The following is a 57671-nucleotide window of genomic DNA, read 5'->3' as shown; positions in this document are numbered from 1 at the left end:
TAGAGCCAAGGCGTTCAAACAGCTCCTTAGACTCAGGGTAATAAGTGTAAAACGCTTCAACAAATTGGCTGTAAGGGAGAGCTGCACCAATATGTAGCTCGCCGTTGTTATCGCTTAATGTGCACAGCTCTTTAGCTTGGCTAAGCGATATAATAATATCGGGCAATAGCATGTTTTGGCTTAGCTCAATGGCAAAGTCGGTGCTACCAGCAACCAAGTGTGCCTGCGGGTAATGCGCTTTTAGCTCAACAAGTTGCGCTGCACTTTGCGGTAAATAAAACGTACGAGGGCCATTTTTTAAACAAGGAATGTCATCACCTATATTTAGTGATGCCTTAAATTGTGCAGCCATGGCAGAGTAAGGCTCATTTTTATGCTCGTAGCTATAAGCTTTTTCAACTGCAAGTAAAATAGGGCTGTAACCAGTGCAGCGGCATAAGTTACCACCTAAAGCATGAATTGCGGCTTTTTTACCAGGGTAACTCGGATTATTAATATAAAGTGCCAACATGCTCATTATTATACCAGGGGTACAAAAACCGCACTGCGAACCATGGCACTCCACTAACGCACGCTGTACTGGGTGTAAGTCTTCAAGGGTTGGGTAAAGCCCAGCAGTTACAGCCTCTACGGTTACTATATGCTTTGCGTGTGCATTGCCTAATAAAAGCAAGCAGCTGTTCATGGTTTGGTAGTGCCAAACTGCGTTACCGTTTGAATTTGTTTTTTCTTCGCCGACTAAAATTGTGCACGCGCCGCAATCGCCTGTAGCACACCCTTCTTTGGTGCCCATTTTCCCTTTTTTGGTGCGTAGCCAGTCCAAAATGGTGAGATTTGGCGAGCATTCTTCTACTTCTATTGGCGTGTCATTTAATAAAAATTGAATCACACAGACCCCCTTATTTTTTATAAAGCCCTGATATGTAAAGGCTTGCCGTATGTTTTTTCTTGTTGTTTGCGCACGGGTAAGAAAAATACTTTTTCATCTTGGTAAGTTTATTGCAGTTACCATGCCATTGTTGACCGTTTGGTCAGCTAGGTTTCTAGGCTAGCTTATTTAACCAACAAGCACAAAGAAAGGTTTAAGTAATGGACAATAAATACCGCCTTACTATGCAGGGAATGACAAAGCACTACCCCGGGTGTATAGCCAACGACGGCGTAACAATAAAAATAAAACATGGTGAGGTGCATGCCCTGCTTGGTGAAAACGGCGCAGGTAAAAGCACTTTAATGAAAGTGCTTTACGGTGTAGTTAAACCTGACCAAGGGGACATGTTTTTTAATGGCCGAGTAATGAACATAAAAGAACCGGCTGATGCCCGCGAATTAGGCATAGGTATGGTGTTTCAACATTTCTCGTTATTTGAAACCTTAACTGTTTCGCAAAATATCGCATTAGCGCTGGGCGATTTAGCAGGACACAGTAGTTCGCTTGCTAGCAGAATTAGTAAAACATCTAAGCGCTACGGCATGCCGCTTGACCCGCATAGGCTGGTGTCAACGCTTTCAACGGGCGAGCGACAGCGGGTAGAAATAATAAGGTGCTTATTATTAGATATTCAGTTACTTATTTTAGACGAACCCACCTCAGTACTCACCCCTCAAGAAGTTGATGCTTTATTTACAACATTAAAATCACTCAAAAAAGAAGGCTGCTCGGTACTCTTTATTAGCCATAAGTTGCATGAAGTTATTGAGCTGTGCGACAGCGCGACTATTTTACGCGGCGGCAAAGTGAGTGGGCATTGCATTCCTAAAAACGAAACCAGCGAATCTATAGCGCGCTTAATGGTAGGCGACAGTACGCCAATAAGTAACCAAATGCGCAGAGCGAAAGGCACAGGCGACTTTTTAACAGTCAATAATTTATCAACCAATGCGCAGGCACTATTCGACACGCCACTTAAAAATATTAACTTTGCCGTACAGCAAGGCGAAATAGTGGGTATTGCAGGCGTTGCTGGTAACGGGCAAGAAGAGCTATTAAAAGCGCTCTCGGGTGAGGAAATACAAGAAAACAGTAGCGCAATAAAATTTAAAAATACCGCTGTTGATGCGTTATACCCATTAAAAAGGCGCAGACTCGGGCTTGCATGCGTACCCGAGGACAGGCTAGGGCGCGGCGCAGTCCCTGATATGGATTTAGCGCACAATGCACTTCTTACCAGCTTTGATAGCGGTTTAGTTAAAAAAGGCTTTTTAGTAAAACAAAAAATTAGCCAACTCGCCGATAAAATTATTAAAAAATACAAAGTAAAAACCCCAAGTAACCGTACGCATGCACTAAGCCTTTCTGGTGGTAACTTACAAAAGTTTATTATTGGCCGAGAGGTTGAGCAAAACCCACAATTGCTGGTTATGTCGCACCCTACTTGGGGTGTAGATATTGGCGCGCAAGTGGCTATTCACGAGGCAATTTTAACGCTGCGCGACGAAGGTTGTGCAGTACTGGTTATTTCAGAAGACTTAGATGAACTCTATAAAATTTGTGACCGAATTGGGGCAATTTGTGATGGCAAACTCTCGCCTATTTTAAATACCGACTGTGTACCACTTGTGCAATTAGGGCAGTGGATGGCGGGCGATTTTAATCACGACACCAAAAGCAAGAGAGCAAAAATAACACCGCAAGGAGCGCCGGCATGATAAAGCTTGAACCCCGCGTAGAGCGCTCAAAAAGTTGGAGTTATCTCTCTCCTGTTTTAGCCATATTGCTCACATTAATAACAGGGTATGTGGTGTTTGCCTTACTCGGGCACGACCCGCTTAATGCCTTATATACGTTACTTGTAGCGCCTATTTCTGACTGGTATGGCGTTACCGAGCTATTAGTAATGACCATTCCAATTTTATTATGTGCCTATGGTTTAGCGCTGTGTTACAGAGCCTCGGTGTGGAATATCGGCGCTGAAGGGCAGCTACTGATTGGTGGTGTATGCGCCAGTGCCGTAGCTGTTAACTTTGTTGATTCAACAAGTGCATTTGCATTAGGGCTTACATTACTTGCAGGTATTGCCGGTGGCATGTTGTGGGCAGGCCTTGCTGCATTTATGAAATTACGTTTAAACACCAACGAAATTTTAGTCACCATTATGCTCAATTACATTGCCGTTAACGTGTTGCTGTGGTCAGTACATGGGCCATTAAAAGACCCATACGGTTATAACTTTCCTGAAAGCGCGCTCTTTGGCGATAGCACCTTACTACCAGTTTTATTTGAGGGTACTCGCCTTCATTTAGGGTTAGCTTTTGCGCTATTAGCGCTGTGTGCAACATGGGTGTTTATCAGTAAAACCTTTGTGGGGTTTCAAATACAAGTACTTGGGCTTGATGCATCGGCTGCCAAAATGGCGGGCTATAAACGCGCGCTTTTAATTGCCGGTGTATTGGTAATAAGTGGCGGGTTAGCAGGGCTTGCTGGGGCTGGCGAAGTGGCTGGGCCTATTGGGCAATTAGTGCCACAAATATCACCCGGTTATGGTTACGCCGCAATTATTGTGGCCTTTTTAGGGCGCTTACATCCTTTGGGTATTACCTTAGCAGGGCTGTTAATGGGGCTTATTTATATGGGCGGCGAAATGGCGCAAATAGAAATTGGCCTACCCAATGCCATTACCGGCATTTTTCAGGGCTTAATGCTGTTTTATTTACTCTCGTGCGATGTGCTTATTGGTTATCGCATTAAATTGTTACTGCCATTTAAACAACAAAAAACGCAGCTAACACCCATCGCACAGGAATCTTAAACATGGATTTAGAGGTAATCACAAATATTTTATACGCCACTATTCGCACCGGTACGCCTTTATTGCTGGTGGCTCTAGGTGAGATGGTATGCGAAAAAAGCGGCACCCTTAACCTTGGGCAAGAGGGCATGATGTTATTAGGCGCGGTGGCAGGGTTTATAACCATGTACCAATGCGACAACCTACTTATAGGCTTTAGCGTGGCTGCGCTTGTGGGGGTTATGGCGTCGTTAGTATTTGCGTTTGTCGCACTTAATTTAAATGCCAGCCAAGTGGCTGCGGGGTTAGCGCTCACTATTTTTGGCACGGGCTTGTCGGCATTTTTAGGCGCCGACTACGAGGGAAAAACCATTAATGCCTTACCTACTTTAGCAATTGCAGGGTTTGAGCATATTCCGCTATTGGGCAAAGCGCTGTTTTCGCAAGATGCCATTGTGTATTTAAGTTGGGCGTTGGTGCTAAGTGCTTATTTGTTTTTTAAACATCACAGAGCAGGGCTTGCGGTACGTGCCATAGGCGAAAACCCAGGTGTAGGTAATAACTTAGGTTTACCTGTTATGCGTACTCGTTATTTAGCCGTTATGTTTGGCGGTGCATTAGCGGGTATTGCAGGGGCGTACTTGTCGCTTGCTTACACACCGCTTTGGACACAAAACATGACATCAGGGCGTGGCTGGATAGCGCTGGCTTTAGTGGTTTTTGCAAGCTGGCGAATTGAGCGGGTAATGCTTGGCGCTTATTTATTTGGTTTTGCCAGCATTATGCACTTAGTGGCACAGGCGCTTGGCTTAGCGGTGGATTCTAATTTACTGGCCATGCTGCCTTATAGTGCAACGCTTATTGTACTGATTATGCTCAGTAAAAATAAACAAAAACTAAAAATGTACGAACCCATGTGGCTAGGGAAACCGTGGCATAAAGGGCATTAAAACTTTAAATAAAGAGTAAAAATAAGCCTTCAACAGGATATTAAAAATACAACACGGAGAATAACAATGAAAAAACTAATAACAGCGCTTGGCGTAGCACTTAGCTTAGGGTTAAGCGCGAGTGCAATGGCAAAAGACAGCGTAAAAGTAGGGTTTGTATATGTAAGCCCGATTGGCGAAGCTGGTTGGACTTACACCCACGATGTAAGCCGCCGCTACCTAGAGGATAAATTTGGCGAAAAAATAAAAACCACCTTTGTAGAAAGCGTGCCAGAGGGCGCCGATGCAGAGCGAGTTATTACACAATTAGCCAAAAGCGGGCACGATTTAATATTTACCACCTCGTTTGGCTACATGAACCCGACCATTAAAGTGGCTAAGCGTTTTCCTAATGTAAAGTTTGAGCATGCGACAGGTTATAAACGCGCTAAAAATGTGGGCACTTATTTTGACCGTATTTACGAAGGGCGCTACCTAACCGGTGTTATTGCAGGGCACATGAGTAAATCCGACAGCATTGGCTATATTGCTGCATTTCCAATCCCGGAGGTAATACGCGGTATTAACGCATTTACTTTAGGGCTGCGCTCAGTAAAACCTAACGCTCAAGTAAAAGTAGTGTGGGTTAATAGCTGGTTTGACCCGGGTAAAGAGCGCGAAGCTGCCGACAGCTTAATCGACCAAGGTGTTGATATTATTACCCAACACACCGACTCGCCTGCGCCACTTCAAGCCGCAGAAGCCGCCGGCATATACGCCATTGGTTACCACTCAGATATGAGCGGCTATGGTAAAAAAGCGCACCTTACGGCGCCTGTGCATCATTGGGATGAGTTTTACGCTGAGCGCGTGCAGCAAGTGCTTGACGATAAATGGCAGTCGCAAAATGTATGGAAAGGCATAGAGGCCAGTATGACCCGCTTAGCGCCCCTGAGTAAAGACATTCCTGCCAATGTTGTTGCAGAGGTAGAAGCCATTAAAACCAAAATTGCTAATGGTGAGTTTCATCCATTTAGCGGCCCAATTAACAATCAGCAGGGTGAGCTGGTAACTAAAGCGGGGCAAACAATTGATGATAAAACCTTACTTAGTATGGACTTTTATGTAGAGGGTGTTGAAGGGCAGCTTAAATAAGCGCCACTGTATTTAAATTAAAACCTGGGCAAGGCATTTATACCTTGCCCATATTAAAGCGCTAAAAGGATATTGACCATGTCAAACCAAGAAGCAATCTCAGAAGACATAATTTACGCAGTAGATGATAAACCAGGGCTGACCGAATCCTTTTTTGCTGCCCTGCAACATGTACTGGCAAGTTTTGTAAGTATTATTACGCCTACGCTTATTATTGGTGGGGTATTGGGGCTTGGCAGCGAAATACCCTATTTAATTAGTATGGCGTTGTTTGTGTCGGGTGTTGGTACGTTTATTCAAGCGCGCCGTGTGGGGCCCATTGGCTCAGGGCTTATATGTGTGCAAGGCACCAGTTTTGCTTTTTTAGGCACTATTTTAGCCACCGGCTTTTCTGTAAAAGCCACCGGAGGCAATAACGATGAGGTACTGGCCACTATATTTGCAGTGTGCTTTTTAGCGGCCTTTGTAGAAATATTTATTAGTTTTTTTATAGAAAAGCTCGGCAAGGTCATTAAACCTGTAGTCACCGGTGTGGTGATCACCACCATTGGGGTTTACCTCATTAAAGTAGGCATGACCGACATAGGCGGCGGGCAATGGTTATTAACTAATATGCCTGAAAAGTTTGCCTCGCCAAGTAACTTAATTGTGGGATTTTCGGTGGTGGCATTAGTGGTGTTACTTAACGCCAGCAAAAACCAGTGGGTAAGGCTTACCGCAGTGGTTGTAGCCATGATAGTAGGCTGGATACTTGCAGTTATTTTAGGCATTGCCAAGTTCGAGGTGGGCGAGTTTGATTTAATTGCCATGCCAATCCCCTTCAAATACGGCTTTAATATTGATTTTGGCGCCATGATTGCCTTTGGCTTTTTATACCTTATTACAGCCATAGAATCGACTGGTGATATAACCGCTAATTGTGCAGTGTCTAAATTACCCGTTAAAGGTGCAAGCTATTTAGCCCGAATACGCGCAGGTGTATTAGGTGATGGTGTTAACTCAATGATTGCAGCTGCGTTTAATACCTTTCCAAATACTACTTTTAGTCAAAACAATGGGGTTATTCAGTTAACAGGTGTGGCAAGTAGGTACATTGGCCTATGGATTGGTGCAATACTGATTGTTTTAGGGCTGTTTCCGGTGGTGGGGGCTGTACTACAAAACATACCAAAACCCGTACTTGGCGGTGCAACGCTTGTAATGTTTGGCACCGTAGCAGCCGCAGGGGTCAAAATACTCGCAAGCGAAAAAATCAATCGCCGTAGTTTACTTATTATTGCGGTGAGCTTAGGCATGGGGCTAGGGGTTAGTTTTGTACCAGAGCTATTTATAAATGCGCCTAAATTAGTAACCGCCATATTTGGAAGTGCTGTGACGGTGTCGGGTTTAACAGCAATAGTTATGACGTTGGTATTGCCTGAAAATTATTCAGCAAGTACAGATCATCTTAACTAAACTAATAAAATTATAAAAAAGGGATTAACAATGAAAATCAAAACAATCAAAAAGTTAGCATTAGTAACTGCAATTGCTGTTTGCTCAACGGGCGTGTCGGCAAAAGAGCTTTGGTCAGATTTTAGTATTACCGCCATGACCGGCGCAGATTACCTAGAACCGTTTTCTGGCGAAGAAGACAACAGAAGCGTAGTCACTATTGAGCACGCATCGGGGCATACCTGGGGGGGCACGTTCTTCTTTATGGATAGATCAAGTAACCCCGATGAAGTATACGGAGAGCTAAACATAAACCCAACGCTTTACAAACCACAAGACGGCTTTGTTAAAGAGGTGTTTTTAGGGCTACAAACAGAATATGGCTCAGGCGATACCGATCAAAATAACTATTTATTAGGGGGTGGCGTATCGCTAGATGTACCTGGTTTTCAATACTTTAATGTGGCTTATTACCGTCGTTTTCAGGACGATATAGGTATAGAGCGTGAAGATAACAATCAAATAACCGTAACGTGGGGTTATAACAAGGGTAACTTTAGGTACGATGGCTTTTTAGATATTGTTGATAGCACCGACACTCTATTTGGTAAAAGCGAAGGCGGTTTTAACTTTACCTCACAACTTAAATACAACATTGCTCCTATGCTTGGCCTCGACACAGGCCGCCTTGATGTAGGTATAGAGTACGTATATTGGAAAAATAAGTTTGGTGTAGATGGTCAAACAGAGCACAACCCTAACCTAATGGTTAAATGGCATTTTTAACCTAGTAAGTGTTAAAAATACAAAAGCATAAGCTGCAGTTAACTGCAGCTTTTAAGTTACTAACATTAATAAAGGGCCTATTAGCGTTTAATTTTGCTTTACAGCACAAATGTTTTTTACATTAGGGGTTAACCATTTCACTAATGTGTTGTAATTTAAAGTAGCAATATTTACTTTTAATGCCAGATTAAAAGGAAGAATGATGAAACCCCTCATTTTAATTTTAAGCTTGTTTATAAGCTGCTCAGTGTGGGCCGAGACCACTAAAAATATGCCCGTAGCTATAAATTGGTTGCAGTTAATCGATGCGGGAGAATATACAAAAAGCTGGCAACAAGCCGATGCGCTATTTAAATCGCAATTAAATAAAACAAACTGGAAAAGCGCCTTAAGCACAGTGCGTGCGCCATTGGGTAAAGTGGCTACACGAGAACAAATAAGCGCTAATGAATACACATCTTTACCGGGTGCCCCACAGGGTAAATACCGTATTGTGCAGTTTAAAACGCAATTTGCGGCAAGGCTTGCAGTTGAAACCCTAACATTAAGTAAAAGTAGCGGGCAATGGCGTGCGGTGGGCTATTTTATTAAATAGCTATTTTGCGTATTTATTAATATGAGAAAAAGCCATTAGCACATCACGCGCATAATTAAGCCGCGGGTGAGCAAGCGCCCCTTTACGCCACGCCAAATATAAATTGTTTTCAGGGCCTTGTGGGCCAAGTTTAATTAACCTTCCTGATTGAATATCTTCATGACATAGATAATCAGGCAGCACGGTATAGCCTACACCGGTTCTTACTATGCCGGCGAGCGCGCGTATATCGGGGCAGCGTGCAATTATTTTTGACGTACAGCTTTGCTTAAATACGGTATCAAAATACTGGCGTATAAGTGGTAATTGGCTGTCGTAACTAACCACTGGCAGCGTGTTTAACAGTGCCGGCGTAATAGTTTGCCCCTCTAAGCTTTGGGCTAATAAACGGTGCGCTACTAGTACTAGCTCTTCGCTGTCGAGCACTTCAAAGTCGTAAATTTTGTTGTCGGGCAAGGAGGCCGTAATAGCCATATCGGCAACGCCGGTGTCGAGCGCTGAATAAATTTGCTCGCGATTACCTGGGATCACGACCACATCAACATTGCCTGCTTGTAATAAATTAGCCAATTGGGCAGAAGCCACATAGCTAATATATTCAGCGGGCCCTGCAAGTGTAATTGTACCGCTCACATCGCTAGAGCGGGTGCGTACAGACGCTATTTTTTGCTCTATGGCATCTAGGTGGTTTGCCACTTGGCCTGCTAAGTCGTGGGCTGCATTACTTGGCTCAACGCCTCGGTGGCGGCGCTCAAATAATGATTTACCCACTACCGACTCCATTGTTTGTATATGGGCGGTGGCTGCAGGTTGCGACAATCCTAAATTTTTAGCCGCACGGGAAATATTTCTACAGCGGTAAACTTCAACAAAGGTGCGTAGTTGAACAAAGTAAGACATAAATACTTGGTATCAGAAATCCGATAGGTAAAGCAAGATTAACTGAATTCTACTTATTGTAAAGAGCGCGTACACTTGCCGCTCATTCAAAGATTAAACGTTATCGTATTTATTTTATAAATTTGGCAATTAATGACTTGTAAGTTAAAGATTAACTCCCATTTTATAAAGCAATGAGCACAAGGGGCTAAGCCCCGCAACCAAGTAGAGTACAAATATGTTAAATTTTGCATTTAAAAACCGCACCGAGATTTTATTCGGCAAAGATCAAATTAACGAGATCGCAAGCCGCGTACCTAGCGAAGGCAAGGTCATGTTTTTATACGGTGGTGGTTCTATCAAAAAGAACGGCGTATATGACGATGTAGTAAATGCACTTAAAGGTGTAGATTTTGTTGAGTTTTCGGGTGTTGAACCAAACCCAACTTACGAAACGCTTTCTAAAGCAGTTGAACTTGTAAAAGAGCAAAACGTTACTTTTATTTTAGCTGTAGGCGGCGGCAGTGTAATTGACGGTGCTAAATACGTAGCGGCAGCAGCAAAATACGAAGGCGATGGCTGGGATATTTTAGTAAATGGCGCAGAAGTAAAAAGCGCACTGCCTATTGGTGCGGTATTAACGCTACCGGCAACAGGCTCAGAAAGTAACGGTAACTCGGTTGTTACCCGTAAAGAAACGCAGCAAAAACGCGCCTTTGGTACACCAATAGTGCAGCCGCAGTTTGCAGTGTTAGACCCACAGTACACATTCTCGCTTCCTACTCGCCAAATTTCTAATGGCGTAGTTGATGCGTTTGTACACGTTATTGAGCAATACTTAACGTACCCAGTAAATGCCCCACTACAAGACCGTTTTGCAGAAGGTATTTTATCTACGCTAATTGAGCAAGGCCCTAAAGCCCTAGAAAACCCAGAAGATTACGACGTACGTGCAAACGTAATGTGGTCGGCAACAATGGCGTTAAATGGTTTAATTGGCCAAGGTGTTCCACAAGATTGGTCTACGCATATGATAGGCCATGAGCTAACAGCGCTTTATAACTTAGACCACGCTGTAACGCTTGCTATTGTATTACCGCCACTTATGTTTGTTCAGCAAGAGCAAAAACGCGCTAAAATTATTCAATTAGGTGAGCGTGTATTTGGCCTAAATATGGAAGACAAAAACGAGCTGATTGATGCAACCATTAAACATACTCAAGACTTTTTTGAGCAAATGGGCATTAAAACCAAACTTGGCGATTACGACCTAGGTGAAGAAGCCGTTGAAGCGGTTGGCAATAACCTTGAGCGTAACGGCATGACAGCCCTTGGCGAACATGGCGATATTGACGTTGCCAAAGCGAAGAAAATTTTAAGCCTAGCGCTTTAATTTAATTGCTTTTATGAATGGCGCTTTTTAGCGCCATTTTTTATGCTCAAAAAGTTAAAAACTAAAAGCTAAAAGCTAAAAGCTAAAAGCTAAAAGCTAAAAGCTAAAAGCTACACCAGTCTTTAATTTAAGATATTGAATAAATTACTAAAGCTATGCTACTTTGAGATAAATTACGTAAAGGAATCCCCCCAAGCATGGACACCCCAATAGACTTTTCTACCTACACATTAGATGAACTTTACTCCAGCGCAAAAGCCATTGACCGAGAACGTTTTCCCGAGCGCGCAAAAGAAATAGACGAGCTTATAAAAACTCGAGAAGCGCAAGCGCACGCACAAAATACTGACTTAAAAATAGCGGGAGAAAAAGCATCACGCGGGGACAGGCTTGTTGCTGCTATTATTGACGGCCTAATAGGTATAGCGGTTTTTATACCTGTAATAATGTATATCGGTTTTGAAAGTTTAAGCCAACCAAATCTGAGTTTAACGGCATTTTTATGGGGCTTCGGTGTGTTTTCTATGTTAGTGCTTCATGGTTACCTTATGTATCACCGAGGACAAACTATTGGTAAATACTGCATGTCTATTCGTATAGAAAACCTAGACGGCACACAAGCAAGTTTTACAACTATTTACTTGAAACGCATGTTACCTATGCAGCTGCTATCATTAGTCCCTTCGGTAGGTCAGTTTATTGCTGGATTTGTAAACCCTGCATTTATATTAGGAAAAGATAAACGCTGTTTACACGATCATATAGCGGGAACAAAAGTGAGTAATATTTAGCAATAGCAATACTCAGCGAAGGATAATACTTTAAAGGGATTTATGAAAAAACTAACAAGGTACAAAAAAACACCCAGCGCAAAACTACTTTGGACGCTTGGTTTCAACACATTTATCGCAGTTATAGTTTTATTTTGGGTAGAGGTATTTATTGAACAGCCTTTGCTGCATCAATTTTTATACCTCTTTGCGTTTGTATTATTGAGGTTTTTTTCACAGTGGTATTGTGCAAACACAGAACAGGCTCATGCAATTGAAATTGTAAATGGCGAGTTTGAACTACTCGGCATAAATATAAAAGTGTCTGAGCTAGAAGAAGTGCTTTATTGCCAAACTAAGCGTTTTGAGCATATTTTACGATTTAAGTTTAAAAACGCGACATACCAAGATATTGAAATAACCGCTCCAGATTTAATTGACGACCTACGTTTTTACTATTTTATGGTTGATAACGGCCTACCAGTAAAAATGACAGATGATAGTGGCCGTTTTTTTGACGAAGATTAACAGCGCAGCAAGGAGCAGTGGTGAGCAAACTGGTTTTAATATTTTTGATGCTAGTAAGTGTCATCTTTAGTGAATATTCAAATGCAAGCTCATTTGAAGGATGTTATCCCTGGACGGATAAAATAACGAGCGCGACTCCTATGCTAAACAAAGATGGAGGCGAAAGTAATGAGCATTTTAAACTACAAACGAGTTACATAAATGTATTCAAGGAAGGCGAAAATATCTTACAGAAGGCCTTATATGGGGCTACAACTTTCATATTTGCACTATCACAGCGCCGCTTGAGGGAACTACAGAACCATTACCTTTAGTACTAAAGGATAAAAACTGGTGTTTGAAGAACAAGAGCCCGAATACGACATTAACTGTAAATTTAAGCTAGAATTTGATGAAAATGGCTTGAATCTTAAGGATGAGAACCATCACTGCTCCAACTATATGTTTTACTGTGGGGCCCATGCAAGTGTTCATGACGTTCACCTAACTAAAACCAACAAAGGCTGCAATTAACTAGGCTAGTTATTATTTAACTTACAATTCAGCTAACAGGGACTTACTATGCGCGGCTTTTTATTATTTATAGGTTACTCATCTTATATTGGCAGTGTGGGTGATGGCTTGCTTGGTATGTACGTACTATGGGTTGTAATCAGTAATAATTTAGCATTTTTAAGCTTATCGCTTAATGACTTTTTAGCGCAGTATGTTGAGTTTATATATTGGGTGAAGCAGGTTGCATTTTATGTCATGCCAAAAGGCTTTGCCATCTGGTTATTTGGCATACCAGCTGTTATTTACTTTCCCGTACGGATATTAATGAGCTTAGCCATTGGCTGGTGGGCGCTTAAAAAGGCGGCTCAAATAAAAGCTGAAAGATATTAAAAGTGGTTACATACAAAAAATTCGACATACTTTATCTTGATGGTGCCGCAGGGCTATTTGCAGGTTTAACTTTGTTTAGTTTTCAAGAATGGTTTCAAGAAGTCTATTCTTTACCTATGTATGCCCTCCAAATTATTACAGCAGCTAATATGCTTTATGGTACGCTAGCATTGTTGTTGGCTTCTAAAAGAAAAAGATGCTTTTTAATAATTAAAATATTAGCTTTAGCCAACACATTTTGGACATTGGTTTGCTTCTGTTTCATTTTTATATACCTAGATTCTGCAAGTTGGAAAGGTATAAGCTTATTAATTTTAGAGGCTCTTTTTGTTGGTTATTTAGCCTATTATGAGTCGGTTAATTGCAATAGCTTAATTTACAGCCCTACTTATAAAAAATGTGTAAAAACTACTCACTTTTAAAATATTTACCTTTTTAAATATCGCATACCACAACACCCAATCTTAAATTTAACAAAGTAACCTTTAACTCACTGTTTTAAAATGCATTTTACACTTCCCTTTTTGGCTTTTACTAATTGCACCTGGCATATAAATTGATACACCAAAGTATAAAATTTAAAAGGGAATGCACATGACTGCTGAATACTTTATGGTGCTGGGGTTACTCGGTGTGGCATTTTTTGCTGTAGCAGGCGCATTGTTGGGCTACGAAAAAAACATAAGTGGATTTGGTGTAGTTGTAGTTGCAACAGTTACTGCTTTAGGTGGTGGCACACTACGAGATATACTTTTAGATAAACCGATCTTTTGGGTAGCCACGCCCGAGTATTTATATTCAGCGTACGCCGCTATTATCGCCACCATATTATTTGTGCGTTATCTACCACACGTAAACAACTATTACTTTTTACTCGTAGATGCCATAGGGATGGCGTTATTTAATATTATGGGCATAGAAAAAGCCTTAATAGGCGGCACAGGTATGATTATCGCGATAACAATGGGGATCACTACAGGGATATTTGGCGGCCTAATACGCGATGTGATTTGCCGTGAAGTGCCTTCAGTTATGCGCAACGAACCCTATGCCTCAGCCTGCTTAGTCGGTGGTTTAGTTTATGCTGCGTTATTTACCCTAGAAGTCGATTACATTTGGTGTATTTTAGGCTCATTGTTTTCAACGGTATTTTTAAGGCTAGGCTCGCTTAAATGGGGCTGGCACCTAACCATTTTCAGAAAAAAAGATTTTAAAAATCAAAGTGATTAGGTTTTAAGGCAGGAGTTATTCATTGGCTGAGTTTGCATATGGTACTCATAGTTATCTTCCCCAGAGTTCTTAAAGCCTAGTCGAGTATAAAGTGCTTTAGCAGGGTTGTTTTTAAGTACTGTTAGTTTGATAGGCTTTAACTTTGCAGTTTTAATTACTTGCTCAATAACGCCTCTGCCGTAGCCTTTATTTTGATGGTTGGGGTGTATTTGTAATTGCATTATTTCAATGTGACTACCCGATACCTTGTACTTTAGCGTACCTATAGTATCACCATTAAACTGTATGAGATGAGAGCAATCGTATTGTTCGTCAACCCTTTCATTATGCTGTTGCTCAGTTAAAAATAAGCCGGCCACCTCAAGGTGCTCTACCATAGTAAGTTTTCTAAGATTTAATTAATAACCTGAGCCTTGGCTAATAAATTTATCTCAAACAGCTATTTTTAGCGCTAACGGCGTTGAATTTACTTGCAATAGGCTAGCTATTGACGCGCAAATTCGCCTTGTTTTCACTTAAAATTTCTAGCTAGAGAAAACAGACCCAGTATCATTACTAGCCAACTATATCTAAATCTCTTAACCAAAGTTCAGGTTAAACCGCTTTTCGGGCGTGGCTTTTGTAAACGTAAAAACCAACATGTCCTTTCTTGTATTTAAAAAATTTAACTTTAGTTGAATCACTTTTTGTAAAAATTAGGTCTTTATTAGCCATTACAGATTTAATGGGCACACAATGAACTTAACACACACAAATAACGCACTCACCTTTTTACTTGCACTCAGCTTTGCATTACTTGGTGTATCGTTTGCTTTAGGTGCAAACCCAAACACACTCACAGCGACATTTAGCTTTTATAAACTTGATACTTTACTCAGTGTAAATACATTAGGTTTGCTCTCAGGCACCGCGATGATTGCGCTGGCAGGCACCACCTTAGCTGCGCATTTAAAATTAATAAAGCCTGTGCCTGCACTTATACTCGCATTAGTTGTTAGCATAGTGCCTTTGCTTACCCTGTTTGCCAGTAACCGCTGGATGGCACAGTTAGGCGGCTTTCCAATTATTGGCAGTGGGCAAGGCATAATTAAATACTTTGCTGTTATCCCTTTGTATTTATTTTTGTTTTACAAAAATAAGCTAACAGACAAACAACACGTACTTTTAAACTTTATACCGGTTGCTATGGTTTTACTGTGGATTGGCGGCATGAAATTTTATGAGTTTGAAGCCAAAGCCATTGTAAGCCTAGTAGAAACCTCACCGTTTATGTCGTGGTTATACACGGTATTTAGCGTACAAGGCGCATCAAATATCATTGGTGGGTTTGATGTATTATTTGCAGTACTACTTGGTGCAGGCATTTTACTCAACAATAAAAAGCTTATTATTGTTAGTGGTTTAGCGTGTTTAAGTGTATTTTTAATGACCCAAACATTTTTAATTACCGCAAACGGCGCGTTTAGCTCAAGCACGTTATTAGAGCGTTTAGGGCAATTCGTAATTAAAGATTTATGGTATGTAGGCAACTTAATTGTTATTGCCACTTTAATGCTACTTAAGCCTGCTAAATAATATATAAAGAGGACGTTATGATCAGTTGTAACCATTACGACTACATCGAAATTGCCTGTATGCACAGGCTGAATATTGAGCTTGTATTAAAAAATGGTGTTAGTGTATGTGGCGTAGCAACTGATACAAAACGCAATGCACTTAAACAAGAGTGCATTGCCATTAATGTAAGTGGCGAGCTAAAGCTTATTGTGCTCACTACAATCAGCGTTCTTAAAGCGCGTGAAAGTAATCCTTACTTTGATCATGTGAACTTTGATGTAAAGTAATTCACTAACTAATTCGTTTTATCATAAACACTCCAGCGGGTCTGTTTCATCAATATGTTAAGGCTCGCTTATCTGGCCAATGCTTTAACTCATACGTGCTAAATGCCCAAAGCCAAAATTTACCTTTAGAATAAATTGTTCACATAAACAGCTATTTTGACTTTGTCCAATAACATTATTAAAAGTCGTTTTGGTGCAAAATAACAAAGGCTTTTACACTGCATGCCTAATTGCTTGTTTACATTACAGTTATTTAGTGGAATTATTGAGCGATGGAATATGCGCCATTTTGGGGTGTTATAAAACCCCAAAGAGGTGTTCAATAAGCTGTTAAGTTGCATCAGGGAGGTTCAGTGTATTTTTATGTAGATGAAAGTGGTCAAACAGGACTAGAGTTATTCGATGATAATCAACCTTTCCTATACTACGGTGTTTTGAGTTCAGAATTTAATTTAGATGAACTCAGTTTACCTCACGTAGAAAGGCTTAGAAATAATTTAGGCGTTGAGAGGTTACATGCTGCGGAGTTAGGAAATGGTAGGCTTGTAACAATCGTTGATGATTTAGTTGCACTCAAAGAACAGTACAAATTGTCTTTTGATTTTTATCGAGTAACTAAAAAAGACCATGCAGCTATATGTTTTTTTGATCAAGTCTTTGATCAAGGCAATAATCCCGCTGTACCTTGGAATGCTTATTGGACTCCATTAAGGTACGTTTTAGTGTCGAAAGTAAGCTTCTTATTTGATGAAGCTTTATTAAAAAAATCTTGGAAAGCTCGGATTGCAATTAATAAGAAATTTGCTGAAAAAGAACTAGTTGAAGTTTGCCAAGAGTTACTTAGTAGAGTTAATTTATTACCAGATGAACGCTCTATAGAGATTATTACTGATGCACTAAATTGGGCAATTAAAAACCCAAGTAAAATATATTATCACGCATCTTCAAAAGAAGATAAGCTGCAAATATCGCCAAACCTTATTGGGTTTCAGTCGGTAATGCATGGTATTGCAACTCGACTAGAAAATACAAAATCAAAGGCAACAAAAGTGGTTGTTGATCGCCAATCAGAATTTAATAAAGCTCAAGAATGGATTGCAGACTTATATCGAAATGCAAAAAAATTAGATGAACCGATGGGGTTTGGCCCTGGAATGCCAACAATGGATTTAAGGCATATGCCATCAGTGCAAATTGAATGCACTCCTGGAACTGATAGTTCTGGATTAGAGTTAGTTGATATTTATATTTGGATCTTTAAGCGACAAATGGAAGGTAAACCGTTAGCTACTGAGCTATCTCCTTTGATTCACGGGCAAGCAAGTGGCATGTTTAATGAAGTTTCTATACAGGCTTTAATGGAACGCTGGGAAAAATGGTTTCAAGAGTTACCTATACCAACACCAAAACAAATAAAAAAAGGAAAAGATTTGTTGCGTATTGATGAAGAAAGAAGAGCAAAGTACGTGAAATCTGCAAATTAACAAGGTAATTAAACGGAACTAAAACAGTGGGTTAGGTTTCGCTTCGCTACCCATTATAACCCACTTTTTTAGTCCGCTTATTGCGGCGTTAGTATTCAAATCTACAGCCTAATTACATTACTAAAGGATTATTGTGAAATACTCTAGGGTTTTACTCTTTTCAGTAAGCTTGTATTTATTACTAATTGCTTTATCAACAATAGTAACGTTGATTGTTGGCTTTGATGATATGACTCAAAGCACATCAACCATTTATACTCAATACGTCCTCGGTTTTGTAGCCTCTTTAATGGTTTATTTATATCTAGGATATAGGCAAACAGTGAGTCCGTATAAACAAGCCTTTTTAGTTGCGGCTGTTTATTGGTTTATTAACTTAAGTCTCGGTGCCTTACTATATGTACTGTTAGAAATAACAATGGAGCCTTTAATATATTTGATTCCAGCTTTGCTGCATGTAATCGCTGTTTTATTAGGGACGCTACTTGGTATTCAATTACGTAGTAAGAAAATAAAGCGTAATAAAAAATTGCTAATCAGAACCTAAGCTGCTGGTTTTTCTTTCTCACTCTAACCTTAACCAACAATCTTACAGCCTATTTATTTGGCATAAGTAAAAAGGAGTTTGAATTTGCTATTCGATTGGTTCAGCGCTGAAAAGCCTAATGTTTATTTGGGATCGTTAGCTGTAGTTAATAACAGTCACTTTTCTAAAATAGAGTCGTTTTTTTATATAACGGGCGATTCACTTGAAGATCATATGTACCAAAAGCTTGAAGAGGTTTTTTGCCTTCATAGTATTTCGTCTATTAAAGAGCCCAAAAAGTCAGATATTGGTTTAGATGTGGTTATAGTTACTTTGCATGGTGGCGATGCATTCACTGTGGATTTTGACACTGCTATTATTCCGCTTTTTTGGCGACCAAAAGTTAAATTAGTGTCGCGCTTGTATAACATTGAGCACAACAAGACGATTAAAACGTTTAGTGTTTCCAAATCTATTACATGGCGCGAATTTATTGCTAAAAAATTTAGCTTAAGAGGATTCTTTCGTTGGGGCCCTTTGTATCATACAAAAGACATGGAAATACTGTTGTATAAAGCATGCTACGAGTTATTAAATAAAATGCGAAAAGCTATTTAACCTGTAGCAATAACAAGCATACTTAAATAGCTGAACACAGAAAATAGTTTACCTTGCTATTAATGGCAGGTTTTATTTTTAAACTTTACAAGGCGTTAGTGGCTTATGGATAATCCACAATTAGATTCAGAAGATAGAAAACCTATTTGGGATACGTTACAAATGTTTTGGATGGATATTGAGCCATCTGATGAGCTAGAAAACGCTATAGTTACGTGTGCTAAATCTAAGTATTCAATTTTAGAATTAGAGTATATCTACTGGAATGAGGTTTACCCTGCTGTTAATCAGAATTTTGCACAGCCAATACCTGAGTGGACTGGCTATGATATTGAGCAGTTATCAAAGTTAATAATTGCAAATGCAGACAGAGTTAAACCAATTAAGTGTAAGTTTTTGCATTTTGGGGCTAATAATTGGTGGGAAAAAATAGCCAGTGGTATAACTAAGTATCGTAAAAACAATAACAATAATAAATAACCGCTTTAACACAATACTAATATGCTAATTTTTGAGGCCAGTACTTATTATAAATTTTTGCAAAGCGTAGCAGTGACGTAAATATCAATATTACGATTTTAAAGCAGGTATTAACTGAGCTTTAACTAACTAAAGCTTTGTCAGCCGCATTTATTAAACACAACTATGCAAGCATAACCCCCAAACATAACTAAGCCAAATAACGTTATTTTAGTAAACGCGAGTTCATATTGCGGTGTGTAATATCTTTACACCCATTTTAAGTTAAGCGCTTGAACTGAGCACTTATTTTTAGACCCATTTTACTAGAGATACTCTTTATGAAGTTAAAGTTATTTATTGCCGCTATTGTTACCTCCTCTATGTCGTTATATGCGGCGCAAGCACAAGCAAGTGCTAAGTTTACTTTTGAAGATTTAAAAGCAATGGCAAAAGCCTCTGCCAAAAAGTCCTATACGCCTGTGGAAGTGCCAGCACCTGATCTTATTGATAAAATTACCTATGACGAACATTGGAAAATACGCTTTAAAGAAGATGAAACCCTCTACCCAAATGGCAAAAAGGCACCGGTGCAGTTATTTTACCCTGGGCGATATTTTCCTGAGCCGGTAAGTATTTATATCAGAGATGATAAAAACAACGTAAAAGAACTGCCTTTTAATAATGCGCTTTTTGATATGCCTGACGACAGCCCTGCCCACGACCTGCCAGAAGGGTTTGGGTTTGCAGGCTTTAGAATTATGCGCCCTGATATAAAACCAGATTGGATATCGTTTTTGGGCGCGTCTTATTTTAGAACTGATGGCCCTCAGGGGCAATATGGGTTGTCGGCTCGCGGTATTGCAATAAATACCGGTATGAGTGAGCCAGAAGAATTTCCGCGCTTTTCGGCATTTTGGTTAGGCCCTGCAGAAAATAAAGGTGAGAGCATGTCTGTTTGGGCATTGCTTGAAGGACCCTCTGTTACAGGGGCTTATCGGTTTGGTTTAAGTAAAGACAACAAAGAAGCCAAAGGGCATGTTACCTCTGTAAGTGCTAATTTGTATATGCGCGCCGATGTAGAGCGTTTAGGCATAGCGCCATTAACGAGTATGTATTGGTACTCACAAAAAGATAAAACACAAGCTAAAGATTGGCGCCCGGAAATTCACGATAGCGATGGCTTAGCGATTCATACGGGGTCTGGGCAGTTCATTTGGCGACCGTTAAATAATCCGCAATCGGTGTCGACCAATAGCTTTATTGATGAGAACCCAAAAGGCTTTGGTTTAATCCAAAGAGATCGCGACTTTAATAACTACCAAGACGATGGCGTGTTTTACAATAAGCGCTCATCAGCATGGATAAAACCTCAGGGTGATTGGGGTAAAGGCGCTGTGCAGCTAATCGAAATTCCAACTAAAGATGAAACGTTTGATAACATTGTTGCTTATTGGGTGCCTGAAAAAGAGGCGCGTAAAGGCGATGAGTTTTCCTTTTCTTATGATATTGAGTGGCGTCCACTTGATCCAAAATCAAAAAACCTAGCAAGTGTTGTTAATACTCGCCAAGGGCAGGGCGGAATTCCTGGCCAGCCTATTCCTGAGGGCGTAAACAAAATGGTGATAGACTTTGAAGGGCCTGTATTAAAAGGCCTAGATAGAGAAAGCGGTATAAAGCCTATAGTTGAAGCCAGCAACGGCGAAATACTGGAGCCAATTGGTGCTTACCCAATAGTGGGGACCAACCAATGGCGATTAGCGTTTGACTACAAACAGAGCAATAACGACCCCGTAAGCATACGCGCGTATTTGGTTGATAAAAACGAAGAGCCGATAACCGAAACCTGGGTAAGTGATGCAAAAGTAACGATTGAGTAACTATAAAAATTATGGCGGGTGGCCCTAAAGTTAGTTTTATGTAGCCACCCGAACAACTGCATAATGAATGTTTTTAGCGAAGGTTAGTTAAGCAATTCTCTTATTTCAATATACATCTAATACTTAGTTGTAAATTTAATAGGCTCGGCTAGCTACTTGGTGAATTGGCTATTTTAAGTTGCTCCTACTTGTTTTTATGTTTGCTTGTGTGAATAATAAACATTCGCTCAGGAAAATAATAAAAGTAATTAAATTAAGGATGTATATGAAACTTTACCCATACTCAAAAATTAAAACAGAAAACCTTAAGGGCCTGCTTATCGCTTCTAGAGTGCTTGGGTTTTTGAGTTATATACTGTTTTTTGTAGCTATTTGCATTAGTTTATTTGGTATTTTTTCTAACCTTGGCGCACCTAAAGACTTAGGAAATGGAATAGTTATGTCTGCACCAAATGCCGGTTTACCTGTGATAATAATGGCAATTTGGGGTGCAGTATCGTCAGTCTGTATTTTAGCTTTTAGTGGCTTATGTGCAGCGGTTGTTTCATGCGAATACAAATATACAAAGTCTGTTTAGCTATATACCGGAGTATTTAGATAGTAAAAAAAAAGGGCTTCTACTATCTAAATATTTATTTTTAAGACTAGGTCAACTACCACGAACAAGTCTCAATTTCTTGTATCTCCTCCTTACCTCAACAGCCTGAAATTCATTTAAGAAAACACAAAAGAAAGTCGAATTTAGCCTTTATTATGAGTGAATTGTAGCTAATTTACCTTGATTAACCCTAATTTATAGTTAAAATGGTCGGCTTGTTTAACGAACGTGCCTACTTTATTACTGACACCGTAATAGAAGCAGCACTAATAGATGTAAATACCAAGCGTGCATTTTTAAGGCGTGTTATTTACCTCGTTTAATACTAATCCACAATAATACTTGATCATTTTACGGGGCTAAACGTCTTGCTACCTGTTTTAAAAAAACCTCATTTAGAGCGGTTAAATAGCGAGCTTTTTGTCCAGCTATCAACACGGGTTTCCCTTCTTAAAATAGATTACTTAATTAAGCGAGTTAGTATTTTTAAATTTACGCTAGGACGAAAATTGGTTTGATCTCATTAAACGATGACTTAATGGTAGGTAAAGGGGCGCATAGAACGTGTTATAGGCACCCTGAGGCACATAATTTATGTATTAAAGTAAGCCATGATGGGTTTTCGCAAGAACAAGACCAAGAGCTGGCTTATTATAAGCGACTTAGTAACCGAAATATTCAGTGGCAGTTATTAGCGCAATACCATGGTACGGTGCAAACCAATATTGGCACAGGGTACGTGTTTGATTTAGTGATTGATGCAAATAATCAGCCGGCTAAAACCCTTGAGCATTATTTAAATCAGCCAAATAGTGAAGCATTAGTCGAGCCGCTATTAAAGTTAAAAGACTATTTAATACATAATTTAGTGATCACCAAAGAAATAAAACCACGCAATATAGCGTGTGTTAATAATAACGGCACCATTGAGCAGTGTGTAGTGGTGGATGATATTGGTAATACTGAGTTTTTTCCTATTAGTAATTATGTGAGCTCATCGGCTAAGCGTAAAATAAATAGAAAATGGCAACGTTTTGAAGCGAGTTTAAATGAGCTTGGCTTAAGCCTTAATTAAGTTTAAAACACCGACTTTAAATACTATTTTAATTAATAATCACAGCCAAGTTTAATACGCAGGGCTAAGCTAACAGACATAACTTTACACTGCGGATGCATAAGCGTTTGTTACTTTTCTAACTCTTTTACATACAGCATAAGTGCGCTGTACATTACGCTAAGTGCTTTTGTTACATCCTCATCAATAACAGCTTCTGCGGGGTGATGGCTTATTCCGCCAGGGCTACGTATAAACAGCATACCAACAGGGCAAATAGGGGCTATGGCCATGGCATCGTGCCCAGCGCCAGAGGCAAGTGACGGTGAGGCTTGGTTATTTAATTCACAGGCACTGCTAAACAATTGTTGAATTTGAGTGTCGCACGCTACGGCGTCGGCCGCGTGTGTCCATTGCCAATCGAGCGTTAAATTACGGCTGGTTGCAATTTGCTCCGCGCGGGTATGTATTGCATTAAGTAAAACTGCAAGGTCGTTATCGTTTTGTGCGCGTGCATCAAGGCTTATAGTCGTTTTACCGGCAATGACATTTGTAGCGCCTGGGCGTGCTTGAATTTGCCCTACAGTGGCTACTTCACCATTACTGGCACTTTTTGCTAGTTGCTCTATGGCAAGGGTAAACTCGGCGCAGCCTGCTAACGAATCTTGGCGTAAGTTCATTGGTGTAGTACCCGCGTGGCCGCTTTGGCCTGTTAGCGTGATCATAGCGCGCTTTGCCCCTGCAATGGCAGTAACAATGCCTAATGCCTGATTTACCGACTCAAGCACGGGGCCTTGCTCTATGTGGGTTTCCCAGTAACCGAGTAGCTCGTTTTTATTAAGCGCTGCTTTTGCGTAATCATTTGGGTTTAGGCCAAAATCAAGCATGGCTTGGCGCATAGTAATGCCGTTTGTATCCTCTATATTTAACCACTGCGGGTCAAACTCGTTTGCCAGTGCTTTTGAGCCAATTAATGTGGTGGCAAAGCGGGTGCCTTCTTCATCACAAAAACCCACAACATCTAAATGAAACGGTAAATCAAGCTTAAGTGTATGCGCAAGGGCGGCTATTTCAATACCCAGTAATACCCCTAAAATACCATCAAATGCACCGGCGTTTGGTACTGTGTCGAGGTGTGAGCCAATAATTAAACGTTTAGCGTTTGGGTTAGATGACGCTAAGCGCCCCCATAAATTGCCGACTTGGTCTTGCCACGATTGCATGCCCGCCTCAGCCATCCACGCAGCAGTTACACGGTTACACTCTTTGTGCTCTTTAGATAAATACACACGGTGAATGCCACCTTGCATTTGCGATAGGCCACTGAGCGTTTTACAGCGCAATAACGCGCGCGCGGCAAATTTATTAGCCAGCTCACTGTTTAACAATGGCTCATGGAGGGGGCTTGCAATCGTCATGCTAAATCCTTTTTTATTTATAATGGGCAAGGGCGGCAATAGCGGCTTCGCCTTTAGGGCCTTTATAGCCGTTGGCGTGTAAGCAGGCATCTAGGCTTGCCAATGTTTGTAATACGGCATCTTTACGGGCGTTGTAACCCATGGTGCCAATACGCCAAATTTTGCCATGCAGCGGGCCAAACGAGGTGCCAATTTCAATACCAAAGTCGGTTAGCATTTGAGCGCGTACGTGGTCAGCATTAATGCCCTTGGGTATGTAAACTCCCACTACGTTGTTCATTTTATGGTTTAAATCGCCAAATACGTTTAAGCCTAGCGCTTGAATACCCGTTAACATGGCATCGCCATGTAATTTATGGCGGGCAACGCAGTTGTCTACACCTTCTTCAATAACAATGCGAGCACATTCTGATGCGCAATACAGCATGCTGGTGGCTTCGGTGTGGTGGTTAAGGCGCTCCTCGCCCCAGTAATTCATGATCATGCCTAAATCAAAGTAGTTTGAGCGTACAAATGGCTCGGTGCCGTCGGTATGATCGGCTGTGCGTATACCCGCTTCTACTTTTTTACGTTTTTGGATCCAATCGGCGCATTTATCGCTCAGTGTTAATGGGGCAGAGCCAGACGGGCCACCTAAACATTTTTGCAAACCAACCGAAAGCGCGTCGAGTTTCCACTCATCGGCGGGTAAATCGTTACCTACTATCGAAGCGGTGGCATCGCAGTAAAATAATACGTCGTGCTTTTGGCAAATATCGCCAATGTGTTCGAGCGGTTGGTTCATAGTTGTAGAGGTATCGCCCTGTACCATAGCAAGTACATGGGGTTTTACATCAACAATGGCTTTTTCTATTTGTTCGGGGGTAAATACCTCGCCCCACGGAACTTCTATGGTGTGTACTTTTGCGCCTACGCGCTCGGCTATTTCAGCAAGCAGGTGGCCAAAGCGGCCCATAATGGGCACCAGTACTTTATCGCCTGGGCGTAAAATAGAGCATAAAACGGCTTCTATGCCTGCGCGTGATGTGCCATCCACTAACAGGGTCCATTCGTTTTTGGTTTTAAATATTTCGCGATAGCGAGCCATGGTTTCGTTCATAAAACCGGTCATTACTGGGTCGTATTGGCCAATTAGCTGCGCCGACATAGCACGAAGCACGCGTGGGTCTGCGTTTATTGGGCCTGGGCCCATGAGTAATCGCTGTGGCGGATTTAAAGTTTGAATTTGCGTGTCGCTAAACATGTTTAGGCTCCCAGAGTCTGAATAAGCATACGAATGCCCGTTATCATTAATACAACGGCAAAGGCGCGTTTTAATTGTTTTTGATCTAGCTTGCTACCAATTTTTACGCCAATAGGCGCAAACAAAATAGTAAGCGGAATAATAAGTATAAAAGCAGGTAGGTTTACAAGGCCCCACGTGCCAAGGGGGGCATCGGCGGGTGTAGTACCAATACTTAATAAAGTAATAACGCCCGGTAGCGCAATTAATAAGCCAAATACAGCAGCGGTGCCAACGGCAACATGGGCGCGTACGTTAAACGCGTTGAGCATGGGCACGCCAATAGTGCCACCACCTATACCAATCATTACCGATAAACCACCAACAATACTTGCCATAATGCCTTGGCCAAATTTACCTGGTAATTTACTAACTAGGGCAGGCGCGCCGGCTCTAAATAACATGTTTAAACTGACTAAAATGGCAATACAGGCAAACATAAGTACCAACGCATTACCGCGTATTGAGTGCGCTAAGTAGCTACATACAACGGCCATTACTAAAATAAACGGGGCCCAGTATTTAATTAAAGCAAGGTCGATATTGCCTTTTGCATGGTGCGAACGTATAGACGAAATAGACGTAGGCACTATGGTGGCAAGCGATGTCGCTGTGGCTATCATCATGGCCGACTCGGGGCTTACGCCAAAGCCTTGCAATAAAAAATACAGCACAGGCACAATTACTATGCCGCCGCCTACACCAAATAGGCCTGCTAAAATACCTGCAAAAATGCCGGTTGCTATTAAGGCCGCTATAATCGGCCATTGATTTATTATTTCTGTCATTGTGTTCCTGCTGTAGTTACTGTTGCGCGACCATCTGAACGAGGGTCGGTGGCTGCTTCAAGGCTGGTAGGTGTATCTAAAATGGCACCCGCGTGGCCCATCATTTCATTGTTATTATCAACGCTTACCCAGTCGTGGTCACGTTGATTTAATTCATGTTTAACTTGAATTACTAAGCTTTGCTCTACCTTTAAGTTTGTGCTTGTATCGCCCCAGGTGCGGCCTAATAACCAACGCGGATCGCTTACTGCTTGGGTAATTGATTTATTACGCCATGCGTAACCACTAAATACGGCAGCTTGTGTTTGTGGTTGACCTTCGCCGCCCATGGTGCCGTAGGCAAGGCGCCTGCCATCATCAAATTTTGCTAAAGCAGGGTTAAGTGTATGAGCTGGCTTTTTATGTGCTTTTAAGGCATTGGCATCGTTGTTATTTAAACTAAAGCTCAAACCACGGTTATTCCACACAAAACCACCTTCACTCATTAATATGCCGCTGCCAAATTCCCAGTAAACACTTTGAATAAAGCTCACTAGTTGGCCGTTTTTATCACGTGCTGCCATCCAAACGGTATCGCCTGGCTCTGCATTAAATGGCCATTGCTTGGCTTGGTTCATATCAATATTGCTGGCAAGCGCACTTAAGCGCTCATCGGTTAGTGCATTTTTATAATCATCGCCAAGCGCATCTGGGTCGGCCCAAAGTGTGGGACGGTGAGTAAAGCTTTGTTTGGTTGCCTCAACAATTAAGTGTATCCAATCGGCCTCTGTTTTGGCCAAGTGCTTTAGTTTATTAACGGCGCCAATTATTTGCAGAGAATGCACGCCTTGCGTGGGAGCAGGTAAGTTAAAACACTGTATGCCCGATAAATTAGCATTAAGTGGTGTTACTACATCTGCTTTTGTATTGGCTATGTCGGCTGAGGTAATAACGCTGCCTGCGGCTGCTAAATCGCTTGCAAATGAGTCGGCAAGTTCTCCTTCGTAAAAAGCATTTAAGCCGTGCTCGGCCAAGTGCTCAAAGGTACTGGCGAGTTTTGGGTTTTTAAAATGTTGCCCTGCTTGTAGCGGTTTACCATTGGGTATGTAAAGCTCTTTAAATGCAGCGTTAGTGTTTGAAGTGGCGGCAAGCTTTTCGCAGCCTGCTTGCAAGCTTTTAGATACTGTAAAGCCTTCGCGCGCAAGCTTAATAGCAGGCGCTAAAATAGTACTTAGTGGTAGGGCTGCGTGCTCATCTACCTCAAGGGCTTTTTGCCAGCCACGAAGCGTAGCCGCTTGGGTCAATGCGCTTAAACCACCGCGATCTGGTATGTGTGGCTCATTGCTGTAGGCGCTTATATCATTTGGTGCGCGCCCGCAGGCATCTATAGCTGTGGGTGTGCTTTGGTTTAGGTTATCAATAAGCCAAAAGCTGTCGCCGCCAATTGAGTTCATATGCGGGTATACCACGCTAATAGCAGCGGCGGCTGCTACCATGGCCTCAACGGCTGTACCGCCTTGTTTTAGTATTAGGGTGCCTGCCTCGGTTGCCGCAAAATGCGGGGCAGTAAAGGCAATGTTGTGTGTGCTCATGCAAGTGTGTCCTGTTTAAAGTGTGCAGCTAATTGTTGTACGCAGGCAAGTAGGCTTTTATCGTTGCCATGGCTCATCATTAATGAAAACCCATACGGGTGGCCATTTTCTAAATTAGCCAATGGTAAGTGTACTTGCGCCGAGCGGCTCAAACCCGCTATGGCCGATAAGGTGATTATTTGCATGCGTAAGGCGCTTGTGTCGGCGCCCAATTTAGGTGCAGTTGTGGGTGTGGTTGGCAAAAATAAACAACTGTTTGTATTTAGGTTTTTAGCAATTAGTGTTTGCCATTGGGTTTGTACATTTAGTGCTTCTTGTTCTTCTTGGGCGGTTAGGGCAAGCGCCATGTTAAAACGTGCCGCAATTGCCGGAGCAAACTGGGGAAGTTGCCCCGGCAATTGAAGCCAATCTTTATGCGTTTTTGCGATTGCTCGCCCTTGCAGTATTCTAAAGCTGTCAGCCAGTTCGCTTAATAAGTTACTGTCAGGCAGTTTAAATTCTTTATGGTGTTTAAAATAAAGTTTGGTTTTTTCAAGCAATTGTTTAAGCGGGGCTTGTAATACAAGGTCAACCAGCTCAAATAATGGCTCGCAAATAACTAAAGTATCAACGTTATTAATAGCTTGATTTGGCAACAGTACATTGCCTATATTGCTTAGCAGCTCTGCACTTTGCGTAAGCCAGCCAATGGTATCAAAAGGGGGCGCGAGCGGTATTAGGCCATCTTTTTCAATTACCTTATGGCTTGGCCTTATGCCAAATAAGCCACAATAACTTGCAGGTATTCTAATAGAGCCGCCGGTATCGGTACCTAAGCCAATATCGGCTAGGTTAGCAGCTACGGCGGCCGCCGACCCCATACTTGAGCCGCCACTTGCATGGCCCTTCAATTTTGGGTTTTGTGCTGCACCATAGTGAATGTTATTGCCCTCTAAGCTGTAAGCCAGCTCATCGGTATGGGTAAAGCCTGTAAAGCGACAACCTTCATTCATTAGTTTGTTTACGGCACTTGCTGTTTGCTGTGCAGGTTTTGCTGCTTTAAACCAGCTTGGGTTACCTGCGCTGTTGCGCTCGCCTTTAACAGCAAATACATCTTTTACCGCAAGGCGCTTATTTACAAGTTTGCCGTGGATGTGTGTTTGCCATGCGTTAGGGCCATGGTCACAAAAAATACCGGTAAAATTATTATGTGTTTTGGTACTCATATCACCACTCGTTATAAAGTAAATCTGACCAACTGGTTATAATCAGATTTAGGGTGATTAAAAAGACGAATTAGTTAGTATTATTTTTCAGCCCACTGCGTAACATCTTATTTTTATTTTACAGAGCCTGATCCGCTTTTTAATCGGTTAGCTGTTATATTGCCTAAAAGCTAAGCAAAAGCAATGCCAAACACAATAAAGTTGTCCGTTCGGTCAGGTTTTTGTGGGTTTGTATGGTGTTTATAAAAATTTAAGTAATGAAGAGGGTATAATTTAGAGGTAAAAACACACCAAGTTGGTGCGCGATTGCACCAACTTGGTTGCTAATGTGGCGTTTATTGTAATGCGTTAGGGCTAATAATTAAGCCATTTACATCGGCATATAGCCAATCGTTGGGGTTAATTGTGGTACTCAGCATGGTTACAGTTTGGTTTTTATCGCCAAAGCCACGTTTTAATGTACTGCGCGGGGTTGAACCAAGTGCCATAACCGGTAAATCCATAGTGGCTAGTATTTCAATATCGCGGCAACAGCCGTTAATAACAACGCCTTCCCAGCCATTTTTTAACGCGCGCTCAGCCATAATATCGCCTATAAAAGCAAAGCGTTTGCTAGCAAAGCCATCAATAACCAATACTTTACCCTCACCGTTTTCATGCAGTAAATCGGCGGCAAACGAGTTATCGTCTGGGCATGTAACGGTAACTGCTTGACCACTAAAGGTGGTTTTTTTACCAAAGTGGCGCAGGCCGCTGTCGGCGACTTGTACGCTTTCGCGGTGATCGTCAAATAAGTCTGGGGTGGTAAAGTTATTCATGGGTTAGGCCTCAGTGTGCTCAGGTATTTTTAAGCCAATACCTTTTAAAATTATGTGGGCAGTTGATTGCGTTATTTGTGCCACATCGGTTTCGTCGTATTCTAATTTGTTCATTACCAGTAGCACTTCGGCCTGAAAGTCGGCGTAGTACTGCGTAGTTGACCAAATGGTAAATAATAAATGGTAAGGGTCAACATTATCCATTTTGCCTGCATCTATCCAGGCCTGAAACACGTCTACTTTTTGTTTTACCCACGGGCGCGTGTTGGTTCTAAAGTAGTTTTGCAAATATGGAGCGCCGCGCAGTATTTCACTGGCAAATAAACGTGATTGCAGCGGCTGGTTTACGGCAAGTATTACTTTGCTTTTAATATAGTGATAAAGCACATGTGCAGGGTCGTCCTCAGGGGTTACGTTATCTAAGCCTAAGTTCCAGTGCGCAATTATGCGGTCTATTACGTTTTCGTATAGGCCGTCTTTGCTTTTAAAATAATATAAAATATTGGCCTTAGGAACGCCTGCTTCTTTAGCAACCATACTCATACTGGTGCCATCGTAACCAAGCTGAGAAAACAATTGCTCGGCGGCATCGAGTATTAATGTTTGGTTTTTTACTCGGGTCAGTTCTTTTTTATTTGGCTTTGTTTGTGTGCTCATTATGGCGATGCTGTTTTTAACGTGTTGAATGATTGTAACTTTACTGACCAAAAGGTCAAACACTTAAGTGCAGGCTAAAAACACCTTTATAACAATAAATGATGAGCAACAATTGTTTAAAGCATTAATTACTGTTAGCGTAACGTCAAACATAAGTAGTACTTTTAGGTAGTTAATGGACTTTTTTTCTAATCACAAATACACGCTTTATGGCATTGCCGCTATTTTATTATGGAGCTGTTTAGTGGCTCTGCTCAGGGATGTTTCGGAGTTATTTGGCCCTATAGGTGGGGCGGCACTTATGTACAGTGTAAGCGCGCTGTTTTTAATTTTGGTAATGGGGCGGCCTAAATTTGCTGGGTTTAATAAGCGTTATATTATTTGGGGTACTGCTTTATTTGCACTTTACGAGGTGTGTTTAGCACTGTTTGTGGGGCTTGCTAATAATCGCCACCAAGCAGTAGAAATGGCGGTTATCAATTATTTATGGCCCACGCTTACCATTTTGCTCAGTATTATTGTTAACCGTAGTAAAGTAAGTGTATGGATTTACCCTGGTATGCTGCTCGCCTTTTTTGGCGTGGCTTGGTGCGTGGGTGGCGATAGTGGGTTATCAATTAATAGTATTATGGGCAATTTTGCCAGTAACCCAACGGCCTACTTGCTGGCGTTTGTAGCGCCTTTTATTTGGTCTGTTTACTGTGTGATTACTCAAAAAAATAGCAATGGGAAAAATGCCATTGTGCTATTTTTTATCGCCACAGCACTGAGCTTATGGGTATTGTATGGATTAAGTGACGAGCCAAAAATGACCTTTACATTACACGCTACAATAACGCTTATTTTAGCTGGCGTGGTTGTTGGCAGCGGTTATGCACTTTGGAACCAAGCAATTATTGGCGGTAACTTAATGCTGCTTGGTACGCTTTCGTATTTTACGCCGGTTTTTTCGGCGATTATTTCGGCGCTTTATTTATCAATTACCCTTAGTGCCTCGTTTTGGCAAGGGGTAATAATGGTCACTGGTGGTTCACTTGTTTGCTATTTTGTAACGCGTGAAAAGCCAGATAAAAAGCCACTAAACGCCGTAAATTAACGATGTAAACGCATCCTTTTTTAACTGTGCTTGTTTAGCCAGTTAAGTGCCAGTGGCCATAGTCCGTCTGACTTTTTACTAAAAAATTTCATATGGCCAATTTCTTTTAAGCCATAGTCTTTAGGGTTTAAGGTTAATTTACTCGCTTTTAATTTTGGGAATACCGAGAGCATATCGGCGACATTCGCATTATTTGCAATGTCGTCGTCGGTAGCATTAACCCAAAGCGAGGGCATAGCAAGCGTGTTGTAACAGTGTTGAAATACGGTATCGCCAAATGCCGTTTGCACATACCCTTGCGCGTTACACCATTTTTGCCACTGCTTAGCAACGCCTTTAGGTAGGGGCTCGCCCATCCCAAACCATTGTGATTTAGTATGACCAAATAGTGCGTTACTGAGAGGAATAACCCCATTCATAAAAAAGTGCGCTTTAACTTGATACGCCAAGCGCATATTAGTTAATTTACCTGACGAGCAAGCAAAGTTAAACGCTGAGCTTAACTGATCTGCATTATGCATAAGCCCCACTAATTGCCCGCCGGCGCTGTGGCCAACTAAATGATAGCGGGTACCCGGAAAGGTTTTTTGCAAATACTCAAGTACGGCTGGCATGTCTTGCTCGCCCCAAGTTTGTAATGTGGCCTTACTTTTTTTAATACTACGGTTAAGCGATTGGCCAATACCTCGGTTATCAAAGGTAATTACGCCAAAGCCATGTTGCTGTAAGTAAGTAGCAAAGTTTGCATAAAACTGCTGCTTTATACCGGTTGCAGGGGCAATCATCACCGCACCTTTAATAGGGCTGGTGGGTGTAAATAGGTCTGCGCTTAGAGTTTGCCTGTCGTTACAGGTTATGGTGACGTGCTTTGAAGCGTTTGTGTTCATTACTTATTGTTGCTTTTTTAAATGCTCAATTCAAAAATGGTAGCTGGTTAGACCAGCTTAAGCAAGAATAGAATAACAGCTTAAACCAAAGCTTAATTACCTGGGGGCGATATACCAGTTTGTATCGTGTTGAGCGCTGACGTTTTGTAAAGGGGCAAAGCAGTAAAAGGGGTTTAATTTGTTAGCTTAAACCCCTTTATAAAACTACTCTGGTGTACTTGTATTGTGAGCAGATTTTGCTTTTACTTTTTTGGCGCTAAAGTAAAATATAAGTGCAAATACTATCGCACTAAAATCAACAGTAATACTTTGATAATATTTAAAATAGTGCTCTGTTAACAAGGCTTGCAATAGGGTAGAGCCCGCCATACATAAGCACAAACCTGCAAGGCTAACTAAGCCGCAATAACTTGCGTGCTGAGTCCCTTTTTTATAGGTGTAGGCAATAAAAGCAAAAAATACTATGTAGTAGCTATATAAATAGCTGTAATTTGCATTAGTTGTAAATTGGTTTACCCACTTACCAACTAATAAAGTGGCAACCACTGCAATTATTGACCCTAAGCACACACCAATTGTTAAATTAGCCATAAAAAGAGTACTGCGTTTATTGGCATCTTTTTTAGCGCGTTTATCTAACCACAATAAATTACCGGAATAAAACAAAAACGCACCAAATAGCCCCATTACAAAGTAACCCCATCGGCCCCATTCACCTCCATACGTGCCAAAGTGTAACGAAAAGATGCTTGCAACCATGTTACCCCAGTGGCTTTCTTCACCTTGGGGGTAACTCGAGTTAAGGACTTCTAATGTATACGGCTGTAAAAATAAGTAGTCTGTATCTGGGCCTCTAACGACTGCGCTTTCATTACTCATTTTAACAATTGCTGTAGGGCTGTTGGTATTTAGTCGACTCAATGCAATATGAATTGGCTCATAGCCTGGGGCATAGTTTTTTGCTGCTAAAAGCTGTTTTTCTATACTGGGTAAGTTTTCAATTTGGTAACTGTGCGCTGCTGGAGGAGGGCGCTGAAAAAACGATTTATCGTCGTAAAATGGCGACAACCCATCATAAATTAAATCGTGAAAAGCAAACACAACAACAGTAAAAGCAATAATTAAATGAAAAGGTAAACTGGCGATACCTACTAAATTATGGCTATCGAGCCAAAAGCGGCTTGGGCCTTTTTCTTTTCTGATTGCAAAGAATGTTTTTACAAGTGTGGGTAATAAAATAATTACCCCAGACACCAACGCTAAAAAGTATAAAACCGACGCAATGCCCAGTATGTATACACCTGATTGGTCATGCCCAATTTCGCCAGCAAAACCAGCGGTACGATGCAGATAGTCGATTAAATCTGCGAGCTTACTTTCGCTTTTTTGCTCAATAACTAGCTCATTTTCATCATTTAAATGTAAAAGCTGTAATTGGTTATCAAGTGCTAATCCTCGTTTTTTACCTTGGCTGTACCAAGATAGCGGCGCTTGATCAGTTAATAAATCTATAGAAAAGCCATTACTCATTTGCTGAGGGTATTGCACAATAGCTTTATCTACTAAGGCTTGGTAGTTACTGGTGTTTGGCTCAGTTACAGGTGCGCTTACAGGCGTTGCCCAATCAGCTAGTTCATACTTAAACATAGTTAAGCTACCCGCGTAAAAGCCGATAAAAAGTACTAAGCCTGCAATGATCCCGGTCCAAGTATGAACACCTTGGTAGGTACGTAAAATGTCTGCTCTTACTTTCATAGCCCATGCCCCAACATTAAGAATAAACTATAAAGCGTTATATTTAGCCCACCGAGAGTTAGCCATGCTTGCTTTGCAGATTTAAATAAATACGTAAAGCTAAAAATAGTTAGCCATATTAGTGGGATCATCCACATATTGAATTGTACTTTGTCGCGTGCATCTATTCCTCCGGGGCCATACCAGGCAAAAAATGCGACTAAAACAAATGCAAGGGCTAAGCCCAAAAGGCCTCCTGCTAGGCTTTTTCCAAGCCAAGTTGGTTTAATTTTTTGCCTTTGTACTGCGCTCATTAGTTAATATCCTTACTTTTAAATAAGCTCGTAAAGGGGACTATCATCAAGGCCAGCATAACCATTAAAAGAATAAAAAATGCGGCCGCAGCAGAGGTAAAAATATAAAAAGCTAAAGCGATTGCCGCTATTAAAAGAAGGATTGCAAATTTACGCCAGTGCTTAGATATAGGCTTTTTAAATAACCTTTGATGGCGGTTAGTGCAATAGAGCAAAGTTGTAGCAATGAGCAGGATTAAAATAACAGTAAGTTGAAGCATGGTCGCAGTTGGTTATTAATGTTTATGCTAGTGTAAATGATAATTAAACTCAATTGCAACGGTGTTGTGGTTGTGTTACTTTTTTCGCCCCAGCAATATCAACTATTTATAAAAGGAAATAACCGTGGTTGCTTCATTTAAACGCAATAAACTGTCTTTATTTATTGCGAGTTCTTTATTATTTACTCAAAGCCAAGCGTTTGCCGATGACCAAACAAGTCGCGAGTCAATGGATACTATTGTGGTCACAGGTGAAAAAATTGAAAAATCACTCAAAGATACAATTACATCGGTAGCGGTAGTAGATAAATCGTTATTAGAAAATGGGCAACTATCTTCTGTTTCTGACGCTTTAGCCGAAATGGCCAATGTGGTTGTACTAACGGGTGCCGTGCCTGATATGCGTGGGGTGTCGGGTAATGGCGGCGCCACCGGTTTTAATTCGTTTAGTGGTGGGTCAAAGGCCCGTGTTTCTACATTGGTTGATGGTGTAAGCCAGCCGTTTGTCGCTGATTTAACCGGCGACACAGGCTTATGGGATATAGATCAAATTGCGGTATACCGCGGGCCACAATCTACTAGTAATGGTCGTAATAGTATTGGTGGTGCTGTTTATATGACAACCAAAGCACCCACACAAGATTTTGAAGGTGCCGTGCGTGTAGGGTACAAAAACCAAGACAACTACTTCGATACTGCGGCAGTTGTTTCAGGTGGATTAATTGATGACGTACTGGCATTTCGCTTATCCACTCAATATGTTAACGGCGAAACATTTAGTAACCCAACGCACTACGAAACTAACCCAACAGATAAAAACCTTAACGAGCTCAATACTAGTAGTACGCGCGCAAAGTTATTGTATACCCCAACTTCAGACTTATCGGTGCAGTTAACTTATTCAACGTACAGCGAAGAGGGTAATACCGGCCGTAAATATTTTGAAGGTGACGAACCAACGGATTATATTCCACTATTTCAGCGCGACATGGATACGCAGTCAGATACAACGCAGGTAGATATTAGCTACAAAATTAACGATAACTTCTCGTTCGATATTTTACTTGCCTATATGGATTACGAATGGGGCTACGAAGCATATGAAGCACTTGCTAGTGCTGAGTCTGATGTGTCGATGGATGAAAAAAATATCACCATTGATAGCAAGCTAAACTTTGGCTTGAACAGTGATTTTTACTCAGGCTTTGTGGGTATTGCATATTTTGACCGTGATCAAGATTTTAAAAGTGTAGGCGCGACAGAATATTTTGGTGACGACAGCAGTGACTCAAAAGCAATTTATTCAGAAACAAGCTTTAAGTTAAGCAAAGCATTTACGCTCACCGCAGGGCTTAGAATAGAGCGCGAAGAGCAGCTTCGTAATTTTGATATGGCTTTTGGGGGCAGCAGATTAGTTGAGCAATTAGATGACTCTAACACTATAAAATTACCTACATTAGCGATTCAATACAAAATTACAGATGAAACAACGTTATCGGCCAGTGCTCGTAGAGGCTATAACTCGGGTGGCGGCGCGTTAGATTTTACCGCACAAGAGTATTACTACTACGACCAAGAATCAGTAAACACCTACGAGCTAGGCTCGCGCAGTGTGCTTAATAATGGTGATATTAATATTAGCGCGAACATTTTTTATAATAACTTTGACGGGTATCAAGCGTTAAGTTCAGATAGAAAAATCACTAATATTGATGATGCACATAGCTATGGTTTAGAGCTTGAAGCCTACAGTATGTTAGGTGGGCAATGGCAACTACATGCAGGGCTTGGGTTACTTAAAACTAAAATAGATGAATCAGCCACGTACAGCGATGCCGTTGGCAACGAGCTTAACTCTGCACCAGAGCTTACAGCTAGCTTAGGGTTATCGCATTGGTTTACTGATAGCTTAAAGGTTAATGTAAGTGCTAATTATGTGGATGAGTATTATGGTGATTTAACTAATACACAAGAGCGTATTGCCGGTGGCTACACAATTACACGTGCCACAATTAGTTACGATAGTGAGCATTGGTTAATGAGTGCTTATATTAACAACGCGTTAGATGAAGAAGCCTATACATCGGTAGAACCTGCAAGCGGGCGTTACCCAACAGGCTATGTGGCTGTTGTTAACCCTCAAACGCTTGGTGCGTCTGTAACGTATCGCTTTTAATTTTAAAAAGGGGAGTGAGACAGTTATTGAATAAAACGCGTCTCACTTTTATATAAATCATTGTGATTATTGATGTGTTCTCTCCTCGCTTACTGAGTGTGAGTGGTAAATAACAACGTATTAATTTTGCTTATTTACCTGTGCGAGTAAGTCGAGCACTTTTTGTTGACCAAAGGTTTGTGCAAATTGCTCAGCGGTTTGGCCTGCTTTGTTTTCATGTGCGTTATCGCAATCAAGACTAACAAGTGTTTTAGCTATGCTAAATTCGCCTCTAAATATTGCGGCCATTAGCGCTGTATTACCACGGTTGTCTTCAAGGCAGGCATTAGCGCCTAATTGCAGTAAGGTATTTACCGTGCTTTTATTGCCATGGTAGGTGGCAATCATGAGGGCGGTGTAACCTTTATTGTTGTAACTATTAATAGGAATGCCAGCATCAACAAATTGCGTTATTACGGCGGTGTCGTCGGTGCGTGCGGCTGCAAAGTAATAAGCAAGTAAGCTGTCGTATTGCGACTGAGCGGTGCTTTGTTCATTTACAGGGCTTTGTGGCTCATTGGCAAAGCCTGAAAAGCTCATCACTAAAGTAAATATAATAAGTAATTTACGCATGCTGTTTACCTTTTTAAAAAAGAGGAAAGCTAGGCTTTCCTCAATAACTTACAGGTTGGGTAAAATATTAAAGCTTAGCGGCTAGTTGCTTAACTTGTTTCATATCGCCGTTTACAGCGTTAGTTAAGCGTGTACCGTATTCGCTATCTGCTTTGTAGAAGTGGCTAAGCATTTTGTGCATAACTTTGCTGTCTTTCACTCTGCCTAAATCGCCGGCTAAGTTGTTAACTAAGTTAGTGCGCTCTTGCTTGCTAAAGCTGCGGTAAAGTACACCCGCTTGAGCAAAGTTTTGCTGCTTTTTAATGGCTGCTTGTTGTACGTAGCCTTTTAGCTCTGTGTTACTTTTGCGTGCAATTGGGTTTTCTGCAACGTTTTCGTGACTTGGTTGGTAGTTCACGTTACTTGTTGTATTACCGTAGTTCATTGCGCCGTCTTGGTTGTAGTTAACCACTTCAACTTTTGCACGGTTAATTGGCAATTGTTGGTGGTTAGCACCTAAGCGGTACATTTGTGTATCAGCGTAAGAAAACATACGGCCTTGTAATAAACGGTCTTCAGAAGGCTCAATACCTGGAATAATGTTTGATGGCGCCATAGCTACTTGTTCCGTCGATTGGAAAAAGTTAGTTGGCATGCGGTTCAACGTAAGTGTTCCCGCTTTAACTTCTTTTACATCTAACCATGTTTTTGTTGCATCTAACGGATTGTAATCAAAGTCATCAAGCTGCGATGGGTCAAGCGTTTTAATGTACAGATCCCATTTTGGGAAGTTGCCTTTATTAACTTCGGTGTATAAATCTTGTGTTAAATGTTGAAAGTTTTGGCTTTGCACTTCAGCTACTTCTTTTGAGTTAAGGTTATCAATACCTTGCTGGCTTACCCAATGAAACTTAACGTACTTAACATCGCCAGCTTTATTAATCATTTTGTATGCATGTACGCCCCAACCATCCATTTTACGGTAGCTTGCCGGTGTACCGTGATCGCTGTATATCCATGTTAACATATTGGTAGAGCCTGGTTCGTACGAAAAAAAGTCAAAAAAGCGATTCGGATCCTGAAGGTTATCGGCAGGCGATGGTTTTAAAGAGTGAACCATATCTGGAAATTTAATCGCATCGCGTATAAAAAATACAGGTACGTGAAGACCGACTAAATCCCAGTTGCCTTGGTCAGTATAAAATTTAACAGCAAAGCCACGCGGATCACGCAGTGTTTCTGGACTACCTTTTGGGTGAACTACGGATGAAAAGCGAACAAATACGTCTGTTTCTTTACCCGCTTCTGCAAACGGTGCAGCAATTGTTAAGTCATCTAACTCTTTAGACGCTACAAACACACCGTGAGCACCTGTACCACGCGCATGCACTACACGCTCAGGAATACGCTCACGCGCAAAGCGTTGTAGCTTTTGAATTAGCTGTACGTCTTCTAGTAACACACTGCCGCGCTCACCAGCGGTAATAGAGTTTTGGTTGTCGCCAACAGCCGCGCCGTTGTCTTTAGTTAGGGTGGTAGCGGCACTTGCAGGTAATGCCATTGCTAGCGCTAATGCACTTAGCGTTAATGTAGATTTATTATTAATCGTGTTTTTTTGAGTATTCATTGTCGACCTCATCTGTACAAAAGTGCCGGCAGTCTTGCTGGCTGTTTAACTGTGGATGAGTGTATTAACAAAAGAGAGTTCGGTAAAATTGATTGTTTAGATTGGGGTAATCACAAATTTAGATTGTTATTTGCGAGCTGCCTTCTATTTTCTAAATAGCGTTTTTGTAATGTTCGACCTTAGTCGTAATTGCAATTTTGAAATCAATGAAAATACAGACAATTTCATATTTAATGAATAAATATTCACCATTGTGGTGCGTTTTTCACTAACAAGATGTTGACTTATTATAACAATAAAGAGAATATGCTCACTTGCTGGGCTTATGCTCAAGTTGAGGTTGCACCAAACTAGGTGCATAAAAAGGGGCAATATGAATACTAAAATAGAATTAGTTATTTTTGATTGTGATGGCGTTGTTATAGATAGCGAAATATTGAGCGCGCAAGTGTTAATAAACATGCTTGCAGAGATTGGCGTTAATATTGACCGAGCCTATGTACAACAATATTTTTTAGGCTGTAACTTTAAAACAGTTACCCAAAACTTATTCGATACCTTTAACGTGACCTTAGCTGAGAGCTTTGAAGCCGATTACCGAGAAGCATTATTAAACGAGTTCGAAACTGCATTAATGCCAACTAACGGTATTAAACACGTGCTAGAGCAATTATCTGTACCTTGTTGTATTGCAACAAGCAGTAGCTCTAAACGCACTGCTAAAGCGCTTAATGTGGTTAATTTATCGCAGTACTTTAATAAGGTATTTACCTCAAGTGAGGTAAAAAATGGTAAGCCCGCACCCGATTTATTTTTACATGCTGCAGAGCAAATGGGTGTTAACCCAAGCAAATGTTTAGTGATTGAAGATTCAAAAGCCGGTGTGAGCGCTGCACTTGCCGCCAATATGCAGGTTTTGCATTACAGCGGGGGGGGGCATATGCAAGATGCAGTGAACTTTGTTCACCAAGCTTACCCAGAGGTCGCACATTTAACGCATTGGGATGACTTTTATAAGCAGTACCCAGCATTACAAACACAGTAATAGAATATTAACGTTGAGCTTTATGACACTGACAAAGCTTAACGTAAAATGCATTAATTATTAGATAGTTATAGTAGTAGCATTATAAAAAGGCACGGCGATTTACTCATTATTAATTTAAATAAAAAAACACTTATTTAAATTAATAATTAACCTGAACTTTGGTTAAGAGATTTACTAACATATTAAATCAAAAGTGATATCTATGTTTATTTTCTCTAGCCAGAGATTTACAGTGAAAACAAGGCGAAATTACGCGTCAATAGCTAGCCTATTGCAAGTAAATTCAACGTAGTTAGCGCTGGAAATAGCTGCTTGAGATAGATTTATTATCCAGAGTTCAGGTTAGTTAGGGCTGTGCTTAAAACAATAGGAAAATACCATGGCATCAAGTCCACACACACAAACATTTAACGATGTTAACGAAGAGCAATTGCCCGTTGCTAATCATAAGCTTCATGGTTGGAAGCACTTTGCCGGCTTATACGCTGGTGAGCACGTTGCAGCCACCGAATTTGTTATTGGTGCAACGTTTGTTGCATTAGGCGCATCGACCATCGACATTTTATTAGGTTTATTAATTGGTAACCTATTAGCAATGTGTTCGTGGTGGTTAATTACTTCTCCAATTGCGGTAGAAACACGTTTAAGTTTATACAACTACCTAAATAAAATTGCGGGTAACTCAATGACCAAGCTCTATAACTGGGCAAACGTGGTCATATTTAGTGTGATATCCGCCGCGATGATCACGGTATCGGCAACCGCCGTTCGGTTTTTGTTTGATATACCCGCACAGCTTGATTGGTACCCTAACAGCTTAGCATTTGTGGCCATTGTATTATCGGTTGGCTCTATTGTTGTATTTGTGGCTATGTATGGTTTTTCAACTGTTGCTGATTTTTCTAAAATTTGCGCGCCGTGGTTGTTTGTTATTTTTATAGCGGGCTCGTTTGCATTGTTTCCAGAGCTTTCTAATCATGTATTAGGGGTAACCACGCTAACAGGTTTTGACGACTTTATGGCAATAGGGGATTCATCAATCTGGACTGGTACCACCGCTGATGGCGAAAAAGGTATTGGCTTATTAGAGGTTATAGGTTTTGCATGGGCTGCAAACTCTATTACCCACTTTGGCTTAATTGATATGGCTATTTTTAGATTTGCCAAACGTAAAAGCTACGGTTTGTTTTCTGGCGTAGGTATGTTTTTTGGCCATTACTTAGCGTGGATCTCGGCCGGTATTATGGGCGCAGGTGTTGCGGTATTACTTAAAACCACTATTTCATCGCTTGACCCAGGTGACGTTGCTTACCACGCATTAGGCTGGACGGGCTTTGTTATTGTAATTATTGCAGGCTGGACAACAGCTAACGCTAACCTATACCGCGCAGGCCTTGCAGCACAGTCTATTTTTGTTGACCAATCACGTGAGCGTACAACCGCCATTGTGGGTGTTGTAACCGTTATTATTGCGTGTTTCCCGTTTGTATTTTCGCAAATGTTACCACTACTTACTTACGCAGGATTATTAGTAGTGCCTGTGGGCGGTATTGTATTTGCTGAGCATGTTTTATTTCCTAAAATTGGTTTAACCCGTTACTGGGCTAAATATAAAAACATTACCCGTAGCGTACCGGCTATTGCCTCTTGGGCGCTGGCACTTGTGTTTGGCTTTGGGTTAAATGCAATTGATGTAATGTCATTTTACTACCTATTTATTCCTACTTGGATATTCACCATTATGGTTTACACCCTACTGGCTAAAAAGTACGGCGCAGGTGAAGACTACAGCAAAGAAATTGCAGCAGAAGAGCAAGAGCAAAAAGACATAAAAGAGTACCAAGCAGGACTGGCTAAAGATGTTCAAGCGCCAGTGGTTGATAACTCATTGCTAACCAAAGTGTTAAATGGTGTGTCTACTGTTTCGTTACTTATTATTTTTGGCTTTGCCAGCCAAGTCATGTTTTTTAGTGACAGCATGAGCATTTACGCAGGAAATAAAACGCAGTTTGAAATTGCCTGTTTTATTTGCACCATTATTTATTTTGCAACCGCTTACTGGTCGCTATTGCGCCATAAAGCACTCAACACTGCATCTTAATTTAAATTTTTAATATTGTTTTAGTAAGGCCGCACCATGACGCAACACCAGCACACTGACGCTCTTGTTAAAGGGCTAAACCAACAAAGCTTGGCAGATATGCCAAGCCATGTAGATACACCAAACTACGACCGTAGTAAGCTAAAAGCGGGTATAGTTCATATTGGTGTGGGCGGCTTTCACCGTGCTCACCAAGCGGTGTACATTAACGAGCTATTAAAAACGCCAGGTGCTGAACAGTGGGGTATTTGTGGTGTTGGCTTATTAGAGGGTAACCGTGGTCTGCGCGATATTTTAAAGCAACAAGACTACCTTTACACGCTAACAGTAAGACATCCAAATGGGCAAATAGATAACAAAGTTATTGGCTCTATGATTGACTTTTTGTTTGCTCCAGAGGACAAACAAGCGGTTATTAATAAGCTTGCGCACAGCGATACGCATATTGTGTCGTTAACCATTACCGAAGGCGGCTATAACTTTAACCCAGTAACGGGTGAGTTTGATTACTCAAACCCAGACATTATTAACGACATTAATAACCCGAACGACCCAATTACGGCGTTTGGTTACATTACTGCTGCGTTAAAGCTACGTAAAGAACAAGGCCTTGATGCGTTTACTGTACAGTCGTGCGATAACATTCAGCACAACGGTAATGTAACGCGCAAAATGCTACTTGCCTTTGCAGCTGAGCAAGATAAAGAACTAAGCGAGTGGATTGCTACTAACGTAACTTTCCCAAATGCAATGGTTGACCGTATTACACCGGTGTCTAAAAAGAGCGATATTGACTACGTTGTTGATGCGTACGGTGTTAGCGATGAATGGCCAATTACGTGTGAGTCGTTTACTCAATGGGTGATTGAAGACTCATTTTGCTGCGGACGCCCAGATTGGGATAGCGTAGGCGCACAATTTGTAAGTGATGTAACGCCTTATGAAACCATGAAAATACGCTTATTAAATGCAGGCCATTCGGTACTGGGTTTATTAGGCTCTGTACATGGCTATAGTACAATTGACGAAACAGTATCAGATCCTTTATTTGCGAAGTACCTACGTGCGTTTATGGATAAAGAAGTAACGCCTAACCTAGCGCAACTAGAAGGCATTGATCTTGAAATCTACAAAGACACGCTAATCGAGCGTTTTGCTAATCCAAACATTAAAGACAGCTTATCGCGCATTTGTTCAGAGAGCGCAGCAAAGCTACCTAAGTTTTTAATTGCCACAATTAACGAAAACCTAGCGCAAGGCCGTGATGTATCACTTGCGACTCTTGTTATTGCTGCATGGTGTTTTTACAGCGATAAAGGGGTCGATGAGCAAGGCAATACACTTGAAATAATCGATGCAATGCAAAGCGAATTGCATGAAGCCGCGGCTAAAACAGCCAGCGATGACCTTGCATTTTTGTCGCTAACAAGTTTATTTGGTGATTTAAACACGCAAAGTGCTTTTACGTCTCACTACAAAAACAACATAGAAGCGTTATACGCACCGGCAAGTAAAATTAAAGCAATTATGAATAACGTGCTTGAGCCTAAAGGTAACTAATAATGAGCATTTTAATTGATTCTAAACAAGGTAAAGACGTAAGCGTAAGTTGCTTTGGTGAAGTACTATGGGATTGTTTTGAAAACGATAAACGCTTAGGCGGCGCGCCGCTTAACATGTGTGTGCGTATTAACTCACTGGGCATCAAAGCCGACATGATAAGCGCGGTAGGTAACGATGAACTTGGTACTGAGCTATTAGGCGAAATTAAAAGCAAAGGCGTTAGCTGCGAATATATTGGTGTTAATAACGACAAAAAAACCAGCACCGTGCAAGTTACCCTAGATAAAAGCGGCTCAGCCAGCTACGAAATAGTTGCCGATACAGCATGGGATAACATTGAGCTTACAGACTCACTTATTGAAAAAGTAAAAGCCAGTGATGTATTTGTATTTGGTAGCCTAATTGGCCGAAGCGAAGCCTCACTTGCTACCTTAAACCAGTTAGTTGATGTAGCTAACTTTAAAGTGTTTGACGTAAATTTACGTGCGCCACACTACACGTTAGATACATTAGTAGATTTAATGAATAAAGCCGACTTCATCAAATTAAACGATGAAGAGCTTTACGAAATTGCCAAAGCAATGGGCTGTAAGTTCCATTCACTTGAGCAAAATTTAGCGTTTATTGCACAGCATACAAACACCGAATACTTATGTGTAACTAAGGGCAGCCACGGTGCACTACTAACCATTAAAGGCGAAAATTACTATAACTCAGGTTATTTAATTAGCGTTGTGGATACAGTAGGCGCGGGGGATTCGTTTTTAGGGTCGTTAATTTATCAGCTTTGTAGTAGTGATTGTGCACAACATGCTGTTGATTTTGCGTGTGCAGTAGGTGCTATGGTGGCAGAAAGTGCTGGTGCTACACCTATACTTACTCATGAACAAATTAACGAGTTTATGAGCCCAGCGTAACGTAAATTACACAGCTATACCCAATCATTGTGTGTGTAAGCGGTTTTACTTTTTATAGTAAAGCCGCTTTTTTTTGCTTTTATTTTTATTAATGAAGCCGTTTAGATTAAGTGTTGAGCAAGGTGCACAAAAAGTGGCTGGTGTATTAGCTAATCGTCTTATAGCGGTGGCATTAATACTTTGTTAATGTTCGTCGATTATTCACGGATTGAAAAGGCGGAGCGGAAATTACACGCTCTATACTCCAAATACAAAAAGAGAAACGTGCTTTATGATCATCTTTTTTATCTGCATAACAATCTTAATACTGGGATATAAGTTTTATAGCCCATTTGTTGAAAAACAAGCAGGTATGGATACAACGGTTGATACACCACAAAAACGCTTTAGCGAAGGTGTTGACTATGTAGCCATTCACCCTGTACGTGCATTTTTAATTCAGTTTTTAAATATTGCGGGCGTAGGCCCTATATTTGGCCCAATTTTAGGTGCGCTTTACGGACCGGTAGCACTTGTGTGGATTGTGCTTGGTAACGTATTAGGCGGTGCAGTACACGACTTCTTCTCAGGTGTGATGAGCATTAAAGAAGATGGCAAAAGCTTACCAGAAATAGCAGGGCACTATTACAATGTTGTGTTTAAAGGCTTTATGCTGATATTTACAGCCATGCTACTGTTTTTTGTGGGCGTTGTATTTATTATGAGCCCAGCAGGCTTATTAAGTAACTTAGATGTATTTGAAGGCACTTTTTTTGCTAATAATACTTTTTGGGTTTTGGCTATTTTAGCGTACTACTTTTTAGCAACGCTGCTCCCTATTGATAAAATTATTACTAAGTTTTACCCGCTATTTGGCTTATTAATGATTGTAATGACCACATTAATAGCCGGTGCATTATTACTAGATGCGCCACACTTACCAGTTGCAGGCGACTTTTTAGCCTACTTTGAAGCCGACCACGCGCATGACTTTTTAGAGCCAAACCCTGATGGCCTTCCAACCTGGCCGTTATTGTTTATTACCATTACCTGTGGTGCTATTAGTGGCTTTCACTCTACCCAAGCGCCTATTATTGCCCGCTGTTTAACAAACGAAAAATACGTACGCCCAGTATATTACGGCGCAATGATGTGTGAAGGCATTGTAGGTTGTGTATGGGCACTTGCGGGTATTGCTGCATTCCCAGAAGGCTACGCTGGCTTAAAAGCATTGCTTGATCAAGGTGGCCCAGGTTTAGTGGTTAACCATGTAGCAAATAGTTACTTAGGCGTAATGGGCGGTATTATGGCCATTATTGCTGTTGCGGTGTTCCCTATTACCTCTGGCGATACGGCGTTCCGTTCACTACGTTTAACCGTGGTTGATGCATTTAATATTCCGCAAAGCTTACGTAATCGCTTGTTACTGGCCGTGCCTATTTTAACGATTGCCTTTTTTATGACTAAATTAGATTTCTCAGTTATTTGGCGCTACTTTGCATTTTCAAACATGCTGCTTTCAACCAGTGTGCTATGGCTTGCCACTAAGTACTTGTTTGATAGACGTGCATTCCACTGGATCACCAGCATACCTGCTGTAATTGCAACGGGCGTAACTCTTTCGTACATTATGACAGCTGCAATTGGCTTTAATTTATCGGCCGACCTAGGCAAACCAATTGGCGCAGCAGTCGTTATTATTGGTTTAATTGCTTTAGTTTTTGTTCACTCTAAGCATAAAGCAAATGCCGCAGCGTAAGCGCAGCATTTTATAAATCACAAAAAAACGAGCTATTTAATAGCTCGTTTTTTATGCGTAAAATAATTGATCAGTACGTTAATTAAGAGTGTAGCTACTTAATAAGCAGCCTAGTTACTAAGCTGGCTGTGTGGCAAGTTCAAAGTAGCTATTATCATCAAGTGTTTTGCTAATCATCATCGCGCCTTCAAGCAGACTTACGGTTTGAATTGCAGCGTGTTTAGGTTGCTGCTCACCATTGGCTAGGTGCGCCTCAGTAAGCCATTCTAAATTTTGGTTAAAAAAACGTTTAACTTCAAAGCGCACCTTTTCTGGCAAGCTGTCACTTTCAGCGCCAAGTAAGCCGCATAGGCACATTTTTTTATCAAAAAGTAAGGCGCTCCTAAACAGTTGCGTATAAACCTCAATAGGGTTTTTACCGTTAGCTTTGTGTTCACTTGGCGAGCCTAATGCATTTAAAAACGCATTAGTGTATTGATGAGCAAGCTCAGCGCCTAAATCAGCTTTAGTAGGAAAATGGTAATGAACACTGGCACTTTTAATACCTATTTCGCTTGCCAGTTCCCTAAAGCTAAAATTACTGTAGCCACCAAGGCGTACTTTGTTTTCTGCTGCTTTAAGTAACGCTTCTTTTTTACTCATTTTAATTATACCTTGCTTCTAATGCAGAAATTATCGACCAGTAGGTAGTCGTTTTCAAGTCATTTATTGTTAAATAAATGGCATCTAATCAGCTGCTCATCAATAAACATTCGAATAAATAGTAAGTTTAAAATTTGACATAAAATTACTTTAATTATATAAATTGCCTATCGATAGGTAGGTTGTTGTGCTTTCGATATCCAACTAATTTAATAACAGGTGATTTATGAAAATTTACGACGTAGAAAACTTCCCAAATCCATTACGTGTTCGTATAGCATTAGCTGAAAAAAATGCGACGGAGTATGTTGAGTTTGTTCCAGTAGATTTACTTAATGGTGAGCATAGAACAGACGCTTTTTTAGCAAAAAATCCTTTGGCAGGAGTACCTGTGCTTGAGCTTGATGATGGTACATTTATATCTGAAAGCACAGCTATTACAGAATACATTGATACTGCTTTTGAGGGGCCATCATTAATGGGTGAAACTGCAAAAGAGCGTGCAGTGATTAATATGATGCAAAAGCGAGCTGAGTCAATGGTGCTTGACGCTGTGGCTACTTACTTTCATCATGCGACAGATGGTTTGGGTCCCGAACTTGAAAGGTACCAAAATGCAGACTGGGGTAAAAAGCAGGGTGAAAAGGCGCAACAAGGTTTAAGCTATTTTAATGATGTACTAGCACAATCAGCATTTGTTGGCGGTGAGCAGTTTAGTATTGCAGATATTACTTTATACGCAGGCCTTGTATTTGCTGGGTTTGCACAAATCGCTATTCCTAGTGAGCTTACACATTTAATAGCATGGCAAGAAAAAGTGGCACAACGAGAAAGTGTTGCTGTTTAAAACACACTTTAATAGGAGCTTTAAATGAAAATACTAGCCGATTTTAGTCAGCGTGTTGTGGTGCATAGCCAAACATTAGACTGGGTTGCTTCACCTATGCCTGGTGTAGATAGGCGAGCACTTGATAGAGTAGGCGAAGAAGTTGCGCGTGCAACTAGTATTGTACGTTATGCCCCAGGCAGCGAGTTTTCTCCTCATGTACATACCGGAGGTGAAGAGTTTGTGGTGCTTGAAGGGGTATTTCAAGACGAGCATGGCGATTTTCCACAAGGCTCCTATATTCGTAATCCGCCACAATCAAAGCATAAACCAGGCTCACAAAATGGCTGCATAATATTTGTGAAACTTTGGCAATTTCAGCCACAAGATAGAACCCACGTACGCCTACAAACGCAATACATGGGCAGTGTGCAACACGCCACATTTAAAGGCCTTGCCATAACCCCACTTTATAAAGATGACCTTGAAGAGGTGAGCCTATTGCATTTTGAGGCAGACGCTAACATGCAAATTAGTGCAAGCGGTGGGGCTGAGCTACTGGTGCTTGAAGGTGATATAAGTGAGCAATCAGACGTACTAGTAAAACACAGCTGGTTAAGGCTACCCATTAATACTGATCTTAATATAACCGCTGGTAAGCATGGTGCAAAAGTGTGGCTTAAGTTAGGCCATTTAACAGATGTAGATAAGCAAATTGAGCGTGTGCAAAACGCTTAGTAAATACCCTTATTTAGCAGTAATGTTTGATTTAGTTCAGTACTAATTAACTTAATAGGGTGTACTTTTATAGCTTAACTCAGCAATGTTTGGCATTTGAATGTAGTTACTACTAACTTAAGTAGAACAACTAAAGTCTTAGATTTTAATTAATTCAAACAACAGGCTGTAAATAAAATAAGCGCACCCGATTAAGGAGAGCTGCATGGTACACACAACACATGGTTTATCTATTGGTATTGAACGCGCTGGCAGAGAATTTTTTTTAAAACTAAAAGCTGTGGGAACGCTAACCCATGAAGACTATAAAGTAATTACCCCCATGATCGATTCTGCCCTTGGCGAGGTTAAACACCCTATTGCCAACGTGCTTATTGATGCTAGCGAGTTAGAAGGCTGGGAACTTCGCGCCGCGTGGGATGATTTAAAGCTTGGCGTAAGGCATTCAAAAGAATTTAATAAAATTGCTATTTATGGCAATCAGGAATGGCAAGCCCGCATGGCCAAAATAGGCAACTGGTTTATTTCAGGTGAGGTGCAATACTACGAAAACGCCACCGCCGCTATTGATTGGCTAGATGAATAGCTTGATTGAAAAGTTTAAGTTAAAGCACTCTTACAGAGTGCTTTTTTATATAAAGGGGTGTTATTAAGTAGTTGAATTTGCTTTATTTGAGTAGTTAATACTGCTATACACTAATTATTATTCAAACTACACATTATAAAAATAATGAAACACATACTTGCCCTTATTGTATTAGTCATATTTTCTACATCAACTCAGGCAAAAGATAACACGATATTTTCGCCCGTGAGCGATTTGTTTTTAGCTGTATCTAACTTTGATCATGAAAAAATGCGCGCGGCTGTTGATGATTCATTCCTGCTTTTAGAGCACGGTGAAGTATGGACCATTGATGACTTTGTAAATGTTGTTAAACCCGCTGATTACCTACGAACAAATTATTTTAGTGTTATAAATTCGCGTGTAGAGGGCGACGTGGCGTTTATTAATTACTGGAATAAAGCCAATTTCAAAAACACCGAAAAGAGTGCAGATATTTATTGGTTAGAAAGCGTAGTTGTATCAAAAGTAGGCGACAAGTGGCTGTTATCGCAAATGCATTCAACCCGTTTACCACAAGGTGGAAGCCCAAAGGGCGTTACTTTTATTAAGCAATAATTATTAATTAGTTTAAAGCTCCAGTATATGGGGCTTTAAGCGTTTAAATTACATCAGCGAGCACTGTATTTATTAAAGCTTATTAGCGGTGTAAATTAAATACCTTCAATCACTACCTGATGGCATATTACTGCTTAATCGGTTTCTTATTTGTTTATTTTATTAATGTCGGCACTCTTTAGGCGCAATGCCAAAGGTTTGTTTAAATACACGACTAAAGTGGCTTGCGCTATTAAATCCAACATCAAAGCACACTTGGCTAATAGCTTGGCCTTGCAGTAATTGATTGCGCGCTTTTTTAAGTCTTAATTGTTGCTGCCAAAGGGCTGGGGTAGTGCCAAATGCAAGTTTAAACTGCTGGTAAAACTTACTGCGGCTCATGCAGGCTATTTTGCACAAGGTATTTATGTCCAGCGTTTCGTTTAAGTGCTCTTCAATATAAAGCAGGGCATCGCTAATTTTTGTTTTAAGGCGTGGTTTATTGCTATTAGCGAGTAATAAATCGCGACTTTGTTGTTGTAATAACCGGGTGATCAATTCGTTTAACGACAAGTCAATTAAGTAATGTCGCTGTGCCCCTTGCTCACTAAATAAATGCACCATGCGCTCTAATAATTGCTGTGTTTGGCTATTATGTTGGCTGTGCACCAACTGCGGAACATATTCGAATAAGCCGTCATCGTGTGCAAAGCTTTGCTGCATGTTAAGCGCATTTGCCACAGCGTTTATTTTATCTTTGCTTATTTCAATTGCTAAGCACGTAGTTGGTGCGTGTATTGAGGCTTGTGGAAAGTCAATTAATACACCTTGCTCTGGCGCTAATACAAACGACTCGTGGGGTAAAAATGCTTTATGGTATTGGCTACTTTCTACGTGCATTACTTTTTTACCGCTGAGCATGGCACAAAACAGTAACTCGTTTGAATGCAGTGTCACCTTTTGTGCGCTTTGGTACGTGTCGTAAATACTCAACTCGCTGTTATCTGCTGCAAATGTCACTTTATTTTCTATTAAAACATCAAGTTGTTGGCGTTTTTTGTTTAACTGAGATGTGTGCATATCAATCCTTTAAGTTTTTATTAGTGTGGACTCACAGACAACTTTTGTGGACAGCTAATCAAGTTTTTAGGTGCTTGTTAGGCTAATGTCAAACAACACGGCCTAAATATAAAACATTTTGTTTTACATAAATGTTCGACCTTTAGCTAACAACAATAAAGAGAGCACACACATGATATATGCAAATCCAGGTAGCGATGGCGCACTTGTAAACTTTAAACAGCAATACGGAAACTACATTGGTGGGGAGTGGGTAAAGCCTGTAAACGGCCAATACTTTGATAATATAAGCCCGGTAAACGGTAAGGTATTTTGCCAAATACCTCGCTCAGATAAAGACGACATAAACCTAGCACTCGACAAAGCGCATGCCGTGCGAGAGCAGTGGGGAACAACATCAGTTACTGAGCGCAGTAATATACTGTTAAAAATAGCCGACCGAATTGAGCAAAACCTAGAATTACTAGCTGTTGCCGAAACATGGGATAACGGTAAAGCCATTCGCGAAACACTCGCAGCTGATATTCCGCTCGCGGCCGATCATTTTCGCTATTTTGCAGGGTGCTTGCGCTCGCAAGATGGCAGTATTGGCGAAATTGACGAAACCACGGTGGCGTATCATTTTCATGAGCCGTTAGGTGTGGTGGGGCAAATTATCCCTTGGAACTTCCCTATATTAATGGCTGCATGGAAACTTGCCCCAGCTCTTGCTGCAGGTAACTGTGTGGTACTTAAACCTGCTGAGCAAACACCGGCCTCTATTTTAATTTTAATGGACATTATTGGTGACTTACTGCCTGCAGGCGTGCTCAATATTGTAAATGGGTTTGGAAAAGAAGCAGGCGAAGCACTGGCCACAAGCAAACGCATTGCTAAAATTGCATTTACAGGCTCTACACCTGTTGGCTCACATATTTTAAAATGTGCTGCTGAAAACATTATTCCCTCAACGGTAGAGCTTGGCGGTAAATCGCCCAATATATTTTTTAATGATGTAATGGAAAAAGACGACGCGTTTTTATCAAAAGCCATAGAAGGCGCCGTACTTGCTTACTTCAACCAAGGTGAGGTATGTACCTGCCCGTCACGATTATTTATTCAAGAAGATATATACGAGCAGTTTATTGAGCGCATACTCGAGCGCACTCAACAAATTAAACGCGGTAACCCTCTCGACAGCGAAACCATGGTGGGCGCTCAAGCTTCAAAAGCACAGTTTGATAAAATACTGAGTTACATAGACATAGGTAAAAAAGAAGGAGCAGAGGTACTTACAGGTGGCAATGTAGAGCAGCTAAACGACGATTTAAACGGCGGTTATTACATACAACCTACGCTGCTTAAAGGCACCAACGACATGCGTGTGTTTCAAGAAGAAATTTTTGGCCCTGTTATTTCAATGTCGACCTTTAAAGATGAAGCCGAAGCACTTGAACTTGCTAACAGCTCAGAATTTGGCTTAGGCGCAGGGGTGTGGAGTAGAAACATGAACCGTGCTTATACCATGGGGCGTAAAATTGAAGCTGGCCGAGTGTGGACTAACTGTTACCACATGTACCCAGCACATGCTGCATTTGGTGGTTATAAAAAATCAGGAATAGGGCGAGAAACACACAAACTAGCACTCGATCACTACCAACAAATTAAAAACCTATTAGTGAGTTATAGCGAAGATCCCCTAGGCTTTTTTTAATAAAGCAGTTCAAACTTAAACACAACAACCATTAAGTAATAAGGGCGCTGCATATTTGTAGCGCTTTTTTATTTCACAGTGTTCATAACACTACTTTAAGCGTGCTGAAATATATAAGTACAATACCAGCCGTATTAGATACGTTAACAAAACGGTTGTATGGTATGAGTTTTATAAAAAATTAATTCATAGTTAGCTAGTTATTTACATAAGATTATTTGATGGCTAAATTAAGCACATTGTAATTTATGAAACTTTTACGGTCTATAAAACGATAAAGGCCTCAGAGAGAGTAATTAACTTTTTATCAATGATATGAAGATCACTATGTACCCAAAAGAATTTTATATCCTACTTTAAGAGCTTTTCCGCCTCGGAAATGCTTCAAGTCCTCGTCTATCGAATGTTCGAGCTCGTGATGTTGATGTTACAACCGTAAATGGAATTAGGGTTATTATCGCAAATGGAAAGGGGATCAGCGTTTTCGATATAGAAGGTATAAACAATGCACCAATGACTGGTTGGGTTTGGAGGTTTCCACCGAATACCCAGCCGCCTCATGGATTGAAGATGGTTCAGGATAAGCCACACCATTACTGTATTTCTCCCACTCGGAATATGCCGGTTGATAAGTTCAAGGGGCTTCTTGAGGAAATGGCTCTAAAAGCATCCCGGGTATTTAAGAAAGAAGGAAAGGTTGTATGAGTCAGTTCAAACTTGAACTTGCAGGATCAGAGCTAAAATACGTGCTAGAGGGTCTCATAGCACTTGAACAAGAAATGGCAAAAATATGTGAAACGTCAGATGACTCAGATGAGGTTGCTGATGTAGGCAATGATTTAATTGAGCTGCGCTTGTTACTAAACCCTTTGAAGGAGAGAGCTATCAGTAAGTTCGGAGATAGTATAACTGATTTTTCGCGGGATGAGTTATAAATTAAAAAGTAAGTTTGGTGTCAATATCTAATTTGAACCCATTTAGGGTTTCAGATGACACCATATCTCACCATTGAATTCATGATCGCTACCAGTTTTCGTATGAACGTAATGATAAATAAATTACAAAGCACAATAATCCACACCCATCTTAAACTTTGCAACTTACGAATCCCTAGATTCTAAATAGGTTAAATAAAGTGGGTGTCATCATAATTTATTTTCTTTATTATTTAGAGTTTTTTTTATTTCAACGTGCTTTTATTCACAGTGCTCACAAGGCTACTTTAAATGTGTTGTAATATATAAGTACAATACCAATCGCGTTAAATAACTCATCACTTGCGCTAAAAAAGGACTTTATGATATTAACTTTTTATAAAAAGCGGCTCTAAAAATGTGCAGTGATTTATGCATTGTCGGATATTACTGATCTCCCCCATTTTGGTGTGTTACAGCATTAATGGAAATTTCTTTATAGTTAACTAATTGTTTACAGGTGGTTATTTGCTGGCTAAGATAAAAACATCGTAATATAGGGACATTTGTCGGTTTATAAAACGACAAATGTCTTAGACAAAGTTGTTAGAGTTTCAAGGAAGATTTGTGAAAAATTTCTGGATATTTATTTTTTATTTAGCATTAGTTGCTTCTTTCGCTACAAATGCATCAGACAATATAAAATGGAAAGGTGTAGCTGAAATCAATCAACATATGCTCGCCATAAAAGCTGGTGATTATATTAAATCAACGTTCCCTGAGCTTAAAAATGTTGAGGTTAAACTAATTAAGGTTAATGCCAGTTATTCGTTTCAACACCATCATTCCAATCTAAATGTTATGTTCATGCACTCTGATTCACTTGTTGAGGGCTCAAGCCATAAACGTACCGTTTATGTTGATGCTAAAGCCCAAGAAATTGAAATGCATATCATTCACTATATATTCTTAGATTTTGACGAAAATGGTGAAGCAATAAGTCACCGTGTTGAAGAAGTTCCTTTTCACGGCTCTCAAAAAGAGTTCGAAAACGAGTTTCAGAAACTCTAACAAACAGTTTAAAAGCGGACAAAATTCAGTTGGCTGGTTTCGCTCCGCTTCACATTATAGCCAACTAAATTTTGCCTTTTAACTGAGGCGTTATAACTAAAGGAAGAGTATGAGTCTGTTGGAAGATTCGTGGGAACAACGAGAAGAACAAATATATCCTGAATTATTTGGTGGAACAGGTGAAGGCATATATCCGTTGGATGCTTCCTTATTCAAAAATCAATTTGGTGTCGATGACGTTGATCCTCGTTGGTTACATTATGGTGTTTTTAAATGCGCACCAACAATTGAACGTAATACTTGGCTTTACGTTACTTCTGGTATGTCTAACGCTTGGGAGTCTGATAACCCAGAAGAATACTCGGGTTTTGGTACTGAATTTATCCTTGAAACAAACGGAGAAAATGATTGGGCTATAAATACTTTACGGAGTTTGATAGCTTTCAATATTCTAGTTTCTGTTGGACATTATGGTGACAAGCCTCTTGTGGGCTATGGTGATCGTATTCCGATGTCAATTGAACCAAATATTTCAAATTTAATGGTCGTAAAGCCAAATCAATTCCCAGAATCATTCGACTTAATATCTGGTAAAGTAGATATACTTCAAATTGCAGGTATTACAGCTCAAGAATTGGATTTTGCAAAAGAGAATAACTCTGAGGCTCTAGCAAATAAACTATTCGAAGCTCAAGGTTCATTTATCATAAAGCCTGATAGGCTAGGTGTAATTTAGTTATAACAAGTTGCTTAAACGGACAAAAAACAGTTGGCTTTTGCTCGTTCCTCGCTAATTTTAGCCAACTATTTTATTGCCGCTTAGCAAAGCGTTATATTTTTAATGAGGGTTCCATGAAAGCTGTAAATTGGATTATTTTTATTGCTGTTGTCGCAGTTATTGCGGTCTTCTCTGCTTTTATTGATAAGTTCGGTATTGGTTACTGGGATAAAGTGGAAGAATGGGCGCAAACAGGCGATTTTTTTGGTGGCATTTTAAACCCTATATTTGCTTTTCTAAGCCTCATTTTAATCGCATATACACTCATGCAGAATAAAAAAGCTCTTGAACAAAGTAAAGTTGCGTTAGAGCAAAGTAAGGACGCTTTGAAACAGAATGAATCTGCATTAGAGGTGGGTAATGAAGAGTTAAAGTTAAGCCGTATAGAGTTTAGTAAGTCAGTAGAAGCGTTAGAATCGCAAGTTGACCAATTTAACTTCCAGCGGTTTGAAAATACCTTCTTTAATATGCTCACTCTTCAAAATGAAATTTTGAATACAGTAGTGTTTAACTCTAAATCAATAAGTCCACTTAAGAACCCTAAGGGTGAGTCCAGTACATCTAGAGCTGCGTTTAGCTCTATTTTACGTTGGATAGATGGTGAAGATGAAAACGAAGACGAGCAGTTCACCACTTTAAGCAACTACGACCTATTTCAAGTCCAAGCTAATCAAGTAGTAGGGCATTACTATCGAAACTTGTATCAAATAATAAAGTTCATCGATGACTCGGGTCTTTGTGATGATGACAAAGAAAAATATGCACGTATCCTAAGAGCACAACTATCCTCAGACGAAATCGCTGTCCTATTTTTCAACTGCTTATCGCCAAAAGTGGATAGTGGTCAGTTTAAGAGTTTTGTGATTACGTACAAGATGCTTGAGCATCTTACTGTAGACCCATTCTTTCACGTTGGGTTCGCGAGAATTTCAACGCAATCAGTATATGTGCCTGCAAGCTATTTTGAGCAATATGTCGTAAGAGGCGCAGATGATAATGTTATCGAAAGTGCTTTTGGTACCAATCCAGCGTTGAAAAAGTTTACGATTCAAAAAATATAACAAACTGTTTAAGCGTGATTCGCAACGCGTGGCATTTTTACTATGCGTTGCGTTTTGTGTTTAAGGTAGTATGCGAGAGCTTCGGTATTGCGTTGCTCACACCTTAACAGGGCGTTATATTTTTTCAGACATGAATTTAGTTGGGAAGCAATAGGTGGAATTAGAAGATATTTATGATTCATTAGAAACTGAACTAATGAAACAAAACGAAGTGGAACTGATTCTCTTGAAAGGCCATCTGATTCTAGAGCAAGCTATAAATCAACATTTACAACTTTATATCGATAACAGAAAAAATCTTGACTCATTAAATTTAATGTTCGCGAAGAAAGTTGATTTGCTCATAGCTTTAGAGGGTGAAAAGCCAAACTCTTGGCAAGAGTATGCTTCGCACATTAAAGAGTTGAACAAAATCAGAAATAAGTTAGCGCATCAGCTTAACTTTCATTGCTATCACGAGGATTTAAAAAACTGGGCGTGCAAAGTGTTAGGTCACACGCCTAAAACAATAAATCGTAAAACAACATATAAGAACACTGTCATTAAAACTTTCTGTCTTTTAGTCGGTTTCTTGGTTGACGTTTGTCAGGTTAGGCGGGAAGTAGCGGAATTGAAACTATAACAAACGCATCAACGCATGGACTAATAAAGCTTGGCTTAGTTCGTGCCTCACTAATTTTAGCCAAGCTTTATTAGCCTGTTATGCGAGGCGTTAAGTTTCTGGGAAACATTGATGATCATAAGGAAGATGGAAGAGAAGGACCTTGAAGCTGTAAGTGCAATTTGCATGGACTCTTTTTCGCAGTCTGTTGCAGGTACATTGTCTGATGAGGGGATTACAACCTTTTCGAATATCGCTGCGCGCGATGCATTCCTCGTTAGGATGAAAGGCGATAACTTGATGCTGGTTGCTCAGGACAACGAAAATGTCGAAGGTGTCATCGAATTAAAGGAGGGACGCCATGTTGCGATGCTTTTTATTCGTCCGGAATCCCAGAAAAGTGGCATTGGAAGAAAGCTGCTTATATTCGCCTTGAATCATGCGAGGGTTGAAACTGTTACCGTCAGCGCGTCGCTATCTTCAGTGACCGCTTATGAAAATTATGGGTTTGAGTGCAGTGGCGAAGTGGGCGAATCGGC

At 40.7% G+C, this 57671-nt stretch carries 58 protein-coding genes (2 of these 58 running past the window's edge); 41 read left to right on the top strand and 17 right to left on the bottom strand.

Translation table 11 applies throughout. From position 1 onward, the window contains the following. Positions 1–889: the 5' portion of a xanthine dehydrogenase small subunit gene (gene xdhA / locus CWC16_RS02510; protein ID WP_138540374.1), read on the bottom strand. Its footprint begins 614 nt before the window's first position; only the first 889 of its 1503 coding nucleotides appear in the window; its start codon is at positions 887–889; its stop codon lies beyond the left edge, outside the window. Between the two features lie 200 nt (positions 890–1089). Between xdhA and CWC16_RS02505 the strand changes: the two genes are divergently transcribed. The 7 genes from CWC16_RS02505 to CWC16_RS02475 all read left to right on the top strand — a co-directional run bounded on the left by CWC16_RS02505 (position 1090) and on the right by CWC16_RS02475 (position 8627). Next, entirely contained in the window at positions 1090–2649 is a 1560-nt protein-coding gene (locus CWC16_RS02505) for an ABC transporter ATP-binding protein (RefSeq protein WP_138540373.1), read from the top strand. Continuing rightward, entirely contained in the window at positions 2646–3749 is a 1104-nt protein-coding gene (locus CWC16_RS02500) for an ABC transporter permease (RefSeq protein ID WP_138540372.1), read from the top strand. The genes CWC16_RS02505 and CWC16_RS02500 overlap by 4 nt, the downstream gene beginning before the upstream one ends. 2 nt (positions 3750–3751) lie before the next feature. Next, positions 3752–4678, top strand: coding sequence for an ABC transporter permease (locus CWC16_RS02495; protein WP_138540371.1), 927 nt, complete (start codon positions 3752–3754; stop codon positions 4676–4678). A 66-nt stretch (positions 4679–4744) separates the two neighbouring features. Further along, positions 4745–5812 carry a BMP family ABC transporter substrate-binding protein gene (locus CWC16_RS02490; protein ID WP_138540370.1) on the top strand — a complete coding sequence of 356 codons (1068 nt, stop codon included), beginning with the start codon at positions 4745–4747 and terminating at the stop codon, positions 5810–5812. Between the two features lie 78 nt (positions 5813–5890). Next, entirely contained in the window at positions 5891–7267 is a 1377-nt protein-coding gene (locus CWC16_RS02485) for a uracil-xanthine permease family protein (protein WP_138540369.1), read from the top strand. A 30-nt stretch (positions 7268–7297) separates the two neighbouring features. Continuing rightward, positions 7298–8032 (top strand): DUF5020 family protein, encoded by a 735-nt coding sequence (locus tag CWC16_RS02480; RefSeq protein ID WP_138540368.1) that lies wholly within the window; start codon positions 7298–7300, stop codon positions 8030–8032. Positions 8033–8234: 202 nt separating this feature from the next. Continuing rightward, the gene (locus CWC16_RS02475) at positions 8235–8627 is read left to right on the top strand and encodes a DUF4019 domain-containing protein (RefSeq protein WP_138540393.1); all 393 of its coding nucleotides are present in this window, start codon (positions 8235–8237) and stop codon (positions 8625–8627) included. Here the strand turns inward: CWC16_RS02475 and CWC16_RS02470 are convergent, their stop codons facing one another. After that, positions 8628–9527 carry a LysR family transcriptional regulator gene (locus CWC16_RS02470; RefSeq protein WP_138540367.1) on the bottom strand — a complete coding sequence of 300 codons (900 nt, stop codon included), beginning with the start codon at positions 9525–9527 and terminating at the stop codon, positions 8628–8630. 217 nt (positions 9528–9744) lie between these two features. On the opposite strand from CWC16_RS02470, the gene CWC16_RS02465 reads away from it, so the two are divergent. The 6 genes from CWC16_RS02465 to CWC16_RS02435 all read left to right on the top strand — a co-directional run bounded on the left by CWC16_RS02465 (position 9745) and on the right by CWC16_RS02435 (position 14312). Beyond that, complete coding sequence (locus CWC16_RS02465; protein ID WP_138540366.1) at positions 9745–10899, top strand: iron-containing alcohol dehydrogenase; 1155 nt, start codon at positions 9745–9747, stop codon at positions 10897–10899. 197 nt (positions 10900–11096) lie between these two features. Next, positions 11097–11690, top strand: coding sequence for an RDD family protein (locus CWC16_RS02460; protein ID WP_138540365.1), 594 nt, complete (start codon positions 11097–11099; stop codon positions 11688–11690). A 42-nt stretch (positions 11691–11732) separates the two neighbouring features. Then, the gene (locus CWC16_RS02455) at positions 11733–12197 is read left to right on the top strand and encodes a hypothetical protein (protein ID WP_055018918.1); all 465 of its coding nucleotides are present in this window, start codon (positions 11733–11735) and stop codon (positions 12195–12197) included. Between the two features lie 561 nt (positions 12198–12758). Continuing rightward, positions 12759–13082, top strand: coding sequence for a hypothetical protein (locus CWC16_RS02445; protein WP_138540364.1), 324 nt, complete (start codon positions 12759–12761; stop codon positions 13080–13082). A gap of 2 nt (positions 13083–13084) precedes the next feature. Next, positions 13085–13504, top strand: a complete 420-nt coding sequence (locus tag CWC16_RS02440) for a hypothetical protein (RefSeq protein ID WP_138540363.1) — start codon at positions 13085–13087, stop codon at positions 13502–13504. 172 nt (positions 13505–13676) lie between these two features. Beyond that, positions 13677–14312: a trimeric intracellular cation channel family protein gene (locus tag CWC16_RS02435; RefSeq protein WP_055018920.1), complete on the top strand. Its 636-nt coding sequence runs from the start codon at positions 13677–13679 to the stop codon at positions 14310–14312. On the opposite strand, the gene CWC16_RS02430 is transcribed toward CWC16_RS02435, so the two are convergent. Then, positions 14309–14689: a GNAT family N-acetyltransferase gene (locus CWC16_RS02430; RefSeq protein WP_171037614.1), complete on the bottom strand. Its 381-nt coding sequence runs from the start codon at positions 14687–14689 to the stop codon at positions 14309–14311. The genes CWC16_RS02435 and CWC16_RS02430 overlap by 4 nt on opposite strands. Positions 14690–15047: 358 nt before the next feature. Here CWC16_RS02430 and CWC16_RS02425 point away from each other — a divergent pair, with 358 nt between their 5' ends. The 9 genes from CWC16_RS02425 (at position 15048) to CWC16_RS02380 (ending at position 22796) form a co-directional block, all read left to right on the top strand. Next, complete coding sequence (locus tag CWC16_RS02425) at positions 15048–15887, top strand: DUF417 family protein (RefSeq protein ID WP_138540362.1); 840 nt, start codon at positions 15048–15050, stop codon at positions 15885–15887. Between the two features lie 17 nt (positions 15888–15904). Continuing rightward, on the top strand, positions 15905–16156 hold the full coding sequence (locus CWC16_RS02420; protein WP_138540361.1) for a Rho-binding antiterminator: 252 nt from the start codon (positions 15905–15907) through the stop codon (positions 16154–16156). Between the two features lie 353 nt (positions 16157–16509). Then, positions 16510–17640: a DUF3800 domain-containing protein gene (locus tag CWC16_RS02410; RefSeq protein WP_138540360.1), complete on the top strand. Its 1131-nt coding sequence runs from the start codon at positions 16510–16512 to the stop codon at positions 17638–17640. Between the two features lie 133 nt (positions 17641–17773). Beyond that, positions 17774–18187, top strand: coding sequence for a hypothetical protein (locus CWC16_RS02405; protein ID WP_249929175.1), 414 nt, complete (start codon positions 17774–17776; stop codon positions 18185–18187). Positions 18188–18271: 84 nt separating this feature from the next. Continuing rightward, complete coding sequence (locus CWC16_RS02400) at positions 18272–18784, top strand: hypothetical protein (protein WP_138540391.1); 513 nt, start codon at positions 18272–18274, stop codon at positions 18782–18784. 105 nt (positions 18785–18889) lie between these two features. Next, positions 18890–19264, top strand: a complete 375-nt coding sequence (locus CWC16_RS02395) for a DUF7079 family protein (RefSeq protein WP_138540359.1) — start codon at positions 18890–18892, stop codon at positions 19262–19264. A 320-nt stretch (positions 19265–19584) separates the two neighbouring features. After that, complete coding sequence (locus CWC16_RS02390; RefSeq protein ID WP_138540358.1) at positions 19585–21123, top strand: OpgD/OpgG family glucan biosynthesis protein; 1539 nt, start codon at positions 19585–19587, stop codon at positions 21121–21123. Between the two features lie 265 nt (positions 21124–21388). Further along, positions 21389–21700 carry a hypothetical protein gene (locus CWC16_RS02385; RefSeq protein ID WP_138540357.1) on the top strand — a complete coding sequence of 104 codons (312 nt, stop codon included), beginning with the start codon at positions 21389–21391 and terminating at the stop codon, positions 21698–21700. Between the two features lie 535 nt (positions 21701–22235). Next, complete coding sequence (locus CWC16_RS02380; protein ID WP_138540356.1) at positions 22236–22796, top strand: YrbL family protein; 561 nt, start codon at positions 22236–22238, stop codon at positions 22794–22796. A 110-nt stretch (positions 22797–22906) separates the two neighbouring features. On the opposite strand, the gene CWC16_RS02375 is transcribed toward CWC16_RS02380, so the two are convergent. The 7 genes from CWC16_RS02375 to CWC16_RS02345 all read right to left on the bottom strand — a co-directional run bounded on the left by CWC16_RS02375 (position 22907) and on the right by CWC16_RS02345 (position 30514). After that, a complete protein-coding gene (locus CWC16_RS02375; protein WP_138540355.1) occupies positions 22907–24193 on the bottom strand; it encodes an allantoate amidohydrolase in 1287 nt (428 codons plus the stop codon). 13 nt (positions 24194–24206) lie between these two features. Then, positions 24207–25436, bottom strand: a complete 1230-nt coding sequence (locus CWC16_RS02370; RefSeq protein WP_138540354.1) for a pyridoxal-phosphate-dependent aminotransferase family protein — start codon at positions 25434–25436, stop codon at positions 24207–24209. 2 nt (positions 25437–25438) lie between these two features. Further along, positions 25439–26263, bottom strand: coding sequence for a sulfite exporter TauE/SafE family protein (locus CWC16_RS02365; protein ID WP_055017403.1), 825 nt, complete (start codon positions 26261–26263; stop codon positions 25439–25441). Further along, the gene (locus CWC16_RS02360; RefSeq protein WP_138540353.1) at positions 26260–27834 is read right to left on the bottom strand and encodes a gamma-glutamyltransferase family protein; all 1575 of its coding nucleotides are present in this window, start codon (positions 27832–27834) and stop codon (positions 26260–26262) included. The genes CWC16_RS02365 and CWC16_RS02360 overlap by 4 nt, the downstream gene beginning before the upstream one ends. Next, positions 27831–29039: an amidase family protein gene (locus CWC16_RS02355; RefSeq protein ID WP_138540352.1), complete on the bottom strand. Its 1209-nt coding sequence runs from the start codon at positions 29037–29039 to the stop codon at positions 27831–27833. Before CWC16_RS02355 ends, CWC16_RS02360 begins: the two co-directional genes overlap by 4 nt. Before the next feature lie 335 nt (positions 29040–29374). Beyond that, complete coding sequence (locus CWC16_RS02350) at positions 29375–29857, bottom strand: putative 4-hydroxy-4-methyl-2-oxoglutarate aldolase (RefSeq protein ID WP_138540351.1); 483 nt, start codon at positions 29855–29857, stop codon at positions 29375–29377. A 3-nt stretch (positions 29858–29860) separates the two neighbouring features. Then, complete coding sequence (locus CWC16_RS02345) at positions 29861–30514, bottom strand: TetR/AcrR family transcriptional regulator (RefSeq protein ID WP_138540350.1); 654 nt, start codon at positions 30512–30514, stop codon at positions 29861–29863. A gap of 175 nt (positions 30515–30689) precedes the next feature. Here CWC16_RS02345 and yddG point away from each other — a divergent pair, with 175 nt between their 5' ends. After that, complete coding sequence (gene yddG / locus CWC16_RS02340) at positions 30690–31610, top strand: aromatic amino acid DMT transporter YddG (RefSeq protein ID WP_138540349.1); 921 nt, start codon at positions 30690–30692, stop codon at positions 31608–31610. A gap of 20 nt (positions 31611–31630) precedes the next feature. Here yddG and CWC16_RS02335 read toward each other — a convergent pair whose 3' ends face one another. The 3 genes from CWC16_RS02335 to CWC16_RS02325 all read right to left on the bottom strand — a co-directional run bounded on the left by CWC16_RS02335 (position 31631) and on the right by CWC16_RS02325 (position 34545). Continuing rightward, a complete protein-coding gene (locus tag CWC16_RS02335) occupies positions 31631–32497 on the bottom strand; it encodes an alpha/beta hydrolase family protein (RefSeq protein WP_138540348.1) in 867 nt (288 codons plus the stop codon). A 204-nt stretch (positions 32498–32701) separates the two neighbouring features. Next, entirely contained in the window at positions 32702–34252 is a 1551-nt protein-coding gene (locus CWC16_RS02330; protein WP_138540347.1) for a PepSY-associated TM helix domain-containing protein, read from the bottom strand. After that, on the bottom strand, positions 34249–34545 hold the full coding sequence (locus CWC16_RS02325; protein WP_024032798.1) for a hypothetical protein: 297 nt from the start codon (positions 34543–34545) through the stop codon (positions 34249–34251). The genes CWC16_RS02330 and CWC16_RS02325 overlap by 4 nt, the downstream gene beginning before the upstream one ends. A 384-nt stretch (positions 34546–34929) precedes the next feature. On the opposite strand from CWC16_RS02325, the gene CWC16_RS02320 reads away from it, so the two are divergent. Continuing rightward, the gene (locus CWC16_RS02320) at positions 34930–36981 is read left to right on the top strand and encodes a TonB-dependent receptor (protein ID WP_138540346.1); all 2052 of its coding nucleotides are present in this window, start codon (positions 34930–34932) and stop codon (positions 36979–36981) included. 120 nt (positions 36982–37101) lie between these two features. Here CWC16_RS02320 and CWC16_RS02315 read toward each other — a convergent pair whose 3' ends face one another. Both CWC16_RS02315 and CWC16_RS02310 read right to left on the bottom strand, forming a co-directional pair. Continuing rightward, the gene (locus CWC16_RS02315) at positions 37102–37560 is read right to left on the bottom strand and encodes an ankyrin repeat domain-containing protein (RefSeq protein WP_502705067.1); all 459 of its coding nucleotides are present in this window, start codon (positions 37558–37560) and stop codon (positions 37102–37104) included. A 100-nt stretch (positions 37561–37660) separates the two neighbouring features. After that, positions 37661–39199: a catalase gene (locus CWC16_RS02310; RefSeq protein ID WP_138540344.1), complete on the bottom strand. Its 1539-nt coding sequence runs from the start codon at positions 39197–39199 to the stop codon at positions 37661–37663. 373 nt (positions 39200–39572) lie between these two features. On the opposite strand from CWC16_RS02310, the gene CWC16_RS02305 reads away from it, so the two are divergent. The 5 genes from CWC16_RS02305 to CWC16_RS02285 all read left to right on the top strand — a co-directional run bounded on the left by CWC16_RS02305 (position 39573) and on the right by CWC16_RS02285 (position 46566). Beyond that, entirely contained in the window at positions 39573–40244 is a 672-nt protein-coding gene (locus tag CWC16_RS02305) for an HAD family hydrolase (protein WP_138540343.1), read from the top strand. A 382-nt stretch (positions 40245–40626) separates the two neighbouring features. Next, positions 40627–42348, top strand: a complete 1722-nt coding sequence (locus CWC16_RS02300) for a purine-cytosine permease family protein (RefSeq protein ID WP_138540342.1) — start codon at positions 40627–40629, stop codon at positions 42346–42348. Positions 42349–42384: 36 nt separating this feature from the next. Beyond that, complete coding sequence (locus CWC16_RS02295) at positions 42385–43908, top strand: mannitol dehydrogenase family protein (protein ID WP_138540341.1); 1524 nt, start codon at positions 42385–42387, stop codon at positions 43906–43908. 2 nt (positions 43909–43910) lie between these two features. After that, positions 43911–44828, top strand: a complete 918-nt coding sequence (locus CWC16_RS02290) for a carbohydrate kinase family protein (protein WP_138540340.1) — start codon at positions 43911–43913, stop codon at positions 44826–44828. Positions 44829–45099: 271 nt separating this feature from the next. Beyond that, positions 45100–46566 (top strand): carbon starvation CstA family protein, encoded by a 1467-nt coding sequence (locus CWC16_RS02285; protein ID WP_138540339.1) that lies wholly within the window; start codon positions 45100–45102, stop codon positions 46564–46566. 117 nt (positions 46567–46683) lie between these two features. On the opposite strand, the gene CWC16_RS02280 is transcribed toward CWC16_RS02285, so the two are convergent. Further along, entirely contained in the window at positions 46684–47208 is a 525-nt protein-coding gene (locus tag CWC16_RS02280; protein ID WP_138540338.1) for a TetR/AcrR family transcriptional regulator, read from the bottom strand. Positions 47209–47434: 226 nt separating this feature from the next. Between CWC16_RS02280 and CWC16_RS02275 the strand changes: the two genes are divergently transcribed. The 4 genes from CWC16_RS02275 (at position 47435) to CWC16_RS02260 (ending at position 49955) form a co-directional block, all read left to right on the top strand. Continuing rightward, a complete protein-coding gene (locus CWC16_RS02275) occupies positions 47435–48055 on the top strand; it encodes a glutathione S-transferase family protein (RefSeq protein ID WP_138540337.1) in 621 nt (206 codons plus the stop codon). A gap of 24 nt (positions 48056–48079) precedes the next feature. After that, on the top strand, positions 48080–48772 hold the full coding sequence (locus tag CWC16_RS02270; protein WP_138540336.1) for a cupin domain-containing protein: 693 nt from the start codon (positions 48080–48082) through the stop codon (positions 48770–48772). A gap of 205 nt (positions 48773–48977) precedes the next feature. Beyond that, a complete protein-coding gene (locus CWC16_RS02265) occupies positions 48978–49358 on the top strand; it encodes a SpoIIAA family protein (protein ID WP_024032784.1) in 381 nt (126 codons plus the stop codon). Positions 49359–49502: 144 nt separating this feature from the next. Beyond that, positions 49503–49955 (top strand): nuclear transport factor 2 family protein, encoded by a 453-nt coding sequence (locus tag CWC16_RS02260; protein WP_138540335.1) that lies wholly within the window; start codon positions 49503–49505, stop codon positions 49953–49955. 162 nt (positions 49956–50117) lie between these two features. Here CWC16_RS02260 and CWC16_RS02255 read toward each other — a convergent pair whose 3' ends face one another. Beyond that, positions 50118–51014 (bottom strand): AraC family transcriptional regulator, encoded by an 897-nt coding sequence (locus CWC16_RS02255; RefSeq protein WP_138540334.1) that lies wholly within the window; start codon positions 51012–51014, stop codon positions 50118–50120. Between the two features lie 172 nt (positions 51015–51186). Here CWC16_RS02255 and exaC point away from each other — a divergent pair, with 172 nt between their 5' ends. From exaC to CWC16_RS02210, 8 genes are all read left to right on the top strand, one after another. Then, entirely contained in the window at positions 51187–52707 is a 1521-nt protein-coding gene (gene exaC / locus CWC16_RS02250; RefSeq protein WP_138540333.1) for an acetaldehyde dehydrogenase ExaC, read from the top strand. Positions 52708–53220: 513 nt separating this feature from the next. Then, positions 53221–53412: a Tse2 family ADP-ribosyltransferase toxin gene (locus tag CWC16_RS20390; RefSeq protein ID WP_502705065.1), complete on the top strand. Its 192-nt coding sequence runs from the start codon at positions 53221–53223 to the stop codon at positions 53410–53412. Next, complete coding sequence (locus tag CWC16_RS02240; RefSeq protein WP_138540332.1) at positions 53409–53642, top strand: hypothetical protein; 234 nt, start codon at positions 53409–53411, stop codon at positions 53640–53642. Before CWC16_RS20390 ends, CWC16_RS02240 begins: the two co-directional genes overlap by 4 nt. Positions 53643–54248: 606 nt before the next feature. Continuing rightward, positions 54249–54692, top strand: a complete 444-nt coding sequence (locus CWC16_RS02235) for a hypothetical protein (protein WP_138540331.1) — start codon at positions 54249–54251, stop codon at positions 54690–54692. 109 nt (positions 54693–54801) lie between these two features. Then, entirely contained in the window at positions 54802–55428 is a 627-nt protein-coding gene (locus CWC16_RS02230; RefSeq protein ID WP_138540330.1) for a suppressor of fused domain protein, read from the top strand. A 116-nt stretch (positions 55429–55544) separates the two neighbouring features. Then, positions 55545–56531 (top strand): putative phage abortive infection protein, encoded by a 987-nt coding sequence (locus CWC16_RS02225; RefSeq protein ID WP_212747437.1) that lies wholly within the window; start codon positions 55545–55547, stop codon positions 56529–56531. A 154-nt stretch (positions 56532–56685) separates the two neighbouring features. Continuing rightward, positions 56686–57153: a hypothetical protein gene (locus tag CWC16_RS02215; RefSeq protein ID WP_138540329.1), complete on the top strand. Its 468-nt coding sequence runs from the start codon at positions 56686–56688 to the stop codon at positions 57151–57153. Positions 57154–57264: 111 nt separating this feature from the next. Continuing rightward, a protein-coding gene (locus tag CWC16_RS02210) for a GNAT family N-acetyltransferase (RefSeq protein ID WP_171037613.1) crosses the window boundary here: on the top strand, positions 57265–57671 show its 5' portion. 64 nt of this gene lie beyond the right edge of the window; only the first 407 of its 471 coding nucleotides appear in the window; it begins with the start codon at positions 57265–57267; its stop codon lies off the right edge, out of view.

It is taken from the genome of Pseudoalteromonas sp. S3776 (genome assembly GCF_005886915.1).
GTDB lineage: Bacteria > Pseudomonadota > Gammaproteobacteria > Enterobacterales > Alteromonadaceae > Pseudoalteromonas.
The sequence above is the reverse complement of the archived record's forward strand: the minus strand, read 5'-3'. Positions and strand labels throughout refer to the sequence as shown.

What these genes read in the sequence shown, in the direction of transcription:
- CWC16_RS02385 (WP_138540357.1), top strand. Translation starts at nt 21,389, where the DNA reads ATGAAACTTTACCCATACTCAAAAATTAAAACAGAAAACCTTAAGGGC.
- CWC16_RS02480 (WP_138540368.1), top strand. Translation starts at nt 7,298, where the DNA reads ATGAAAATCAAAACAATCAAAAAGTTAGCATTAGTAACTGCAATTGCT.
- CWC16_RS02280 (WP_138540338.1), bottom strand. Translation starts at nt 47,208, where the DNA reads ATGAGTAAAAAAGAAGCGTTACTTAAAGCAGCAGAAAACAAAGTACGC.
- CWC16_RS02310 (WP_138540344.1), bottom strand. Translation starts at nt 39,199, where the DNA reads ATGAATACTCAAAAAAACACGATTAATAATAAATCTACATTAACGCTA.
- CWC16_RS02350 (WP_138540351.1), bottom strand. Translation starts at nt 29,857, where the DNA reads ATGAATAACTTTACCACCCCAGACTTATTTGACGATCACCGCGAAAGC.
- CWC16_RS02265 (WP_024032784.1), top strand. Translation starts at nt 48,978, where the DNA reads ATGGTACACACAACACATGGTTTATCTATTGGTATTGAACGCGCTGGC.
- CWC16_RS02490 (WP_138540370.1), top strand. Translation starts at nt 4,745, where the DNA reads ATGAAAAAACTAATAACAGCGCTTGGCGTAGCACTTAGCTTAGGGTTA.
- CWC16_RS02240 (WP_138540332.1), top strand. Translation starts at nt 53,409, where the DNA reads ATGAGTCAGTTCAAACTTGAACTTGCAGGATCAGAGCTAAAATACGTG.
- exaC (WP_138540333.1), top strand. Translation starts at nt 51,187, where the DNA reads ATGATATATGCAAATCCAGGTAGCGATGGCGCACTTGTAAACTTTAAA.
- CWC16_RS02435 (WP_055018920.1), top strand. Translation starts at nt 13,677, where the DNA reads ATGACTGCTGAATACTTTATGGTGCTGGGGTTACTCGGTGTGGCATTT.
- CWC16_RS02460 (WP_138540365.1), top strand. Translation starts at nt 11,097, where the DNA reads ATGGACACCCCAATAGACTTTTCTACCTACACATTAGATGAACTTTAC.
- CWC16_RS02270 (WP_138540336.1), top strand. Translation starts at nt 48,080, where the DNA reads ATGAAAATACTAGCCGATTTTAGTCAGCGTGTTGTGGTGCATAGCCAA.
- CWC16_RS02370 (WP_138540354.1), bottom strand. Translation starts at nt 25,436, where the DNA reads ATGTTTAGCGACACGCAAATTCAAACTTTAAATCCGCCACAGCGATTA.
- CWC16_RS20390 (WP_502705065.1), top strand. Translation starts at nt 53,221, where the DNA reads ATGACTGGTTGGGTTTGGAGGTTTCCACCGAATACCCAGCCGCCTCAT.
- CWC16_RS02470 (WP_138540367.1), bottom strand. Translation starts at nt 9,527, where the DNA reads ATGTCTTACTTTGTTCAACTACGCACCTTTGTTGAAGTTTACCGCTGT.
- yddG (WP_138540349.1), top strand. Translation starts at nt 30,690, where the DNA reads ATGGACTTTTTTTCTAATCACAAATACACGCTTTATGGCATTGCCGCT.
- CWC16_RS02225 (WP_212747437.1), top strand. Translation starts at nt 55,545, where the DNA reads ATGAAAGCTGTAAATTGGATTATTTTTATTGCTGTTGTCGCAGTTATT.
- CWC16_RS02495 (WP_138540371.1), top strand. Translation starts at nt 3,752, where the DNA reads ATGGATTTAGAGGTAATCACAAATATTTTATACGCCACTATTCGCACC.
- CWC16_RS02300 (WP_138540342.1), top strand. Translation starts at nt 40,627, where the DNA reads ATGGCATCAAGTCCACACACACAAACATTTAACGATGTTAACGAAGAG.
- CWC16_RS02295 (WP_138540341.1), top strand. Translation starts at nt 42,385, where the DNA reads ATGACGCAACACCAGCACACTGACGCTCTTGTTAAAGGGCTAAACCAA.
- CWC16_RS02455 (WP_055018918.1), top strand. Translation starts at nt 11,733, where the DNA reads ATGAAAAAACTAACAAGGTACAAAAAAACACCCAGCGCAAAACTACTT.
- CWC16_RS02330 (WP_138540347.1), bottom strand. Translation starts at nt 34,252, where the DNA reads ATGAAAGTAAGAGCAGACATTTTACGTACCTACCAAGGTGTTCATACT.
- CWC16_RS02375 (WP_138540355.1), bottom strand. Translation starts at nt 24,193, where the DNA reads ATGACGATTGCAAGCCCCCTCCATGAGCCATTGTTAAACAGTGAGCTG.
- CWC16_RS02285 (WP_138540339.1), top strand. Translation starts at nt 45,100, where the DNA reads ATGATCATCTTTTTTATCTGCATAACAATCTTAATACTGGGATATAAG.
- CWC16_RS02395 (WP_138540359.1), top strand. Translation starts at nt 18,890, where the DNA reads ATGGATAATCCACAATTAGATTCAGAAGATAGAAAACCTATTTGGGAT.
- CWC16_RS02345 (WP_138540350.1), bottom strand. Translation starts at nt 30,514, where the DNA reads ATGAGCACACAAACAAAGCCAAATAAAAAAGAACTGACCCGAGTAAAA.
- CWC16_RS02425 (WP_138540362.1), top strand. Translation starts at nt 15,048, where the DNA reads ATGAACTTAACACACACAAATAACGCACTCACCTTTTTACTTGCACTC.
- CWC16_RS02335 (WP_138540348.1), bottom strand. Translation starts at nt 32,497, where the DNA reads ATGAACACAAACGCTTCAAAGCACGTCACCATAACCTGTAACGACAGG.
- CWC16_RS02230 (WP_138540330.1), top strand. Translation starts at nt 54,802, where the DNA reads ATGAGTCTGTTGGAAGATTCGTGGGAACAACGAGAAGAACAAATATAT.
- CWC16_RS02315 (WP_502705067.1), bottom strand. Translation starts at nt 37,560, where the DNA reads ATGAGCTTTTCAGGCTTTGCCAATGAGCCACAAAGCCCTGTAAATGAA.
- CWC16_RS02290 (WP_138540340.1), top strand. Translation starts at nt 43,911, where the DNA reads ATGAGCATTTTAATTGATTCTAAACAAGGTAAAGACGTAAGCGTAAGT.
- CWC16_RS02305 (WP_138540343.1), top strand. Translation starts at nt 39,573, where the DNA reads ATGAATACTAAAATAGAATTAGTTATTTTTGATTGTGATGGCGTTGTT.
- CWC16_RS02505 (WP_138540373.1), top strand. Translation starts at nt 1,090, where the DNA reads ATGGACAATAAATACCGCCTTACTATGCAGGGAATGACAAAGCACTAC.
- CWC16_RS02445 (WP_138540364.1), top strand. Translation starts at nt 12,759, where the DNA reads ATGCGCGGCTTTTTATTATTTATAGGTTACTCATCTTATATTGGCAGT.
- CWC16_RS02390 (WP_138540358.1), top strand. Translation starts at nt 19,585, where the DNA reads ATGAAGTTAAAGTTATTTATTGCCGCTATTGTTACCTCCTCTATGTCG.
- CWC16_RS02260 (WP_138540335.1), top strand. Translation starts at nt 49,503, where the DNA reads ATGAAACACATACTTGCCCTTATTGTATTAGTCATATTTTCTACATCA.
- CWC16_RS02475 (WP_138540393.1), top strand. Translation starts at nt 8,235, where the DNA reads ATGAAACCCCTCATTTTAATTTTAAGCTTGTTTATAAGCTGCTCAGTG.
- CWC16_RS02255 (WP_138540334.1), bottom strand. Translation starts at nt 51,014, where the DNA reads ATGCACACATCTCAGTTAAACAAAAAACGCCAACAACTTGATGTTTTA.
- CWC16_RS02430 (WP_171037614.1), bottom strand. Translation starts at nt 14,689, where the DNA reads ATGGTAGAGCACCTTGAGGTGGCCGGCTTATTTTTAACTGAGCAACAG.
- CWC16_RS02500 (WP_138540372.1), top strand. Translation starts at nt 2,646, where the DNA reads ATGATAAAGCTTGAACCCCGCGTAGAGCGCTCAAAAAGTTGGAGTTAT.
- CWC16_RS02485 (WP_138540369.1), top strand. Translation starts at nt 5,891, where the DNA reads ATGTCAAACCAAGAAGCAATCTCAGAAGACATAATTTACGCAGTAGAT.
- CWC16_RS02365 (WP_055017403.1), bottom strand. Translation starts at nt 26,263, where the DNA reads ATGACAGAAATAATAAATCAATGGCCGATTATAGCGGCCTTAATAGCA.
- CWC16_RS02360 (WP_138540353.1), bottom strand. Translation starts at nt 27,834, where the DNA reads ATGAGCACACACAACATTGCCTTTACTGCCCCGCATTTTGCGGCAACC.
- CWC16_RS02420 (WP_138540361.1), top strand. Translation starts at nt 15,905, where the DNA reads ATGATCAGTTGTAACCATTACGACTACATCGAAATTGCCTGTATGCAC.
- CWC16_RS02465 (WP_138540366.1), top strand. Translation starts at nt 9,745, where the DNA reads ATGTTAAATTTTGCATTTAAAAACCGCACCGAGATTTTATTCGGCAAA.
- CWC16_RS02355 (WP_138540352.1), bottom strand. Translation starts at nt 29,039, where the DNA reads ATGAGTACCAAAACACATAATAATTTTACCGGTATTTTTTGTGACCAT.
- CWC16_RS02275 (WP_138540337.1), top strand. Translation starts at nt 47,435, where the DNA reads ATGAAAATTTACGACGTAGAAAACTTCCCAAATCCATTACGTGTTCGT.
- CWC16_RS02325 (WP_024032798.1), bottom strand. Translation starts at nt 34,545, where the DNA reads ATGAGCGCAGTACAAAGGCAAAAAATTAAACCAACTTGGCTTGGAAAA.